The following is a 55,117-nucleotide window of genomic DNA, read 5'->3' on the forward strand; positions in this document are numbered from 1 at the left end:
GCAACGCTGCGATCCGCCGAGCGGCCTCGAGTCCGTCGACGCCGGGCATCTGCACGTCGAGGCAGACCACGTCGGGGCGCAGGGCCCGGACGGCCTCGACCGCACGGGCGCCGTCGGGGGCCTCGCCGATCACCCGGAACCCCGGCTCGGACTCCAGGATCACGCGGAACCCGGCCCGCACCAGCTCCTGATCGTCTGCGAGCACGATCGTCAGGTCGGTCGCGCCGTTCGGGTCGTTCGTCTCGTTCACGTCGTCGGCAGCCATGCCCGCACCAGGTAGCCTCCCCGGGCGCGTGGCCCGATCTCGATCCGTCCGTCCACGGCTGCGACCCGCTCCCGCATGCCGATGTGCCCGAGGCCGCTGCCCGACGGGTTCCGCGCAGCACGGTCACCGTGCCCGTCGTCGGTGACCTCGACCTCGAGCCCGTCGTCGAGGTACCTGAGCCGGACGTCGGCGCGGGCGGTGGGCCCAGCGTGCTTCAGGACGTTCGTCACGGCCTCCTGCACGATCCGGTACGCGACGGCGGCGACCGTCGGCGGCACGGGACGCTCGTTGCCCACGACCACGTACTCGGTCGGGTGACCGGCGACCCGAGCGGACTCGGCGAGCTCGACGATGCGTGCGATGCCCTCGGTGCTCGGAGCGTCCCCGACACCGCGGTCACCGGTGCCCGGTTCGTCCGCCGACCGCAGGGTGCCGAGCATCCGCCGGAGTTCCTCGACAGCCGTGCGCGCGCTCTCCTCCACCACGCCGAGCGATGCCGTCGCCTGCGCGGGATCACGGTCGATGACCCGTCGGGCAGCGCCGGCCTGCACGCCCATCAGGGACACGTGGTGCGCGACGACGTCGTGCAGTTCGCGGGCGATCCGGACCCGCTCGATCGTCACGGCCTGGGCAGCACTGCGCTCCCGTTCGGCTGCCAGCTCCGCGGTGCGCTCGTCGAGCTGGTGTCGGGCGACGGCCGAGGCCCAGGCCCGGTTGCCCGCGTACCAGGCGGCGCCGAAGTAGATGACGTTGATCACGATGTTCAGCAGCGAGTACGCGATGTACGGCGGGATGAGGGCGCCGTCGTCGTTGGGCAGTGCGTTCGGTACCGCCCAGCCGAACGAGATCGCGAGGAACAGCCACGCGAACATCCCGCCGATGACGACCCACCGGACCACCTCGGCCCGCACCCGGTCGGCGCACCATGCACCGACGGAGTACAGCGAGATGAACAGGGTGAAGTTGACCAGGAACACCTCGGGCACGTGCAGGAGCTGCGTGGCCGCGAACGCCAGCGCGGACAACACTGCAGCGGACATCGGGAACCGGCGACGGAACGCGATCGGGACCGCGTTCGCGACGATCATCAGGGCCGAGACCCACCAGGCCGCCTGGTCGTCGCCGTAGATGCCGGACGCCCCGTACAGGACGGTGGTGATCGTCAGGCCGGCGGCGAGCACCAGGGCGAGCACGGCGTCCTGGCGGTGCTCGCGGCGCCCCACGGGCAGCCGTGACCACTCCGCTGTCGTCCCCATGCAGCAAACGCTAGCGGGTGCCGCCCCCGTCCAGGCCGTCGAGGGCCGCGAGGACCGTCGTGACCTCGGTGCGCGTCGTGTAGTCGACGTGCACGTCCACGAACCGGACGACACCGTGCTCGTCGATGACGAAGACCGACGGGAACGGGATCGCGGCGGTTCCGTCGGCGTTGCTGTCGGCGACGTCGAACCCGAGCTCCGTGTGGGCTGCTCGTGCCTCAGTGCTCGGCGCCGTGACGACGCCGAACCGACCGGCGAGCACGTTCTCCGGGTCGGACAGGACCGGGAATGCCAGCTCGCCGTTCGCGATCGACTGCTCGGTGCCCTCGGGGGTCTGCGGCGAGACGGCGACGAGTCGTGCCCCGCGTCCCTGCAGCGCGGGGAGCAACTCCTGCTGGTAGGTGCGGAGCGTGAGGTTGCAGTACGGGCACCAGGCGCCGCGGTAGAACACGATCACGGTCGGCGTGTCACCACGCGCGGCGCCCAGTGACGTGGCGGCGCCCGTCGCGTCCAGCAGTGGAGCGTCCGGGGCGTCGTCCCCGACGGCGAGGACACCGTCGGGGACGCCGTCGGCACGCAGGTCGGCCTGTTCCCGATCGAACACGGCGCTGAGCTCGGGGCCGATCTGCGCGGTGAAGCCGTCGTTGAACTCGTCGACTCGACGAGCGATGGTGTCGTGGGGCATCGGGTACTCCGTGGTCGTGGGCGGCCGGGTCGCCGTCGGAGGGAGCGTAGGCACGTCCCGGGGCTCGCGGTCCCGTCGCTCGTCACGGAGCGTCACGGAACCGGGTGGTCGGGGAGTATCCTCCCGCCAACGAGCAGGGGAGTCACCATGCAGTTCCTCGTCAACGTCATCGACGACGGGCAGGCCGACGCCGCCGGTCGCACGGAGTCCGCCACCCAGGCCGAGGCCACTGCGGTCGATGCCCTGAACGAACGCCTGGGCACCGCCGTCGTGTTCGCCGCCGGGGTGTCCGCCCCCGGCGACGGCACCGTCGTCGACGCCCGTGGCGGCGGTTCGGACACCACGCCCGGACAGGTGGCCGACAGCGCCGAGTTCGTCGCGGGCTTCTGGGTCATGGAGCTGCCGGACGCCGAGACGGCGCTCCGTGTGGCGCACGAGGCGTCGCAGGCGTGCAACCGGAAGATCGAGCTGCGTCCGCTGCTGTGACGCGGGCACCGCTCCCCGGCCCGCTCCGCTTCCCGACCACGGCGAGCACGGCGCTCGCCGCCGTGACGAGCGCCCCGACCACGAACGTCGCCGCGTAGCCCGCCGTGCCGACGAGTGCGCCCGACGCCGCCGCTCCCACGGCCTGACCGAGCACGAGCGCGACGAAGAGCGCCGACGTCCCGGCCGACGACCGCGCAGCGTCGAGTTCGGTCGTCCAGGCGATCAACGCGCCGGTCGCCGCCGTGTAGCCCCAGCCGAACACCGCACACGCCAGCATCGCCACCGCCGTGGACTGCGGCGCGAGCCCGAGTGCGACGACGGCCACCGCCACGGCGCCCGCGGTCACCGCCCAGAGCGTCCGCGCGCGGAGTCCGCTCGTCCACCGAGCCGTCACGGCGACCGCAGCACCGCCGACCCCGAGCGCGATCCACGCCGACACCGACACCACGACGGGCGCGCCCGCGTCGACCAGCGCGGAGCGGCCGTAGGTCCACACGACCGCCGATCCGGCACCGAAGAGCAGCGCGAGCGCGATGACCCGTCGGTGCGCCGCGAACCACGCCGTCCCGGGTGCGGCTGGCCGGTCACCGCCGGACCCGCTCCCACGGGACACCACCAGCAGCACGACGCCGACGACGAGTGCGAAGACCCCGGACCACGCCCAGGCCGTCCGCCAGTCGGGCAGGAGCACGAGTGCGAGCGCCCCCGCGGCGACCAGCCCCGGACCGGTCCCCGAGTTGACGACCGCCTGCGCCGTCCCCTGCACGGACCCCGGCACCGTGCGCGACACGAGCTGCACGAGGGCCGGCGACGCCAGCCCCGCCCCGGTCGACGCGACCACGGCGGCGATCCCGAAGGACCACGGCCCCGGCGCCGCCGCCATCGCGAGCGCACCGACCCCGGCGACTCCGGCGGCTGCGGCGACGAGCACCCGGGGGACGCGTGCGGCGACCAGGAACCCGACCACCGCGCCGACGCAGTACATCGCCGAGGCCCCCGAGGAGACCCACCCGGCGGCGTCCGGGCGCAGGCCGAGGTCGCGTTGGACGTCGGGCAGGAAGAGCCCGAACGCCAGGCGGACCAGCCCGTACGTCGCGGCGATCAGGGCCAGCCCGCTGCCGAGGAACACCCACTGTCGTAACGAAAACGATCGTTTCACTTTTGAGAGCCTAGGGTGCTTGCATGGCGATGCGTCCAGGAACCGAGCAGCGGCTGCTCGACGCGGCCGAGGAGCTCTTCTTCACGCGGGGCATCGCCGCCACCCCGATCGACGCCGTGCTCGACCGTGCCGGGATCTCGAGCGCCACGCTCTACCGCGGGTACGCGAGCAAGGAAGCCCTGGTCGCCGCGGCCCTCGATCGGCGGCACGATGACTGGCTCGCCACGTGGGACCGCGCTGTCGACGCGGCTCCGGACGACCGTGGTCGTCTGCTCGCGGTGTTCGACGCGCTGGACGACTACCGGTCGACCACCGCCGGCTCGCGCTGGTGCGCGTTCCTCGGGACCGCTGCTGAGTACGCGGACGCCCCAGCCGAGGTGCACGACGTGCTCGACCGCGAGACCGGTGCGCTCCGGAGCCGGCTGACCGAACGTGCCGCGCCCGTCGTCGGCGAGCGCGCCGGGGCCCTGGCTGACCAGCTGCTGCTCGTCGTCTCCGGGTACCTCGCGATGCGCCTGCGCGATCCGTCGGTCGGCACGGCGACGGCGCGTGCGGTCGCTGCGGCGCTCGTCGCAGCAGCCTGACCGCTCGTCAGCGCCCCGGGGTTCTCCGACGCTGCGCTGGGTACCTTGCCCGGTGTGCAGCGACTCTCCCCGATCCTCGTGATGCAGCGCGTGACCTCTGACGGAACGGTGCCCCTCGGATGACCCGTCCGCGTGCGTCGACGATCACCCGTCGGTCGCTGCTGATCGGGGGAGTCGGCATCGTCGCCGCGGGTGCAGCCGCCGAGGCGGTGAACCTCGACCTGCTGCCGGGTCGGTCGACGATGTACCGCGTGCTCGGGCTCAACGGTGCCGACGGCACGATCCCCGACGTCGACCCGGTCCCCTCGGTCTCCGGCACCTTCGTGTCGACCGCGCGGAAGGGACGGACCGTCGGGTGGACCATCGCCGCTCCGGAGTCGGACACCCCGCTGCCGGTGGCCGTCGCGTTGCACGGCTACGGCGACGACCACTCGGCGTTCTTCGGGCGGGCGCTCGGCTGGGACCGGTTCCTCGCGGCGCACATCACGGGTGGCGGCGCTCCGTTCGCGATCGCCTCGATCGACGGCGGCAACCGCTACTGGCACCACCGTTCCGACGGGGATGACCCCGCGGCGATGGTCGTCGACGAGTTCCTGCCCCGGATCGCGCGGCGCGGATTCGACACCGACCGGCTCGCGCTGACCGGGTACTCGATGGGCGGGTTCGGCGCCCTCCGGCTCGGCGGGGTGCTCGGTGCGTCCCGCGTCCGCGCCGTGTCGGCGATCAGTCCGGCGCTCTGGACGTCAGCAGCGGACACCGCCCGCGGAGCCTTCGACGACGCGGCCGACTTCCGTGCGAACACGGTCCTCGGTCGGCAGCGCGCGCTCGACGGGGTCGCCGTCCGTGTCGACTGCGGCAACGGTGACGGGTTCGCTCCGGCGGCGCACGCCTACGTCGACGGTTTCGCGACGCCGCCCGCCGGGGGCTTCGAGCCCGGCGCCCACACGCACGGCTACTGGCGCCGCCTGGCACCGCAGCAACTCGCCTTCCTCGGCCGTCACCTCGGTCGCTGACCCAGCCCGCGCCCTGGGCGGTCGCCGAGGCGGACGGGAGGCCCGTGGCGGCCCCGCACCGCGCCTCCAGGCCGCCGACCGGTCGCGCCCACGGCCCGTGCCGCCTGGCGAGCAGCGCTCAGGCTCGCCCGCGGTTGCGGCGCCGGATCTCCCTCGGCGCCCGACCGGCCATGAAGGACCTCGCAGGATCGACGAGGAAGCCCTGCCGCAGGGCCTCGCGCCCGACGAGCATCCGGAACCCCATCTGGTCGCGGTTGCTCAGGGTGACCTCGGACACGACGGCGCGCCCGGCCAGGGTGATCGTGGTGAGCACGACGATGCGCTCCTGGGTGTGCCCGGTCGAGCTGCGGATGATGCGCCGGTCGTGCACGTCGCACTCGATCGTGACGGCGTCGGCATCGGTGTCCTGCCATGGGTGCACCGAGAACCGGACCCGGTCGCCCGGGAGTTCTTCGAGGTCGAACGCGTGCAGTGCCGAGCTGCGTGCACCGGTGTCGAGCTTGACCTTGATCCACGGCAGCCCGAGGTCCGGCAGGCCGGCCCACTCGCGCCAGCCGGCGACGACGAGCCCGCCGTCGGGGGACTTCGGAGCACGGGCCATGTGCCCATCCTGTCCCATGCGCGACTGTGCCGGTCAGGCGGGCGGGTTCGGCACCATCCGGACGGCGCTCTTCCGCGGCGGCCCGGGCAGCACCGAGACGCCGGCTGCCTCGGCCCCACGTGCTCCGTCGATGACCGCGGTCGCGCCGCCGAGCGACGGTGCCGGCCCCGCGGTTCCGAACAGTGCCCACGCCTCGCCCCCCGGGTCGAACCGCGAGTCGTAGCGGAGCGCATCGACCCGGTCCTTGAACAGCTCGGCCCATGCCTGCGTCACGGCGTAGTCGCCCATGGTCGTGAGTTCGCTCGTGACCCCGAAGCGTGCAGCGCCCGCGCCGCTGACGTGGGCGGAGCTCGCATCGGACGGCGGGGGGATCGTCGAGACGCGGAGGGCGGCAGCGTCGGCAGCGCTCACTTCGTTGCGGCGGACCTTCGGGCCGAAGAACTCTCGGACAGCGGTCGAGGCCGCGGCTGCGAAGCAGCACGTGCCGTTCGGTTCCCGGAGGTTGAAGCGGCCGTGGGGGTGGCTGGCGAAGTACCAGGGCGCGAACTCGGCGAGGTGCGCGCGGAACACCTCGGCGGGGAGTCTGCCCCCGTCGGGGAAGCCGGTCAGGTCGAGACCGGCTTGTGGTGCGGTCTGGACGACGTCGGTGCGTGCGACCGTGGTCATCCGAGTCGGAACGATCCGGCGAGTGCGGCGAGACGGACCGCTTCGTCCGCACGGTCCGTCCGGAGCGCCTGGGCCGGCGTGAGTCCGTCGAGTTCGTCCGCCGGCGCGTTCAGCCACACGGCATCGCCCCAGGGGTCGACCCGGTCGGGGTCCAGGCCGGCCAGGACGTCGCGCAACCGTGGCAGCAGGATGCCCCGTGCATCGAACTGGAACGACGGGTAGAGCCGGAAGCCGTCGGCCGACAGCACGCAGAGCACGTCGCCGACCTTGGCCTGCGCATCGAGGGTCTGCCGGCTCATCTGGAACCACTTCCGCAGGCCGGCAGTGTCGTAGAACGGTCCGACGCGGTCGTCGAGCACATCGGCGCCGGGGATGCTGGCGAGCATCCGCTCCGCGACGGCGTCCATCGATCCGTTCACCCGCTCGACCTCGGCGAGGTCGATCAGGTCGACGTGCCGCAGGAGTGCGGCCACGAGGCGATCCCTGAGGTCGTCGGCCGGACCGGTGGAGGTCGTGGTCGGTGGCGCGACCGCCTCGGTCGAGGACGGTCTGCGCGATCGGACACGCCACTCGGACGACGCGGGTCGCCGCGACGTCGACCGTCCGGACCCTGCGAGTCGAGGGGTCCGGTTGCTCCGGGTCGCCCGGAGACCGTGCTGGTTCTTCGTCATTGCGCACCGTCCGATCAGTCAATCCAGCGTACCGCACACGCGTCAAAAGAGTACAACGCGCTCGCTCTGCAAGGCGGTCGGCGGCATCACGGCGCGGGCGTGCTTGGATGGACCGTCGCCGTCGATCCCACCCCGCGGAGAACCCCTCGATGAAACTCGCCATCCTGTCCCGCGCCCCGCAGGCGTACTCGACCCAGCGCCTCCGTGCTGCGGCGCTCGACCGCGGCCACGACGTCAAGGTGCTGAACACGCTGCGCTTCGCGATCGACCTGTCCGGCGAGGACCCGGACCTGCTGTACCGCGGCAAGCTCCTGTCCGACTACGACGCGGTGCTGCCCCGGATCGGCAACTCGATCACCTACTACGGCACCGCGGTGGTGCGGCAGTTCGAACAGATGGACGTGTACACGCCGAACACCGCGACGGGCATCACGAACTCCCGCGACAAGCTCCGGGCGAACCAGATCCTGTCCCGCCACCACATCGGCATGCCCGCGACGACGTTCGTGAACAGCCGGGCCGACGTCCGCGGCGCGATCGAACGGGTCGGCGGGGCTCCGGTCGTGATCAAGCTGCTCGAGGGCACGCAGGGGATCGGCGTGATCCTGGCGCCGGAGGAGAAGGTCGCCGAGTCGATCGTCGAGACCCTGCACTCGACGAAGCAGAACGTCCTGATCCAGTCGTTCATCTCGGAGAGCCGCGGTCGTGACATCCGCGCCCTCGTCGTCGGCGACCGGGTGGTGGCCGCGATGCGCAGGACGGCGTCGGGGGACGAGTTCCGCTCCAACGTGCACCGTGGCGGCACCGTCGAGAAGGTCACGCTGTCGCCGGAGTACGAGGCGGTCGCGGTCCGGTCGGCGCAGATCATGGGGCTCAAGGTCGCCGGTGTCGACATGCTCGAGGGCAACGACGGTCCGCTCGTGATGGAGGTCAACTCGTCACCGGGGCTCGAGGGCATCGAGCGTGCGACGGGCTTGGACGTCGCCGGCGCGATCATCGACTTCATCGGCAACCAGGTGGCCTTCCCCGAGATCGACGTGCGCCAGCGGCTCAGTGTGTCGACGGGCTACGGCGTCGCCGAGCTGCTCGTGCACACCAACGCCGACCTGGTCGGGAAGACGATCAAGGAGTCGGGACTGTGGGACCGGGACATCACCGTGCTGACCCTGCACCGGGGCGCGACCGTCATCCCGAACCCGCGCAGTGGCGTCGAGCTGCAGGCCAGTGACCGGCTGCTCTGCTTCGGCAAGCTCGAGGAGATGCGCTCGATGGTGCCGGACCGTCGACGCCGTCGCAGCAAGATCCGGAAGCTCCCGAAGGACGCCTGACACCGCGCGTCCAGCCGAGCCGGACTGCACACACAGGTGAAATGAGGAAGTATGTGTCGGTGACGATCATGACGGAACGGCCGGTCGACCGGGCAGCGAGCAGTGACCGGGCGCCGAGCAGTGAACCCGAGCAGCCCGGCAACGCCACGGCGAAGCACCACAACGTCTCGCTGCTGTCCGTGGCGACGACGACCGCCGAACGCGTGACGACCTCTGCGGACATCGAAGCGCGGCTGCGCGGCGTGCTCCGCCGCCTCCGTCTGCCGATGGGACTGCTCGAGCGGGTCGCCGGTGTGATCGAGCGCCGCAATTGGGGCGAGGGCCAGACCTTCCAGGACGCCGCCATCGACGCCGGCCGTCGGGCCATGGCCGAGGCAGGGGTGCGTCCGGACGAGATCGGGCTGCTGATCAACACCTCGGTGACCCGTCCGCACCTCGAGCCGTCGGTCGCCGTGCGCCTGCACCACGGGCTCGGTCTGCCGTCGTCCGCGATCAACTTCGACATCGCGAACGCCTGCCTGGGGTTCGTCAACGCCATGAGCGTCGCCGCGGGCATGATCGACTCCGGCCAGATCAAGTACGCGCTCGTCGTCGACGGCGAGGACGCCGACCAGGTGCAGCTCAACACCATCGACCGCCTGAACCAGGGTGGTCGGAACCGCAAGGACTTCATGAGCGAGTTCGCGAGCCTGACCCTCGGGTCCGGTGCCGCGGCCGCCGTGCTCGGCCCGGCGGACCTGCACCCCGAGGGGCACCGGATCGTCGGCGGCGTCACCCGCGCGGCGACCCAGTGGTACGACCTGTGCGTCGGCAGCGTGGACGGCATGTTCACGGACGCCAAGATGCTGCTCAAGGGCGGCATGGAGCTCGTCGTCGCGGCCTGGACCGAGGCCCGTGCCCACTTCGACTGGGCCGACATGGACCGCTACGTCCTGCACCAGGTCTCCGACGTGCACACCAACGCGTTCGTCGAGGCAATCGGCATCCCGCGCGACAAGGTCCCCACCACCTACCAGCGCTTCGGCAACGTCGGCCCGGCGTCGATCCCGATCACCCTGGCCGACGAGGTCGAGTCCGGCGGCATCCGCCGCGGTGACCGCGTGTTCCTGGGTGGCGTCGGTTCCGGCATCAACACGGCGATGATGGAACTCCACTGGTGAGGTCCCGGCTGCCCCGCGTCGCCGCGAGCATGGCTCCGGCGACGCAGCCGCCCTTCCTGCCCGGACTCGACCCGGCCTGGTCACGCCTGGTCACGGTGCCGGAATGGTCCGAGAACCGTTCGGGAGGCACGGATCGCGCCGCGCGCACCTGGCACCTCCTCGACACAGCCGGGTCCCTGGCGGCGCTCGGCGTGGAACCGGTCGGCACCATCCTGTGCGTGCACGGCAACCCCACGTGGTCGTACCTGTGGCGGTCGGTGCTCCGCACCTCGCTCGAGGTCGCCCAGGCCGGTGGCCCGGCCTGGCGCGTGGTCGCCGTCGACCAGCTCGACATGGGCTTCTCGGAGCGCACCGGGGTGGAACGGGGGCTGCCGCAGCGCGTCGCGGACCTCGGTGCCCTGACCGACGAACTCGGGCTGACCGGCCCGGTCGTCACCCTCGGCCACGACTGGGGCGGAGTCGTGTCGCTCGGATGGGCGGTCGACCACCCCGACGTCCTGGCTGCCGTGATGACGTGCAACACCGCCGTGCACCAGCCCGACGACGTCCCGATCCCGGCGCCGCTGCGGCTCGCCCTGGGGCCGGGGCTGCTCGGCCGTGCGACCGTCGTGACGCCTGCGTTCCTCGAGACGACGCTCGGCATCGCGCACCCGAAGCTCGACCGTGCCGTGGCCGACGGCTACCGTGCCCCCTACCGCGGTGCCGCGCGTCGTGGCGGGATCGGCGGCTTCGTGGCGGACATCCCCGTCGACGCCCGGCACCGGAGTGCACCCGAGCTCGACCGGATCGCTGCCGGGGTCGCTGCGCTCGAGGTCCCGGCGCTGCTGCTGTGGGGTCCGCGCGACCCGGTGTTCCTGGAGCGCTACCTCGACGACCTGTCCGAGCGGCTGCCACACGCCGACGTCCACCGCTTCGAGGGTGCTGGCCACCTGCTGCCCGACGACGCCGACGTGGCGGGCGCGGTGTTCGACTGGATCGGCGACCGTCTGCCGGGCGGACACGTGCCTGCTCCAGCCGAGAAGGGCCTCCCGGTCGACGTCGACCAGTCGACCGACGTGAGCCGCCCGCTCGGCGCCGCGCTCGAGGACCTGCGCGACAGCGACGAACCCGCCCTCGTCGAGATGGCCGCGGCCGGCGGTCCCCGCACGATCACGTGGCGCCTGCTCGCCCGTCGGGTGGACGAGATCGCCGCCGGGCTGGACGACCTCGGTGTCCGGAGCGGTGACCGTGTCTCGCTCCTCGTCACCCCGGGAGCCGACCTGACGGCCGTCCTGTACGCCTGCGTGCGGATCGGCGCGGTCGTCGTGGTGGCCGATGCCGGACTGGGGCTGCGCGGTCTGACCCGTGCGGTCCGCGGAGCCCGGCCCGACTGGATCATCGGCGCGCTGCCCGGACTCGGAGCCGCTCGTGCACTCGGCTGGCCGGGTCGGCGCATCGCGACCGTCCCGCTGCCCGCACCCGCACGGCGTGCGCTGCGCGTCGAGCACACGCTCGTCGACGTCGCCCGGCGGGGTGCCCGTCGGCTCGCGCACGGTTCCGTGCTGCCCACGGTGCCGGCGTCCGATGCTCCGGCCGCGATCCTGTTCACGTCCGGTTCGACCGGCCCGGCGAAGGGCGTCGTCTACACGCACGGACAGCTCGGTGCCGTCCGCGACGTCCTGGCGGCCCAGTACGACATCGGTGTCGGCACCGGCCTCGTCGCGGGCTTCGCACCCTTCGCGCTGCTCGGCCCGGCCCTCGGGGCCCGGTCGGTGGCGCCGGACATGGACGTCACCGCGCCCCGGACCCTGACGGCGCGCGCCGTCGCGGCCTCGGTGGCCGCTGCCGACGCGACCGTCGTGTTCCTGTCGCCGGCGGCGCTGGCGAACGTCGTGGCGACGGCATCGGTGCTGACCGACGCCGACCGTGCGGCACTCGCGCGCGTCCGGTTGTTCCTGTCGGCGGGCGCCCCGGTGTCGGCCGCGCTGCTGACCGCGGCGACCGAGCTGATGCCGAACGCGAGTGCGCACACCCCCTACGGCATGACCGAGGGGCTGCTCATGACCGACGTCGACCTGGACGGCGTCCGTTCGGCGGCGGCCTCGGACGACGAGGGCATCTGCGTCGGGCTCCCGGCGGCGAACGTGCGGGTGCGGATCGCGCCGCTCGACGCCGCGGGTGCAGCGACCGGTGGGCTGACCGACGCGGCGGGCGTCACCGGCGAGATCGTCGTCGTGGCACCACACGTGCGCGACCACTACGACCGGCTCTGGCGGACGAACCGCGTCGCGCGGCTCGGCGTCGAGGACCCGCGCGGACACCGCACCGGTGACGTCGGACACCTGGACGCGTCCGGGCGCCTCTGGGTCGAGGGGCGGATGCAGCACGTGCTCACCACCCCGGACGGTGTCGTCACCCCGGTCGGACCGGAGCAGCGCATCGAGGGCGTACCCGGAGTCGGCCGTGCCGGCGTCGCAGGGATCGGCCCGCGCGGGACGCAGCAGGTCGTGGCCGTCGTCGAGACCACCGGCGGGCGACGTGTCCGACGGCCTGCCCTGGCTCCGCCGGCGTTGGCAGCTTCGGTCCGTGCCGCGGCCGGGGTCCCGCTCGCAGCGGTGCTGACCGTGCCCGTGCTGCCGACCGACATCCGGCACAACTCGAAGGTCGACCGCGCCCGGCTGTCCCGCTGGGCGACCGCGGTGCTGTCGGGTGGACGGATGGCCCGCCCGTGACGGTCCTGGTCACCGGCGCCAGCGGGTTCCTCGGACAGGCGACCGCCGCAGCCGTGCGGGACGCCGGACACGAGGTCCGCACGTTCCAGCGACGGCCGTCCGGGGCCGCGGGCGTGCAGGACGTCGCCGGTTCGATGACCGATGCCGCCGCGGTGGCACGCGCGGTCGACGGGGTCGACGCCGTCGTGCACCTCGCCGCGAAGGTCTCCCTGGCGGGTGACCCGGCCGACTTCGTCCGTGTGAACGTCGACGGCACCCGAGCACTCGTCGACGCCGCACGCCGTGCCGGCGCCCGGCGGTTCGTGTTCGTCTCGTCGCCGTCGGTCGCGCACACCGGATCGTCGCTCGTCGGCGCCGGAGCCGGTGTCGCCGAACCCGATCGTGCTCGTGGCGACTACGCCCGCACGAAGGCCGCGGCCGAACTCCTCGCGCTCGACGCCGACGCTCCTGGGTTCGCCGTCGTCGCCGTCCGGCCGCACCTGGTGTGGGGGCCGGGGGACACGCAGCTGATCGGCCGGATCGTCGAGCGGGCACGGGCCGGGCGCCTGCCGCTGCTCGACTCCGGTGCCGCCCTGATCGACACCCTGTACGTCGACAACGCCGCGTCGGCCATGGTCGCGGCGCTCGAGCACGCGGCCGACGACGACGTGCACGGCAACGCCTACGTCGTCACGAACGGCGAACCCCGGCCCGTCGCGGACCTGCTCGCCGGGATCTGCGCGGCCTCGGGTGTGCCTGCACCGCGGTGGCACGTGCCGGCTGTCGTGGCCCGGGCCGCGGGGTCGCTCGTCGAGGCCGTGTGGCGGGTGCGTCCGGGGCAGGACGAGCCGCCGATGACGCGGTTCCTCGCAGAGCAGCTGTCGACGGCGCACTGGTTCGACCAACGCCGCACCCGAGCCGACCTGCAGTGGTCCCCGTCGGTGTCGATCGACGAGGGTCTCGCGCGCTTGGCGGCGGCTCAGGCCTCGTCGGCCGCCACGTAGACCCAGGCGGACAGACCCGAGGTGAGCTCGACCCGGATGCGCTGGTAGTCAGCGACCTCGTAGTCGTCGACCGCGCCGAGCTGCCACTCGTGGCCGAGGGTCAGGGCGACACCTTCGACGACGTCGTCCGGTGCACCCCGGCGGAGGATCGGGTGCAGGTCCGAGCCGCTCGTCCGGACCACCTCGGGGTCGGTGATCGCCACCCAGTCGAGCCGCCACCCGGGCAGCGTGTCCGGGGTGGTCGGGACGTGGCCGCCGAACAGCGACTCCTGCACGAGCGGCTGCCGCAGCGTGCCGTACGAGAACACCCGGTGAGTCGCACCGGCGCCCGGTGTGGGGCGCTCAGCGGGGCCAGGAGCGATGGCCGGGGTCGAGGTCCAGACGAGCGCACCGGCCAGGCCGGTCAAGCCGAGGTGCAGCAGGCCGATGATGCCGAGGGCGCTGCCCCAGAAAATGCCGGAATCGTCGCCGAGGCAGCGCTCCTGCGGCCAGACGTCTCCGTCCGAGAGGCACCCGTACCGGTTCGTGACGCCGACGACCAGACCGATGATGCCGACGACGAGACAGACGAGCGCGAACGCGCCGAGACCGATGACCCAGCGCTGGCCGGGGGAGAGACGCTTCACGTCGCGAGGGTAGCGGACGCGGGGCCCGGATCACGCGCGCCGATCGGCGCAGGTGATCCGGGCCTCCAGGTCGTCAGCTGTGCCGCTTGGCGGCCTTGGCGATCTTCTTGCCCAGCTTCTTGCGGGCCTTGCGGGCGTGCGGGTCGTTCCAGGCCCTGCGGACGGTCTCGCCCTTGGACGTCTTGATGACCGGGCGGTTCGCGCGGGAGCCGAACCAGAACCCGATCAGGACGATCAGGCCGATGACGATGATGCGGTTGCGCATGGTGGGACTCCTTGGTCGGTGGTGCAGGTGCCGGCGGATCAGCCGGTGAAGCGTTGCCAGAGCTCGGTGACGATCGGCCACACGTCGCCAGCACGGTCGGCGGACCCGACGGCCACCAGCACCACGGGGACGATCGTGACGGCGATGCTCACCAGGACGGCGAGCACGACCGAGATCGTCGCCGTCGTGGTGTGCCGACGAGTGAGGGCCATGGCGAGGAGCGCCAGCACGACGACCAGCCCGAGGACCGCGACGACCGTGACCCGCACGAACGGGAACGGCACGAGGCCGGCGGTGGTGGCGGTGACGCCGCCGAGGAACCCGACCAGGGGCAGGAACGCCCCGAGCAGGACCCCGGCGACCAGGACCACGCCGATGCCACCGGCGATCCACACACCGCGCGGCCGGGGCCGACGGGTGCGGGGCCGACGACCGCCGGACCAGGCGGTGGTCACGGTCGGTCCGCGGTCGGGGCGGCCGGCTGGTCGCCGTCGCGGGCGGCTGCCCGCGCTGCCTCGCTGGCGTCGGCTGCGGCGTCGGCGGCGTCCTGCGCGGCGTCCTCGGCGGAGTCGGCGGCACGCACCGCTGCGTCGGCAGCCGTCTCGGAGGCGACGACGGGGGTGGCAGCGTCCTCGTCGACGACGGCCGCACGTGCGCTGCTGGCCGCGTCGCGCGCGGTGTCAGCGGCGTCTCGGGCACCCTCGGATGCACGGTCGAGCGCGTCGGACGCGGCTTCGTGCACGCGGCCGGCGGTGGCGGTCGTCGCGTCCACGGCCTGTTCGGCGGCGTCCGCGGTGACGTCGGCCGCACGCTTCGTGGCATCCGCGGCCTGGTCAGCGGCCTGCTTGGTGACCTCAGCGGTGGCCGAGGCAGCACGCTTGGCGGTGTCGACCGTCGCGTCGGCGGCACGCTTGGTGGCGTCTGCGGTGACCTCGGCCGCCTGCTTCGTGACGTCGGCGGTGGCGTCGGCGGCACGCTTGGTCGCCTCGGCCGTCGCGTCGGCCGCCTGCTTCGTGGCGTCGACGGTCGCCGTCGCCACGCGCTTCGTGGTCTCGCTCGTCGCCTTGGCGGCATCCTGCACGGCATCGCCGACGGCGGTGGCCGCACGCTCGACGGGCGAGGGCTCGTCGTCGAACGGCCCGTGCACGTCGAGGACGCGGACGTCCACGGTCGTCGGCGCGGATGCGACCTGGCCGGCTGCTGCAGCGACCTGTCGTTTCACCTCGTCGGCGACCTCGCGGACGTTCTGCGGGTAGGTCACGATGACGGAGACCTGCACCGCGAAGGTGCCGTCCTCGTCGTCGACCTGCACACCGGCGGTCCCGGCGGAGCGGCCGAGCCGCTTCCGCACTTCGTCGGCGGCTCGGGACACGGTCCCGCCGAGGTGGTGCACGCCGGGCACGCCGAGCGCCGTCTCCGCCGCGGTTCGCGCGATGAGCATCGCGGGGGTCGCGTCGTCGGGCAGCGGCTCCGTCAGTTCTGCGGGCAGGGCCACCTCGGTGACCTGCGTGTGCGCATGGGGGTCGTGCTGCATGGTTCCTCCTCGTTCGGGTCCGCGGAACGCATCGGGGCACTCGACGTCGCGAGTGCCCCGACACGCATCGAGCGTCCTAGTTCTTGAAGACGTCCTTGACGTCCTCGCCGGTCTTCTTGACGCTCGCGGAGGCCTGGTCCTTCTGGCCCTCGGCGACCTTGGAGTCGTCGTTCTGGGCCTTGCCCACGGCTTCCTTCGCCTTGCCGGCGAGGTCCTGAGCAGCGTTCTTGATCTTGTCGTCGAGTCCCATGACGGGTCCTTTCATCGGTCGGGCGTTCGCCCGGTGGTGGGTGTTGCGTGGGTCTTCGGTGGGCCGGGAGGCCCGGGGTTGCGTCCGGCTGACGGGTGTCAGTGGACGCGGGTCGACTTCGCGAGCGCCGAACGGGTCCCACCGGTGAGGTGGACCAGGACGGGCACCTGGCGGCCGAGCGTGCGGTCGAGGACCGCGACGGCGCGGTCGACGGCGTCGAGCACCGAGACGGCGTCCCCGCCGCGGCGGACCGCGACGCGGATGCGAGCGGCACGCTGCTTGCGCACCAGGTAGGTGTCAACGCGGGAGCCGACGACGTCGCGGACCCCGGCGAGCTCGTGCTCGACGACGTCGCGGACGAGTGCGACGTTCACCGTGACGGCGTCCTCGCCCGAGCGCTCGCGGACGGCGACGGACGTACCGCCCCCGCCGCGGGTGAACACCCAGACCAGGGCGAGCACGATGACGACGGCGCAGGCGACGGCGACGATCCAGAGCGAGGACGCGGGGACGTCCAGGTTGCTCGGCAGATCGACGTACGGCTTGATCGCGTCCTGCACGGCGGGCAGCACACCCGCGCCGATCGTGAGACCGACGACGACGGCGACGAGGCCGAGGACGAAGAGGATGATCCGGTTCATGGTCCGGTTGCTCTTGGTCATGCGAGGGTCCCCTTCTCGTCGACGCGGACGCGGATGTTGTGGCCGAACCGCTCGTCGAGACCACTGAGGCGGTCGCGGACGGCTGCCTGCACGGCCTGCTCGTCCACCGGGATGCCGGTGACGGGCACGATCCGGACGTCGGTGCGGCGACCGCGGGCGGTGGCCGAGGCGTTGCCCTCTGGGACCCCCGCGGCCGTCCCGGCGGCGTTGGCCGCTGTCGAGGCGACGATGCGGGTGTCGATGACGACGGCGCCACGGTCGTGCTGGACGACGGAACGGTGCTGGCGACCCGGCTTCAGGGCCAGGACGATCAGCACGATGCCCAGGACCACGAGCACGACGGCGATGACCTCGGCGATCGTGACGAACGCGGCGTCGGGCTGCAGTGCGGCGTCGACGGCGGTCTGCGGGTCGGCGAGGAGCGGAGGCCGCCCGATCGCCCGCAGGACCGACTCCGTGCCGATCCACGCGGCGACCAGTGCGAGGACCACCAGCGCCACCGCCACTGCGGTCGAGCGGGAGCGGTGCACGCTCCGACGACGGATGCGTCGTTCGACGGAACCGTTGCTCATGATGGTCTCCTACCGGGTTCGGGACTCGCGCTCGCGCACGATCCCGGTGAGTTCGATGTGGGCACTGCCGACGCGGCGGCCGGTGAGTTCGCTCACGCGGCGCTTGACCTCGTCGGCGACCTGGGCCGAACGGGCGACGAGGTCGTCGCCCGCGGCGATCGGGCCGGTGACGTCGAGGGCCATTGCTCCGGCCGCGTCTCCGAGACCGACCCTGACCCGCTTGGCGGGGGCGCCGAGCCGTTCGGCTGCGACGGCCCGCGCCAGCGAGGTCAGTGCACGAGCGGTGATCTCGACGCGGCCCGGGACGACGTCCGGGCCGGCGTTCACCGGGAGCTCCGGCGCCCGGTGAGCACGTCGGTCAGGGCGCCACGGTCGATCTTGCCGGTGGCGAGGGCGGCCACGAGGGCCCCGATCGCACCGAAGACGATGACCAGGACGAAGCCCCAGAACCCGAACTGCAGTGCGACGACTGCGAGGACGGCGCCGATGAGGGCACCGATCAGTGTGTTGCTCATGCGACTCGCGCTTCCTTCTTCTCGTCGTTCTCGTTGTCGTCGTCGTCGCCCGGGATGAAGACGTCCTGGACGGTCACGTTGACCTCGGCGACCTCCATGCCGACGATCTGCTCGAGGGCACGAGCGACGCTGCTGCGGACGCCGTCGGCGACCTGCTGGAGCGACACCGGGTACTCGGCGACGATGACGATGTCCGCGGCGACCTGCTTCTCGCCGACCTCGACCTTGACGCCCTGACCGAAGTCGCGCTGGCCGATCGCGTCGCGGAGGGCGCCGATCGCACGGGCAGCGCCGCCGCCGAGCGAGTGCACGCCGTTGACCTCGCGCGCCGCGATGCCGGCGACCTTCGACACGACGGTGTCGTCGATGACGGTCTTGCCGGTGACGCCGCCGTTCGAGCCGGCGTGCGAGGTGGCACGGGCCGCAGCGGTGGTTGCCGGGGTGGTGGTGATGGAGTCAGCCATGGTTCGTTCCTTCCGAGTGACCCGCCGGGCGTTCCCAGCGGTTGCTGTTCACGGATGAGACGGGCTGCACCAGAGATTCGTCACACATGACTTTCCGGATTCGGCAGAAATCCAGGAATCCGCGGAAACACGGGGATGTGGCTGTACCCCCTGGCCGTCCGCTCAGGCGGTTTCGCGTGTTCCGTCCGCCGCGTTGCGTTCTGCAGCGGTGCGGATCGCCCGGGCACACGCCATCGGGGACTCGCCGCGCTCGGCCCGGAAGAGCTGCTGCAGGCGTCGCGGCAGGACCCCGGCGGCGTCGGCGATGTCCTGCAGGGAGAGGCCCTCGTCGGCGTGCTGCTCGATGAACGCCACCGCGCGGCGGACGCGCCACGATGACCGACCGCTGTCGGGGCGTGCGGACAGCGACGTGCGGAGCGTGGCAGCGGGGTCCTCGCCGAACCGCTCGCGGTAGGCGGTGGCGAACCGGCCCGGGTTGGTGAAGCCCCACCGACGCGCGACCACGGCGACCCCGTCGGCACCGGGGGCCCGGTCGTCGCCCGCGCGCAGGAGTTCGCTCCGGGCACGGTCGAGCCGGTGCTCGCGCAGGAACCGGTGCGGCGTGGAGTCGAGGGTGCGGGCGAACACGTCCTGCAGTCCCCGCTGGCTGAGTCCGCACGCCGCGGCGATGTCCGACACCGCCGGACGTTCGGCCGCGTGCTGTTCGACGTAGCGGATCGCGTCGCGCAGGCGGTTCGCGACGGGGACGTCGTCGCCGCGGTTGCGGATCGGGAAGGTGTCGAGCACGACGATCGCCAGTCGACGGTTCAGCGCCGTCCGCATCGGACCGACCACGCGGTCGTCCACGAGTGCCGGGCCGAGCTCCCCGATCAGGTGGCGCAGCGGCTCGCGGCGGGCGATGACCTCGTCCTGCTGCTCGAACAGCAGCGGGCCGTCCGGCAGTCGGTAGCCGAGGTCGCGCCCGACGGTCCGCAGGAACGAGTCCGCGATGTGCACCCCGTTGTAGACGGTGCCGTCGGACTCGAAGCGGTACGCCTCGGACGCACTCGCGATGTACGGGCTGCCCGGCTCGACCACGCGCGTGCGGTCGGGGAAGTGCATCTCGAGCCGGCCCCTGGTGAGCCAGAAGACGACGTGGTCCTCCCGCGCCCCGATGACCCCGCCCCGTCGACCGCCCTCGGCGCGCATGGTCCGCAGCGTCAGGTCGTCGTCGCCCACCACGGTGTACTCGTAGCGGGCGTCGTCGGTCGCGTACGTCTCCGAGGCGAAGTCGGACCCGTGGTACTCCGCCTCGAAGATGTCCGAGTAGTCGGAGCCGTCGCCGTCGGCGAACCGCAGTCTGCGGAAGCCGTTCGTCGCCGGATCGGTCATGGTCGAAATCATGACATCGACGGCACGGCGAGGTGAATACCCTCGTTCGTGTCCGCGCGTCCATGGGAGGGAATACCCTAGGGGGGTACCGTATTGAGGACCGTGGAGGCCACCATGCACGAACACGTCGGGTACATCGGCGACAAGGACGACCTGCTCAAGCGGCTCCGTCGCGCCGAGGGCCAGGTACGCGGCATCGCCCGCATGGTCGAGGACGAGACGTACTGCATCGACGTCCTCACCCAGATCTCGGCGGCGAACCGGGCGCTCGAACGCGTGGCGCTGTCGCTGCTCGAGGACCACCTCAAGCACTGCGTCGCCGAGGCGGTCGCCGAGGGTGGCGACGCCGCGGACGAGAAGGTCCGCGAAGCCAGTCAGGCCATCGCCCGGCTCGTGCGCTCGTGACCGCCGCCCGCACCCGAACCACAGGAGGAGACACCGTGACCACCGAACTGCTGCTCGTCGAGGGCATGACCTGCGAGCACTGCGTGCTGAGCGTGACCGAGGAACTCACCGAACTCGAGGGGGTGTCCGACGTCGCCGTCGCGCTCGTCCCCGGCGGTGCCTCGTCGGTGACCGTCACCTCGGACGCACCCGTCGACGCCGATGCGCTCCGCGGCGCGGTCGCCGAGGCGGGGTACGAGGTCGTGCCGTCGTGACGGACGGCATCGTCGAGCTCGACATCACGGGCATGACCTGCGCCTCGTGCGCGAACCGCATCGAACGGAAGCTCGGCAAGCTCCCCGGGGTCTCCGCCACCGTCAACTACGCCACCGAGAAGGCACAGGTGCAGGTCGCCGCGGACGGCCCCGCCGACCCCGCTGCCCTCATCGCCGCTGTCGAGTCCGCGGGCTACGGTGCGACCGTCCCCGCGCCGCCGGCCGACACGACGGCGCCGGACGACGACGCCGACGACCCGGCCGGAGCGCTGCGCCGACGACTCGTCGTGTCGACGGTCCTGGCCGTGCCGGTCGTCCTGCTCTCGATGGTGCCGGTCCTGCAGTTCCCGAACTGGCAGTGGCTCGCCCTGACGCTCGCCGCGCCCGTCGCGGTGTGGGGCGCGCTCCCGTTCCACCGTGCCGCGTGGGTGAACGCCCGACACGGTGCCGCGACCATGGACACCCTGGTCAGCGTGGGTGTGCTGGCGGCCTTCGGCTGGTCCCTCTACGCGCTCTTCTTCGGCGACGCCGGCACCACCGGCATGCACATGACGTTCTCGTGGATCGCGACCGACCCCGAGGCGACCGACCTGTACCTCGAGGTCGCCGCGGCCGTCACGGTGTTCATCCTGGCCGGCCGGTACATGGAGGCCCGCGCCAAGAAGCAGTCCGGGGCGGCACTCCGCGCCCTGCTCGAACTCGGCGCGAAGGAGGCCACGGTGCTGCGCGACGGCGTCGAGCAGCGTGTGCCCGCGTCGGCGCTCGTCGTCGGGGACGTCGTCGTCGTGCGGCCGGGGGAGCGGATCCCCAGCGACGGCCTCGTGCAGGACGGGTCCTCGGCCGTCGACTGCAGCATGGTCACCGGTGAATCCGTCCCCGTCGAGGTCGGACCGGGCGATCGGGTGACCGGCGCGACGATCAACGTCGGCGGCCGGCTCGTGGTCGCCGTCACCCGCGTCGGCGCCGACACCGAGCTCGCCCGGATGGGACGGCTCGTCGAGGACGCGCAGACCGGCAAGGTCGACGTCCAACGCCTGGCCGACCGGGTCTCCGGCGTCTTCGTGCCGATCGTCATCGGGCTCGCCGTGCTGGCGTTCGTCGGCTGGCTCGTACTCGGCGGCTCGGTCACGGCGGCGTTCACCGCGGCCGTCGCCACGCTCATCATCGCCTGCCCGTGCGCCCTCGGACTCGCGACGCCGACCGCACTGCTCGTCGGCACCGGCCGCGGGTCCCAGCTCGGCATCCTGATCGGCGGCCCGCAGGTGCTCGAACGGACCCGTGGCGTCGACACCATCGTGCTCGACAAGACCGGCACCGTCACCACCGGCGAGATGACCCTTCGCGCCGTGACCTCGACGGACGCGACCCTCGACGCGGACGCCGTGCTCCGGCTCGCCGCCGCCGTCGAGCACGGATCGGAACACCCCGTGGCACGTGCGGTCGTACGGGCCGCGACGGCCCGCCAACTCGACGTCCCGACCGCAGAACAGTTCGACTCCACCCCCGGCGCTGGCGTGCAGGCCGTCGTGGACGGCGACGTCGTGCTCGTCGGCGGGACCCGCTGGCTCGCAGCGTCCTGGGCCGTCGTCGTGCCCGACGAGGCCTCGGCCGCGGTCACCGCCGCCGAGGCCGACGGGGGCACCGCGGTCGTCGTCGCGCGGAACGGCCGCGTGCTGGGCGTCGTGGTCGTCGGCGACACCGTGAAGCCCGAGGCAGCCGACGCGGTCGCGCGCTTCGTGGCGCTCGGCCTGCACCCCGTCCTGCTCACCGGCGACAACGACGGCGCCGCACGCGCCGTCGCCGCACAGGTCGGCATCGACGAAGTGCACGCCCGCGCGACCCCGGCCGGCAAGCTCGACGCCGTCCGGGCCATGCAGGCCCAGGGACGGAGCGTGGCCATGGTCGGTGACGGCGTCAACGACGCTGCCGCGCTCGCCGCGGCCGACCTCGGCATCGCGATGGGGGCCGGCACCGACGCCGCGATCGCGGCCAGTGACATCACGGTCGTGAGCGGTCGGCTCACCGTCGTCGCCGACGCCGTCCGGCTGTCGCGGGCCACGCTCGGCATCATCAAGGGCAACCTGTTCTGGGCGTTCGCGTACAACGTGGCGGCGATCCCGCTCGCGATGGCGGGGCTGCTGAACCCGGTGCTCGCCGGCGCCGCCATGGCGTTCTCGTCGGTGTTCGTCGTGACGAACAGCCTGCGCCTGCGGCGTTTCGCACCCCGGCCCTGAGGCCGGCCACCCGCCGGACGTGACGCGCGCAGCGAACGCACCCCGTGCCTCCCGTCCGGCGGTGCGCGCGACGGTGCCGACGGCACTACGCTCGAAGACGGTCCGCGACGCACTGGTGCGGTGACCTGCGGGCTGTACGTCTCGAACGTGATCCCAGGAGGACCGAAGTGACCGAATCCGCTCCCGTCGACCCCACATCGACCGAAGGCTGGAAGAAGCTCGACAGCATCGCTGCCGACTTCACCCCTGACCTGCGCGGGTGGTTCGACAGCGACCCCGGCCGTGCCGAGCAGTACACGTTCCAGGCAGCCGACCTGACCGTGGACCTGTCGAAGGGCCTCGTCACCGAGGACGTCCTCGCCGCCCTGCTGCAGGTCGCGAAGGACACCGGCGTCGCCGAGCGCTTCCAGGCGATGCTCGCCGGCGAGCACATCAACGTCACCGAGGACCGCGCCGTCCTGCACACCGCGCTCCGCCGTCCGAAGGCGACCGAGGGGCTCGTCCCGGCGGCGCCGCTGACCGTCGACGGCCAGGACGTCGACGCCGACGTGCACGCCACGCTCGACAAGGTCTACGCGTTCGCGTCGCAGGTGCGTGACGGCTCGTGGACCGGTGTCACCGGCAAGCGCATCGAGACCGTCGTCAACATCGGCATCGGCGGCTCGGACCTCGGCCCCGTCATGGTCTACGAAGCACTCAAGCCCTACGTCCAGCCCGGCCTCGAAGCCCGCTTCGTGTCGAACATCGACCCGGCGGACATCTACGAGAAGACCGTGGACCTCGACCCCGAGACCACGCTGTTCATCGTCGCGTCGAAGACCTTCGGCACCCTCGAGACGCTGACGAACGCGCGACTCGCACGCCAGTGGCTGTGGGAGCGGCTCGGCCTGACCGACGCCGCCGACGACGAGAAGAAGAACGCCGTCGCGAAGCACTTCGTCGCCGTGTCCACCGCGCTCGACAAGGTCGAGGCCTTCGGCATCGACCCCGAGAACGCCTTCGGGTTCTGGGACTGGGTGGGCGGCCGCTACTCCGTCGACTCCGCGATCGGCACGAGCGTCATCGTCGCGATCGGCCAGGAGAACTGGGAGCAGTTCCTCGCCGGCTTCCACGCGATCGACGAGCACGTCCGCACCACGCCGCTCGAGCAGAACGTCCCCGTCCTGATGGGCCTGCTCAACGTCTGGTACACGAACTTCCTCGGTGCGCAGAGCCACGCGGTCCTGCCGTACACGCAGTACCTGCACCGCTTCGCCGCGTACCTGCAGCAGCTCACCATGGAGTCGAACGGCAAGCGCGTCCGCTGGGACGGCTCGCCCGTCACCACCGAGACCGGCGAGGTCTTCTGGGGCGAGCCCGGCACGAACGGCCAGCACGCGTTCTACCAGCTCATCCACCAGGGCACCCGCCTGATCCCGGCCGACTTCATCACGGTCGCGAACCCGGCCCGTCCGCTCAAGGACGAGACCGGCGACGGCAAGGGCGTCGCTCCCGGCACCGACGTGCACACGCTGTTCCTGGCGAACTTCTTCGCGCAGACCAAGGCGCTGGCGTTCGGCAAGAGCGCCGACGAGGTCCGTGCCGAGGGCACCACGGACGAGGGCATCGTCGCGGCGCGCACCTTCCCGGGCAACAAGCCGACGACGTCGATCCTGGCGCCGGAGCTCACCCCGAGCGTGCTCGGCCAGCTCATCGCGCTCTACGAGCACATCGTGTTCACCGAGGGCACGATCTGGGGCATCGACTCGTTCGACCAGTGGGGCGTGGAGCTCGGCAAGCAGCTGGCGCTGCAGGTCACGCCCGCCGTCGAGGGCGACCAGGCCGCGCTCGACGCGCAGGACGCCTCGACCAAGGCGCTCATCGCGAAGTACCTGGAGCTGCGCAAGTAGCGACGCACCCACCTGACGGACGGGAGGCCCGTGGCGGATTCGCCACGGGCCTCCCGTCCGTCTGTCGGTCGCTGCCAAAGCGACAATTGCGCCCCACGGGGCGCCGTCAGGCCCGCGAAAGCGACAGATGTGCGCCGATGTTCCGCGGAAGAGTGTCGCTTTCGTGGAGGGGTCACCGCCGCGGTCAGCGGGCGAGCGGGTCGAGGTTGAGCGTCGTCCCCTCGTAGAGGTGCTGGTCCGTCCCGAACACCTGCACGCCCTCGTTGAGCCAGACGAGCGCCCGCACGCTGATGCCGAACCGCGCGGCGACGTCGCCGATGAGGTCGTCCGGCGCGACCGTGTACGACCGCGGTGCCCCGCCCGTCGTCGCGGTGACCGGACCGGTCGCGTTCGCCCGGGCACCGGCGTCCTCCGGGTGCACGTTCGTCTGCCGCGCCGGGACGGACCACCGCACGGTCGTCACCGAGAGCACCTTGCCGGCCCCGATCTCGACCGGGGCTTCCTGCCCCGGAGCCGCCGCGGAGTAGGTCACGAGCGTGGTGAGGTGCGACGGGTCGACGCCGGAGCCGCTCAGCGGGACGTCCACCGCGGTCGCCGTGCTGGTGGGCCCACCGAGCGTCCGGTCGCCGACGCCGGGGTAGGTCAGGCCGTCGCCGACCGCGCGCGGCAGGTCGAACAGGCCGACCCCGACCGGCACCGGCAGGGTCGAGGTGAAGCCGGAGTACTGCGCGGTGAACGTGTCGTCGCCGACCGCGACCACGCGGAACCGGAAGTGCACGCTGCCCTTCGGGGACGCGACGTCACCCTGGGCGAGGACGGTCCCGGCGGGGATCGGCGTCAGCGTCGGCGCCGGAGCCGCCGACTCGGTGGGTTCCGGGGTCGGCGTGCGGGGGTGCGCCGACGACTCGAGGAGGTCACCCTCCGGATCGGCGTCGGGCGTCGGTGTCGGCGTGGCGGACGAGGTCGGCGTCGTCGCCGGGGTGGACGGGGCGGGGAGGGCTCGGTCCGACCCGCGCAGCAGCGAGCACCCCGAGAGCGCCACGGTGGCCGCGACGACGACCCCGATCGCGAGCGTCCGGTTCATGATTCCCCCTCAGCTCGATGCTAACGGCGCGGTGTCCCCGGGGCGAACGCAGCGCCTCCGTCCTGTGTCTGCAGACGTACCGCGGATCCTCCGTCGTCCACGACGAGTGATACCGTCGGTATCAACGAGAGCAGGTGGTCATGGGCGTCAGGGTGGTCCCCGGGCAGCGCGGTGGGTCGGACCCGCGTCGACCCGACACGGAAGCCGTCGTGCGCGCGTTGGCCGGTCGGACCGACAGTGCGCCCGCGACCGTCCGTGCGGCGGTCGAGCACGTCCTGCACAGTCGTGAGCAGCAACACCACGCCGAGATGGAACTGCGGCGCGGGATCTTCAAGCTCGCCGACCTCGGCGTCCCGCAGCGCGAGATCGCGAAGCTCGCCGGGATCTCCCAGCCCGAGGTCTCGCGGCGGCTCTCCCGCCGGACCCTGACCACGAAGCGGCCGTCTCCGCGTGAGGTCATCTCCCGGCGCGAAGGCGGCCAGATCGACTCGGAGACGATGCTGCGCGAGCTGTCCTCGATGGCGTTGACGCACCGCACCCCGAAGCGTGGTGCGGCGTTCGACGGTGCCGCCTCGGCCACCGGCACCACGAAGGAACTCGCGGCGGCGTTCCAGGACGGCCTCCTGTCCGAGGTCGAGTACGAGACCGTCCGCCGGGCGATCGCCGAACGGCAGACCCGCAAGCGCACCCGGTGACGGAGCTCCGCGACCGGGTGGCCGTCGAGCTGGGACGTGCGCTCCGGGCCGACTCGCTCGACAACCCCTGGTCGGACACGGCAGGCGCGAGCACCAGGACGATCTACGCACCGGACGGCTTCCTGTACCAGGCGAGCCGCCTGCGGTTCCACGAGTCCGTGCTCGAGGAGCACCGCGCGCTGACCCCGTCGCCGGTCACCGACGGCTCGCTCGCGGTGGTCGTGACGGCCGGACCGCCGGGGTCGGGGAAGTCGACCGCCCTGGAGCGGATGCCGGAGCTGTGCGGCTACCGGTCGATCGACGCCGACGACTTCAAGGACCCGCTGCTCCTGCGCGCACAGGCGGACGGTCTCGTGGACCGGTGGACGGCTCGTCGCCTGGCCGACGACCGGCCGGTGCAGCTGCGTGAGATCGCCGGGTTCGTGCACGCCGAGTCGACCACCGTTGCCGACACGTTGCGCCGCCGCGCCCTCCGCAACGGCGAGAACGTCGTCGTGCACGGCACCCTGTCGAGCGTGGACTACCTCGACGACCTCCTCGCCGAGCTCGACGACGCCGGGTACGAGAAGCTGCGCATCGTCACCGTGGAGGTCCCGCTCGAGACGGCGATCGCGCAGGCGACCGATCGGTGGTGGAGCGTGCGTGATGCCGCCACGGATCCGCTCGGTGGTCGGTTCGTTCCCGAAGCAGCCATCCGTCGCTACTACCCGACCGGGTCGACCGAGTCGGTGTGCGGCGCGAACGCCCGGGTCCTCGGTGACCGGGCCGCCGACCTCGGCTGGGACGTGTCGATCGTCTGAGCGGTCGCCGGTGTCGGTCGGAACGGCTACCGTCGAGGCCATGGAGCGTTCGGAGATCCTCGCCGCGGCTGCCGCCGCGCACGCCGCCCGCATCGCAGAAGAAGGCGGTGACGACGGTGCTGCTCGTGAACGGGCGGAGAGTGTCCGGCGCCGGGCCGACGGCCTCACCGACCGGTACGACACGGTCGAGGGCGCGAGCGAGTCCGCTGCACGCGACGCCGCGCGCCGTCGAGCGGGCGAGGCCGACCGCGCGGCGTCCCGGACCGAGGGCGTGCTGTCCGACTGGCACCGCATGGGCACCCGACGCGGTGTGACGCCGGACGCCCAGGTGCGCACAGCGTGGACGGTCACCGGGGTGCCCGAGCGCGGCGACGCCCGGGCGCTGGCGAACGTCCTGCTCTCGACGGCGGGGCACGCGGGCCGGGTGGCCGATGCCGCGCGACGCAACCCGGCGCTGTCCGGTGCCGCGAGCGCAGCTGCCCGACGGACCGTCCGGCGCTACACCGACCACGGCGCGGACATCGCGTCGCTCGGTGACGTGCTGGGGGACAGCCCGACGCCCGACGAGTCCTGACGGTCGAACGGGGGCCGTTGGACCGCTCCCGTCCTGATCAGGCGTTATGTGGACCGATCCAATCGTCCTGACGACAGAATGTCCAATTGACAGGACATGGAATCGGGTTACCATCGGTGCACGCACTGAAGCGCGATCACCGACGAAGGAGTCACCGAATGGTCGACATCAAGCCGACAGCCCCGACTGTCGCACTGCCCCCGATCGGGACCGGACCGCACCGCCGACGCCTCGGCGTCCTGGCCCTGGTCGCCACGTTCGGCGGGCTGCTCTTCGGGTACGACACCGGTGTCATCAACGGTGCCCTGAACCCGATGAAGGCCGAGCTCGGCCTCACGAACTTCACCGAGGGCGTCGTCACCAGCTCCCTGTTGTTCGGTGCCGCGATCGGTGCCATGCTCGGCGGCCGCATCGCCGACGGGTGGGGGCGGCGCAAGACGATCATCGCCCTCGCCGTGACGTTCTTCCTCGGCACGCTCATCTGCGTCTTCGCACCGACGTTCGGTGTCATCGTCGTCGGTCGTGTGCTCCTCGGCCTCGCAGTGGGTGGTGCATCGACGGTCGTCCCGGTGTTCCTCGCCGAACTCGCTCCGTACGAGATCCGGGGTTCGCTGTCCGGCCGCAACGAGCTCATGATCGTGATCGGGCAGCTCGCGGCGTTCGTGGTCAACGCCATCATCGGCAACCTGTGGGGTGAGGGCAACGGCGTCTGGCGCGTCATGCTGGCCGTCTGTGCACTCCCCGCGATCGCTCTTTTCGTCGGCATGCTCCGGGTGCCGGAGTCGCCGCGTTGGCTCGCGTCGAAGGGGCGCTACGACGAAGCGCTGTCCGTCCTGCAGCAGGTCCGCACCACGGAGCGTGCGACCGCCGAGCTCGACGACATCAAGCGGAGCAACGACCTCGAGGCGCAGGCCGATCGAGTCAGCGGGTGGCAGACGCTGCGCGGCAACAAGTGGCTCATCCGCATCGTGCTCATCGGTGCCGGGCTCGGCGTGGCCCAGCAGCTCACCGGCATCAACTCGATCATGTACTACGGCCAGACCGTGCTCATCGAGTCCGGGTTCCAGGCGTCGGCGGCCCTCATCGCCAACATCGCCCCCGGCGTGATCGCCGTGGTCGGTGGCGTCATCGCGCTGTACAACATGGAGAAGATCAACCGCCGGACGACCCTGATCATCGGGTTCTCGCTGACGACGGTCTGCCACTTCCTGATCGGCATCGCCTCGGTCGCGCTGCCCGAGGGCAACCCGGCCCGCCCGTGGGTGATCCTGTTCCTCGTCGTCGCGTTCGTCGGCTCGATGCAGACCTTCCTCAACATCGCCGTGTGGGTGGTGCTGTCGGAGATCTTCCCGACCCAGATCCGCGCGCTCGGCATGGGCATCTCGGTGTTCTGCCTCTGGATCGCCAACGCGTTCCTCGGGCTCTACTTCCCGACGATCGTCGCCGCGACCGGCATCACCGGGACGTTCTTCGGCTTCGGCATCGTCGGTCTGCTCGCGCTGCTCTTCATCTGGAAGTTCGTGCCGGAGAGCCGCGGTCGCACCCTCGAAGAGGTGGAAGAGGGCGTCACCACCGGCAACATCTTCACGGTCCCGCAGAAGGCGTCGCGCGGCTAGGTCGCGCGCGTGGCGCGGTGATCGCGCGCACGGACGGCGAGGGAGGACGGTGCCAACTGGCACCGTCCTCCCTCGCAGGCTCGGTCGGCGCGCCCCGCGCAACGCTTCGCGTTGCCGTTGAGCGGGGCGCGCCCGTCCGTCGTTCTGTCGCGCTACGGGCGCAGGAGCACCTTGCCGACGCGGCCGGCGGTGTCCGAGGCACGGACGGCGTCGCGGACGTCCTCGAACGCGAAGGTCTCGGCGACGGGGAGCGTCAGCGAGCCGTCGAGCACGCGGGTGATGAGCTCGCCGAAGAGCTGGCCCTTCGTCTCGGCGGGCATCGTCTTGCTGACGACGCTGCCCCAGAAGCCCTTCACGGTGAGCTGGCCGAAGATGACCTTGCCGGACGGGATCTCGAGCGTGGGCGAGGCCATCGCGCCGAAGACGACGAGGGTCGCGTTCTCGCCGAGCACGCTGGCGATGTCACCGGCGGCCTTGCCGCCCACGGACTCGACACCGGCGACGATCGGGGCGCCTCCGGTGATCGCGGCGACCTGGTCCTTCCAGTCGTCCGCGTCGGTGGCGACGATGCGCTCGATGCCCTGCTCGCGCAGCTCCTCGACGCCGGCGGCGCGACGCACCAGGCCGATGACGTTGATGCCGCGGGCCGCGCCGAGCTGGGCGACCATGCGCCCGACGGCACCGTTCGCGGCGTTCTGGATGAGCCAGTCGCCCTCGTGCAGGTCGAGTGAGTGCAGCAGGCTGATGGCGCTGAACGGCATCGAGACGAGCTGTGCTGCGGCCTCGTCGGTCATGGCGTCCGGCACCGGGACGAGCCCGGCGGCGTTCGCGGTGTAGTACTCGGCCCAGACGCCGAAGGCACCGCCGGCGACGCGCTGGCCGACCGTCAGGTTCGTGACGCCCTCGCCCAGGGCCTCGACGACGCCGAGCGCCTCGGTGCCGGAGGGGGCGGGCAGCTCGGGCTTGAAGCCGTAGGTGCCGCGGACGGTCCACAGGTCGTGGTTGTGGATGGGGGAGAGGACCGTGCGGACGAGGACCTCGCCGGCGCCGGGCGTGGGGACCGGGCGCTCCTGGACGCCGAGGACCTCGGCGGGCTCGGCGAAGGTCTCGTGGACGACGGCGCGCATGGTGGTGGGGGTGGTGGTGCTCATGGGTCAGTCCTCCGAGACGACGATGGTGACGTCGATGTTGCCGCGGGTCGCGTTCGAGTACGGGCAGACCTGGTGGGCTGCGTCGGCGAGTGCCTGGGCCTGGTCGTGCTCCAGGCCGGGGATGACGACCTCGAGCATGACGGCGAGCTGGTAGCCGCCGTCGCCGTTCGGGCCGATCTGCACGCGGCCGCCGACGGACGAGTCGGTGATCTTCACCTTCTGGCTGCGGGCGACGCCCTGCAGTGCGGAGTGGAAGCAGGCGGCGTACCCGGCGGCGAAGAGCTGCTCGGGGTTGGCGCCGTTGCCGGAGCCACCCATCTCCTTCGGGATGGCGAGGTCGAACTCGACCGTGCCGTCGCTCGTGGCAACGTGGCCGTTGCGGCCTTCGCCGGTGGCCAGGGCCTCGGCGGTGTAGAGGGCTTCCATGGTGTTCCTTCCTTCGTGGGGTCAGTGGTCCGCGGCGGCGCGGTCGGGCGTCGCGGCGGTGTCGTTCGTGGCCGCGGCGTGCATCGTCTCGGTCAGCCGGTGCAGGGTCGCGATGAGCTCCGTGGCGGCCTGCTCGTCGGGGAGCCCCATGCCGGCGGCGATCGTCGCCGGGATGTGCGCGAGGTCGGCACGGATGGTGCGGCCGCGGTCGCCGAGCGTGATCGTCACGACGCGCTCGTCGGCGCTGCGGCGCTCGCGGCGGACGAGCTCGGACTGCTCCATGCGGCGGAGCAGGGGCGACAGGGTGCCGGAGTCGAGCTGCAGGTGGTCGCCGAGGCTCGAGACGGTCTGGTCACCCTCGATCCACAGGGTCACGAGCACCAGGTACTGCGGGTAGGTCAGTCCCCAGGGTTCGAGCAGCGAGCGGTACGCCTGCGTGGTCGCGCGGCTCGCTGCGTAGAGGGAGAAGCACACCATCTCGTCGGTCACGGGCATGCCACCAGGATCGCACGCAACTCGGTTGTGCACAACCCAACACGTGCTCCGGCCCGGACGGTTAGGCTGACGTGACCCACGATGACCAGCAGCGACCTCGACTCCACCACGACCCCCGGCTCCGGGACCGCGTCGTCCCACGGCAAGACGATCCTGATCGGTGAGCACGCCGTGGTCTACGGCGCACCCGCACTCGTCCTGCCGGTGCTCGACGCCCGGGTCGTCGCGACCGTGAGCCCCGTCACCGCCGGCGTCGACGAGGCCACCGGCACGGTCGTGGGGCACACCCTCGAGTCCACGGTGCACACCGGCCCCCTCGACCTCGCACCTGCTGCCGTGATGCCGACCGTCACCGCCGTCACCGCGACCCTGCGGCACTTCGGGGTGACCGACCGGCACTTCCACGTCCGGGTCGACAGCGAGGTCCCGACCGCCCGGGGCATGGGGTCGAGCGCAGCGGTCGCCGCCGCCGTGACGGCAGCCGTCGCGGACGCCCTCGGCGAGACCCTCGACGCCGAGACCCACCACGACCTCATCCAGGAGTGCGAGCGGGTCGCCCACGGCCGTCCGTCGGGACTCGACGCCCGCGGTGTCGTCGCCGCGGTGCCGGTCTGGTTCGAGGGTGGCCGCATCGAGCCCGTCGCCCTCGGGGCCCGCTTCACCTTCGTCGTCGCCGACACCGGTGTCCCCGGCCACACCCGGCAGGCGGTCGCGGCCGTGCGGGAACGGCACGACCAGGACCCGGTCGCCGTCGACGCGGTCATCGACCGGATCGGCACGCTCGCACGGCGGGCACGGGGGACACTCGAGGCTGGCGACGCACAGGGGCTCGGTGCCACGATGGACGCCGCGCACGACCTGCTCAGCGCACTCGACGTGTCGAGTGCCGACCTGGACCGGCTCGTCGACGCCGCACGAGCTGCGGACGCCCTCGGCGCGAAGCTGACCGGCGGCGGGCGGGGCGGGTGCGTGCTCGCACTCGCCGCGGACGACGACCACGCGGACCGCATCGCGGCCGCACTCCGCGGCGCAGGGGCCGCAGCCACCTGGACCACCACGATCGGAGCCCGCGCTTGATGACCGCCACCGCCGTCGCGCACCCCAACATCGCCCTCGTCAAGTACTGGGGCAAGGCGGACGCGCAGCTCGCGCTGCCCGCCACGGGCAGCGTCTCCATGGGCCTCGACGTGTTCCCCACGACGACCACCGTCACGGTGGACGGCGGCTCCGGTGACGGCCAGGAGGCGCGTGACCGGTTCACGCTGAACGGTCACGTCGTCGACGACGGCGCCCTGGTGCGCGTGCAGCAGTTCCTCGACCTGGTGCGGGAGCTCGCCGGCAGCGACGCCCGCGCGTCCGTCGTGTCCGAGAACACCGTCCCGACCGGTGCCGGACTGGCCTCGAGCGCCTCGGGGTTCGCGGCGCTCGCCACCGCGGCCTCGGCGGCGTACGGCCTCGACCTGTCCCCGCGCGACCTGTCCCGCCTGGCCCGACGCGGCTCGGGGTCGGCCACGCGGTCGATCCCCGGCGGCGTCGCCGTGTGGCACGCCGGCGACGACCAGGGGTCCTTCGCCGAGCCGATCCCGGCACCGCCGATGGCCATGGTGGTCGTGACGATCGACGCCGGACCGAAGCCCATCGGTTCGCGCGAGGCGATGCGCCGCACCATCGCCACGTCGCCGTTCTACCCGGCGTGGGTCACGTCGACCACCGAGACCGTCGGCGACATGCTCGGCGCCTGCGCAGCCGGCGACTTCACGCGCATCGGCGAGATCACCGAGAGCAACGCGCTGCGCATGCACGCCACCATCGAGGGCGCCTTCCCGCCCATCCGCTACCTCAACGCGCGCAGCGTCGCCGTGTTCGACGCCGTGGGCGAACTCCGCGCCGCCGGGCTCGAGGCCTACGCCACCGCCGACGCCGGCCCGAACGTGGTCGTGCTCTGCCGGCCCGAGGACCGCTCCGCCGTGGCCACCGCGCTGGCGTCCTTCGGCGACGTCATCGAGTCCGGCACCGGACCTGCCGCTCGGGTGCTCCGCTCCGAAGAGATCGGGGTCGCCGCAGCGAGCGACAGCCCCGACCAGAAGGAGTCCGTGCAGTGATCGAGTTCCGCGCCCACGGCAAGCTGTTCGTCGCCGGCGAGTACGCCGTCGTCGAGCCCGGCCAGCCGTCCGTCCTCATCGCCCTCGACCGTGCCATCACGGCACGCGTGTCCGAGGCGCACGGTGCGGGCAGCGTGCACTCGGAGGAGTACGGCCACCTGCCGCTGACCTGGACGCGCGACGAGGACGGTCTCGCCCTGGACCGCGAGCACCACCCCTACGACTACGTGATGGCGACGATCGACCTCGTCGAGAAGCTCCGCGCCGAGCGGGGGATCGCCCCGCGCTTCCACGACCTGCGGATCGAGAGCCAGCTCGACGACGCCAGCGGCCGGAAGTTCGGGCTCGGGTCCTCGGCGGCGGTCACCGTCGCGACCGTCGGTGCCCTCGACCGCTTCTACGGCATCGGCCTGACGCAGCGGCAGCGCTTCCAGGTCGCCCTGCTCGCCACCATCCGGGTGAACCCGCGGGCATCCGGCGGGGACCTCGCCGCGAGCACCTTCGGTGGGTGGCTGCGCTACAGCGCCCCGGACCGCGACCACCTCGCCTCGTTCGTCGACGAGCGCCGCGTGTCCGACATCCTCACCGACGCCGCCGCGTGGGCGGGCTTCGACGTCCAGCGGCTGCCGGCCCCCGAGAACCTGCAGCTCCTGGTCGGCTGGACCGGCTCGCCGGCCTCGACCACGAAGCTCGTCGGTGTGGTGCGTCGGCACCGCAACGGCGGGTACAAGGCGTTCCTCGACGAGAGCCGCAGCTGTGTCGACGACCTGACCACGGGCCTCCAGACCGGCGACGCAGAGCAGACGCTCGACGCGCTCCGACGTGCCCGGGTGCTGATGCAGCGCCTCGGCGACTCGGTCGGGTCGAAGATCGAGACCGAACGCCTCGCGACCCTGTGCGACGTCGTCGAGGCGGCCGGCGGAGCGGCGAAGCCGTCCGGCGCCGGCGGCGGCGACTGCGGCATCGCACTCGTCCCCGCGGACATCGACCCCGCCGGCATCCACCGCGCCTGGGAGGCGCACGACATCAGACACCTCAGCGTCGCGGTGCGAGCACCAGAAGGAGCCCTCGATGAGTGACCTGCTCACGCCGATCCCGACCAAGTGGGTCGGACCGATCCGCATCAGCGGCAACGCGGTCCAGGGCGAGCACGAGGTCCCGCTCGCCACGTACGAGTCGCCGCTCTGGCCGTCCGTCGGCCGCGGCGCCCGCATCTCGCGCATGGTCGACGACGGCATCGTCGCGACCGTCGTCGACGAGCGGATGACCCGCTCGGTCGTCGTCCGCGCGGCCAGTGCCGCCGCGGCGCACGTCGCTGCGGGGCAGATCCTCGCGCGACAGGACGAGCTCGAGGCGCTGGTCGCCGGGCAGAGCCGGTTCGCGAAGCTCATCGAGGTGCACCCCGAGATCGTCGGTGACCTGCTGTTCCTGCGGTTCGCGTTCACGACCGGTGACGCCTCCGGCCACAACATGGTCACGCAGGCGGCGGACAAGCTCCTGCCCGCGATCCTGGCGTGGCAGCCGGGCCTGCGCTACGTGTCCGTGTCGGGCAACTTCTGCACCGACAAGAAGGCCAGCGCGGTGAACGGCATCCGTGGTCGTGGCCGCAACACCATCGCCGAGATCGTGATCCCCGGCGAGATCGTCGAGAAGCGCCTGCGGTCGAGCACCGAACGCATCGTCGAACTGAACATCGCGAAGAACCTCATCGGCTCGACCATCGCCGGGGCGCTCCGCTCCGCGAACGCGCACTACGCGAACATGCTGCTCGGTTTCTACCTGGCCACCGGGCAGGACGCCGCGAACATCGTCGAGGGCTCGCAGGGCATCACGAGTGCCGAGAACCGCGACGGCGACCTGTACTTCGCCACCTCGCTGCCGCACCTGATCGTCGGCACGGTCGGCAACGGAAAGGGCGGGGACCTGCCCGTCGTCGAGGACGCCCTGGTGCGCCTGGGCTGCCGCGAGGACCGCGAGCCCGGTGCGAACGCCCGTCGTCTCGCCGCCCTGTGCGCCGCCACGGTGCTGTGCGGGGAGCTCTCGCTCCTCGCCGCCCAGACGAACCCGGGTGAGCTGATGGCCGCCCACGTCGCCATGGAGCGACGGGGCACGAAGCCGGCCGGGGGCGCAGCATGACGCGCATCGGCATCCACGACATCGCCATCGCGACCGGGCACCACGTGCTCGAGCTCGACGACCTGGCCGAGCGCCTCGGCGTCGACCCGGCGAAGTACCACGTCGGCATCGGCCAGGACGCCTTCAGCGTGCCCGCCCCGGACGAGGACATCGTCACGATGGGGGCCGCCGCGGCCAAGGAGGTCATCGACCGCCACGGTGTCGAGGGCATCCGCACCGTGCTGTTCGCCACCGAGTCCGGCGTCGACCAGTCCAAGGCCGCCGGGGTGTTCGTGCACGGGCTGCTCGGCCTGCCGAAGAACGTCCGCGTCGTCGAGCTGAAGCAGGCCTGCTACGGCGGGATGGCCGCCGTGCAGCTCGCCCTCGGCATCATCGCCCGGGCACCGCACGAGCGTGTGCTCGTGATCGCCGCCGACGTCGCCCGCTACGACGTCGACACCGCCGCCGAGCCCACCCAGGGTGCCGGTGCGGCCGCGATCCTGGTGTCCGCCGACCCCGACCTCATCGAGATCGAGCCGGCCGCCGGCGTCTTCACCGCGGACGTCGACGACTTCTGGCGCCCGAACGACCGCTCCACCGCACTGGTCGACGGCCGCCTGTCCGTCAGCGCCTACGTCGACGCGTTCGTCGGCGCTTGGGACGACCTGGCGGACCAGGGCGGCCCGGCGTACGAGGACATCGTGCGCTTCGTCCACCACCAGCCGTTCACGAAGATGGCGCTCAAGGCCCACCGGAAGCTGACGCAGCACGTGGGTGTGCCGTTCGACGAGTCGGAGCTGTTCGTCGGCTTCACGTACAACAAGCAGACCGGCAACACCTACACGGCGTCGCTCTGGATCGGGCTCGCCGCGCTCCTCGACCTCGACGAGGACCTGGCGGGTGAGCGCATCGCCCTGTTCAGCTACGGCTCGGGCAGCGTCGGCGAGCTCCTCACCGGCATCGTGCAGCCGTCCTACCGTGAGCACCGTCGCGTCGGCCGGGTCCGGCAGCTCCTGTCCGCCCGCGTCCCCCTGACCGTGGACGCGTACCGGGAGCTGCACGCGACCGGCGCCGCGACGAGCGACGACGTCGAGCGTCCGCGCGTCACGGCTGGGCCGTACCGGTTCGCCGGGGTGCGCGGCGGCGCGCGCCACTACGAGGCGACCGCGCAGGCCTGACCCCTCCGCGCAGGCCTGACCCCTCCGCGAAAGCGACAGATCTGTGCGGAACGTTCGCAGGGATCTGTCGCTTCCGCGTGACGGACGGGAGGCCCGTGGCGGGTCCGCCACGGGCCTCCCGTCCGTCCGCTGGTCACGTGGCGGACAGGACCTCGCGTTCCAGACGCTGGTAGCTGGTCTCCATGCCGTCGGTCATGCCGGTCGCCAGGATCACGTCGCGCTGCGTCTTGTCGGGGTAGGTGATGCGCAGCGTCAGCAGGGTGACGCCGTCGGCCTCGTCGAACTGCAGGTCGTTCGTGTTCGGCGGGAACGGCGCACCGGTCATCCGCTCGGTCGACACCATCCGCCGCTCCGGCTCCACGACGAGGTTCTCGCCCTCGAAGCCGAACGGCTCGCCCACGGTGTCTCCCGTCGGCGCCCACGCCTGCCGGAACGTGCCACCCGGCGTCAGGTCGTTCTCGTACACCGTCATCTCCCACCCGTCCGGTCCGAGCAACCACTGCCGGACGAGTTCGGGCTCGGTGTGCGCCCGCCACAGCAGGTGGCGTGGCGCTGCGAAGGCCCGCGTGATGCGGACGTGGGTGTCGTCGACGAGCTCGGTGACGGTGCCGTTGCCCAGGGCGTACTCGCGCAGGTCGGCGAGGACGGCGTCGAGCTGTCCGAAGGCCTGCTCGTAGCCCTCGACCATGCCCATGTCCACCATGGTCTCGAGGTCGGCGGTGGACCCGAACGACGACCGGACGGTCACCCGCGACCCGGTTCCGACGGTCTCGAACGACAGGACGGTCTCGCTGGCCGGCAACGCGTCGTCGACCTCGCCGTCGGCGTCGGTGAAGAGGTCGCGGAAGACGATGCGGTGTGGCTCGTCGACCTCGGTGACCTGCCAGACCGCGTGGAACCGCTCGCCCTGTGGTGAGGTCATCCGGTAGTCGGCGCGGCCGCCGGGCCGCAGGTCGAACGAGGTGAAGGTGGCGGGGAAGCCGGGTGGGCCCCAGAAGCGTTCCAGCTGACGGGGATCGGCGAAGGCGCCCCAGAGGCGCTCGACCGGGACGGGGAACTCGGCGACGAGCGTCAGCGCGAGGGCCTCGGGATCGGTGTGGACGGACGTGGTGGACATCATTGCTCCTTGTCGGTGTCGAGCAGGGTGTCGAGGCGGTCGAGTCGGCCCCGCCAGAGGTCGCCGTAGGCGTCGAGCAGGTCGCGGACCCGGGCGAGCTGACCCGGTTCGGCGCGCACGATGCGGGTTCGGCCGCGTGCTTCCTTGCTCACGAGTCCGGCTCCTTCGAGGACGGCGACGTGCTTCTGGACGGCGGCGAACGACATCGAGTACGCGTCCGCCAGGTCACTGACGGACGAGGACCCGACGAGCGTGCGTCGGACGATGTCACGACGGGTCGCGTCGGCCAGTGCGTGGAACACCCGGTCGACCTCGGCGTCGGACAGTGCAATTCGTACAACCATTTGGTTGTACGTTACGACTGTCCACTCTCGTGCGCAAGGGGGACGTGCAGGTAGTCTGTCCGCGGAGATCGAAAGGGGCGATGCCAGTGGGCTCGAGCGCGTCGGACACCGTCAGTGCCCTCGTCGCGACCCTTCCTCCGTCGCCGAGGCTCCCGGACGTGGTCGCCGGGGTCGGGCGGTTCGTCGGCAAGCCGACCCGCGTGGTCGACGTCGACGGTCCGAGCTGGGGACCGCTCACCGCGTTGGTGTCGCAGTTCGAGCACGAGAACCTCGTCCTGGTGCCGGCCGGCGCCCCCGAGCTGTACCGGATGCACTGCGTCCTGCACGAGCTCGGACACCTCGTGCACGGTGACGCCGGAGCCCCGACCACCACCTCGATCGCCGAGTTCGCCTCGGGTGGGCACGTGTGCCGCCGCGCCCTCGACGGCGACACCGGACTGGTGAGCATCTCGGACGACGACGAGCACTTCGCCGAGCGGTTCGCGTACGAGCTGGCGACCGTGCTGCTCGCCGGCAGCGCGAGCGCGGACGAGCGGGCCTACGGCTGATGGCCGTCCTGCACGCCGCCGCCTTCTGGTGCGCGGCGCTGATCTTCCTCGCCCGCACGCCCTACATGTTGCGGAACCCACGTGGCCGCGCTGCCTGGGGCGCGACCGGCGTCGGTGCGCTCGGGCTGCTGACACTCGGCAGCGTCGTACCGCAGACCGTGCTCGACGGTGCCCTCGGGGGCACGAACCTCATCAACCTGGTGCAGAACGTGTGTGCCACGGCGGCCTTCTGGCTGATGCTCCGGGCGAGCACGTCCGACCTGCCGAAACGGCCGGGGTTGGCGAGCCCGCTCGCGCTCCTCGTGGTGGTCGTGGCCTTCGTCGTCCCGTTCTTCGCCGTGCGCGACCGGGGCGGCACCGACTTCCACTTCATCGTGCGGGAGATCCACCAGCCGGCGATGTGGCTCTACGGGTCGGTCTACATGGTCGGTGTCGGCGTGATCGCCGCCGCGACGCTCCGGTACGGCGTGCTGCGCAACCCGGTCGCGCTCGTGGTCTTCCGGGTGGGCCTGTCGCTCGTGGTCATCGCGAGCATCGACGAGCTCCTCTCCCTCACCGCCGACCACTTCGGGTGGTTCCCCGCTCCGCTGCGCGACGGACTCCGTCTGGGCTTCGACCCACCGTTCTACCTGGGCATCGTCCTCATCGTCGTCGCGATGGCGTCCCTGACGTTCCGCCGGTGGTGGCGGGACGTGACGTGTCGTCGGCACCACCGACGGCTCCGTCGCATCGCCCGGCGCCACGAACTGCGCGCCGTCGAACGGGACGGCGACGTGCAGGCACGGACCTACGACCTCGTCATCGCGATCCGCGACGCCGAGGTGCAGGGCCGTACCCTCGACGACGCCGAACTCGCCCAGGTGCGCTCGGCGGAACTGACCCTGACCCGCAGTCTCGGAGGCTGATGCGATGACGATCGTATGGTGGGTGCTCGGCGTGCTCGTCGTGCTGGCGGCGGCGTTCCTGCTCGTGGTGCGGAAGGTCGTCGGCAAGATCGTGCTGCCCGGCGGCGACCGCTGGACCCCGGTGCTCGAGACGACCGACGACTCGATCCGGCTCCCGATCACCGACGACACCGTGCGCCCGGGGGAGTACGGCCTGTGGCACGACGGTACCGGGCACACCACGGTCGGACCGGTGCTCGACGTCGACGAGGCCGCCGGCACCGTGCGGCGTGCGGTGGTCCGGACGACGGGCGACGTGTCGACACGGGTGCGGTGGAGCGGGCACGTGCACCCGGACCCCGCCGCGATGGACGTCGACTGGGCGGAGGTCGACCTGGCGACGCCCGTGGGACCCGCGCCGGCCTGGGTCATCCGGCCCGGCGGCCCCGAGGCCGCGCCCGCCGCCACCTGGGCCGTCCACGTGCACGGCATCCGCACCACCCGCGTGACGGCGCTCCGGACCGTGCCGGCGGCACTCGAGGCCGGCTGGACCTCGATCGTCCCGTCGTTCCGCGGCGACGGCGAAGCGCCCTGGCAGGGCCGCGCCTCGCACCTCGGTGCCCGCGAGTGGCCCGACGTCGAGGCCGCACTCGACCACGCCGTCGCGAACGGGGCCGAACGGCTCGTCATCGTGGGGTGGTCGATGGGCGCGACGATCACCCACGAACTGCTGGCACGGTCGGCGCACCGCGACCGGTTCGTCGGACTGGTCCTCGTGTCACCGGCGCTCGACTGGGCGACCACGGTGCGCTCCCAAGCCGGTCGTGCCGGGCTCCCCGGGTTCGTCGTCGGTGCCGCGCTCCGGGCGATGGCACTGCCGCTCGTGTGCCGACTCGTCGGTCTCCGTTCACCCGTGGACGTCCGCGCGCTCTCCTGGTTGCACGCGCCGCGGAGCCTGCCGCCGACCCTGCTCATCCACTCGTCGGGGGACACCACCGTGCCCTTCGCCGTCAGTCGGGAGTTCGCCGACGCGCACCCCGACACCGTGACGTTGGCGGTGAGTGAGCCCGCCGAGCACGCCTGGGAGCGGAACGTCGACGCCGTCTGGTTCGACACCACGATCACGAACTGGGCGAGATCGCTGGCCCACACCGGCACCATGGAGTAGAAGGGGCCATGGGTCAGCTCATCTACGACGGCCAACCACTCGACCTCCGCATCGACGACCGGGCCCTCACACACCTGCAGATCGTGATCGTGAACATGCTCCGGCGCGAGCACCGGTTCGCGTTCTCGTGGAAGGACGACGTCATCCACGGCAACGGCCGCAGCACGATCTGGCTGAACCCGAACGTCAGCCTGCACTTCAAGTTCTCCGGCAGTCGGGTGCCGTCGATCAACCGCAGCTGGCTCGAGGACCTCTACGCCTCGGCCACGTCGGGTTCGGGACTCGTCCTGACGCCGGAGCCGACGGACACGAGCACGGCGGCCGACTCGGCGTGGTCGCGAGCGGTCGCTCCGGGGGACGCCGACGACGCCTCTGGGACGCCGAGCGGTACCACAGCTGAGTGATTCCCGTCAACGGGTTCCGAAGATCCCGTGATCGTCGTACGGTTTCTGTACCGCGGATCAGAGTCGTCCCTTCGGGCCGGCATCCAGGGAGCCGGTGACGGCAACGAACCGCGGCAGGAGGGGGACCCGAATGACCGTGACGCAGTGCGCGCCCGGCGCCGACCAACCATCGGCGATCGAGTGGCGAGCACGACGGGAGTCCCGGATCAGGAGACTCGTCGTCCAGGAAGCCGGGTCATCGCACCCGGGTCCTTGCGTCACGCCACTGGGCTCGTCGGTCAGGCCTCACTGACCGGCACCCTTCCACAGGACGCCCCGGCAGTCGGATTCGGGTTCCGCTACCGGGGCGTTCTGCTGCCCTGGCGTTCTGCTGCTCGCATCGGGCGTGGGCTGCTGGCTCAGTAGACGTCGCGGACGTACCGCTTCGTGCGGCGCAGGTCGGCCAGGTACGACAGCGCGTCGTCCTCGTCGCGGCCGCGGCCGGTGCGGATGACGTCGAGCAGCGCGGCCTCGACGTCCTTCGCCATGCGCGAGGCGTCGCCGCACACGTACACGTGGCCGCCGTCCTCGAGCCAGGCGAACAGCTCGGCGGACTGCTCGCGCATCCGGGTCTGCACGTAGACCTTCTCGGCCTGGTCGCGTGAGAACGCCAGGTCGAGGCGGTTCAGCACGCCCTGCTCCTGCAGCTCGGTGAGCTCGTCCTGGTAGACGAAGTCGGTGTCGCGGTGCTGGTCGCCGAAGAACAGCCAGTTGCGCCCCGTCGCACCGGCCGCGGCCCGCTCGTGCAGGAACCCGCGGAACGGGGCGATGCCGGTGCCCGGACCGATCATGATCATCGGTGCGGACGCGTCGGCCGGCACGCCGAACGACGCGTTCGGCTGCAGGTAGACGTCGACCGTACCGTCGGGGTCGACCCGGTCCGCCAGGAACGTCGACGCGACACCGGCGTACATCCGGTGCGGGTCGCCGTACCGGACGGACGCGATGGTCAGGTGGATGCGGTCCGGGTGCGCCAGTGGGCTCGACGAGATCGAGTACTGGCGTGCCTGCAACGGGCGCAGGTTCGGCAGCAGCTCGTCGAGTCCGGGAGCGGCCGGTCCGGCGTCGCGCAGCAGGTCGAGGACGTCACGGCCCCACAGCCAGCGGTCCAGTTCGTGCTTGTCGCCGTGCGAGACGACCGCGGCGAGTTCGCTCGCCGGGGCGCGCTGCACGAGGTCCGCGATGAGGTCCTTCGACGGCGTGCGGACCTCGCGGTCGCTCCGCAGGACCTCGGTGATCGGTCGGCCGTCGAACGACTCGCCGCCGTTCGCGCCGACCTGCTCGAGCAGCTCCGCGACGAAGACCTCGTCGTTGACCGGCACGACCGCCAGGGCGTCGCCGGCGGCGTACTCGATGCCGGAGTCGCCGAGGTCGAACTCGTAGTGCCGGATCTCCTTCGCGCTGCGCGGCGAGGAGAGCAGCCGGTTCTCGGCCAGCCGCGACGGGTAGGGGTTGCGCTTGTTCCACTGCGACCCCGGCCGGGAGGCACGACCCGCGCCCGCCCCGCCGGTCGCGGTGGCACCGCCGTCGGCACCACTGCCCGTGGTCGCGCCGGGTGCGCCCGTCGCGCCGGCCTCGGCAGCGAGCCGGTCGAGCACGGCGGCGCTCCAGAGTGCGGCGGCGTCCTCGAAGTCGACGTCGCAGTCCACGCGGTCGTGCACCCGGGTCGCGCCGAGCTGCTCGAAGCGGGTGTCGAGGAGCTTGCCGGCCTGGCAGAACTCGTCGTAGCTGGTGTCCCCGAGGCCGAGGACGGCGTACTGCAGCCCCTCGAGCCGCGGCACGGTGGACGCCTGGACCGCCTCCCAGAACAGACCGGCGTTGTCGGGCATCTCGCCCTCGCCGTACGTCGAGGTGACGACGAGCACGTGGGTCATCCCGGCGAGCTGCTCCGGGGTGACGGCGTCGAGTGCAGCGGCACGGCCACCGAGCCCGCGGGCCTTCGCCCCGGCGACGAGCTCGTCGGCCAGGAACTCCGCGTTGCCGGTCTGCGTGCCGAACAGCACGTCGATCGTCGTCGTGGGGGCGGCGCCGGACGCCTTCTTGCCGGCGGCGGCGATGCCCGCGATGAACCCGGCCAGCCAGGACTCCTGGGCAGCCGAGAACGGTGCGTCGACGGGGATCAGCGATCCGGTCGGGGGGAGCAGGCTCACGCGGACACCGCCTCGGTCGGCGCCTGGGGTGCACGGCGGGCGATGTCCTCGAGCGCCGCGGTGGCGAGCAGCTCGTCGAAGCGGGCCTCGCGGACGCGGCCGTCGTTCTTGGCGTTCTGGTGCATGATCCACCCCGTGGTGCCCGGTGCGTCCATGCTGCGGTTGTTCCGCTGCGTGAGCGCACGCTTGTAGTCGTCGAGCCGCTTGATCGCGATGAGCGTCGCGAGCTGGTCGTCCGCGAACCGGTCGAGCGTGCCGCGCAGGTACTTCACGACGCGCTGCTTCACCGAGAAGTCCTCGGTCAGGACGAGGTTCTTCACCGCTTCGGTGACGCGGGGGTCGTTCGGACCCGCACCGGGGACGCGCTCGAGGGCGACGTCCTGGGCGACACCGAGCACCGTGTACGACGACAGCAGCGAGAACATGTCGTCGCCCTGGTCGCCGAGGGCCGGGGCCCGGCCGTCGAGGACGGTGCGCTGGTCGCGGTAGTCGACCTTGAACGCACGGAGCTTGTCCGTGGCGATCGAGGACGCGAGCTCGTCGAGCAGCTCGGAGCGGGTGGCCGCCGCGAGGATCTCGCCGGCGTCCTGCGAGAGCAGCAGGGCGCGCGGCATGCCGACGAAGACGTGCTGCCGGGTGGTCTCCCAGTCGGCGAGCAGCCGCTCGGCCAGCGCCGACCCGGTCGCCTCGAGATGCCACTCGAGCAGCAGGCGCGCGCCGGCCTCGTGGAACGCGCCGCGCTCGGTGTCGGTGACGGGGAACACGAGGAGCGAGTCGGTGCTGGCGCGCTGGGCGACCTGACCGGACGGGTCGTACTGGTACAGGAACCCGCCGGACATGCCGTTGCCGAGCCCCTTGCCGAACGCGCCGAGGTTGAACACGGCGCCGCCCGTCATGTACTCGCACCCGAAGTCGCCGACGCCCTCGACCACGGCCGTGGCGCCGGAGTTGCGCACGGCGAAGCGGTCTCCGGCCTCGCCCTCGACGAACGTGCGGCCGCCGGTGGCCCCGAAGAGCGCGAAGTTGCCGATCAGGACGTTCCCGCCCTGGTCGGCACTGCCGCCGCCCGGTGCGCGGACGATGATCCGACCGCCGCTCTGGCTCTTGCCGACGCCGTCGTTCGCGGTGCCGGTGTGCTCGAGCACGATGCCGTCGTTGTTGAACACGCCGTACGACTGACCGGCCGAGCCCTGGGTACGGATCGTGACCGCACCGTCGACCAGCCGGCGGCGCCCGCGGTCGTCGGTCGCCACGGCGGGCAGCCCCTGGACGTCCTCGGCGCGGAGCTCGTGGTTGAGCAGGCGCTCGACGTCGATGCCGAGCTGGCCGCCGACGGACTTGTCGCTGTTGCCGAGCAGGACCCCGTGCACGAGCACGTGCTCCTGGGCGTGGTCGACCAGCGCCGTGCGGATGCGCTCGAGCAGCGCGTCGTCGGTGTGGAAGTCCTTCTCGAGGTACTCCGGGTCCGTCACGACCTTCTCCGGCACCTGCGCGAGCAGGGCGCGGGCGTCCAGACGCCCGACGCTCGCCGGGTGGTCGAGGAGCTGCAGCAGGTCGGTGCGACCCCGTGCCTCGCGCAGCGAGCGCAGGCCGAGGCGGGCGAGGATCTGCCGCACGTCGTGGGCGATGTTGAGCAGGTACTGCGCGAGGGCACGCGGGTCGCCCTCGAACGCCTCGGCGTTCGTGGTGAGGCCGGCCGGGCACTTCACGTTGCAGTTCTTCGCCATGACGCAGCCGAGCATCATGAGCGCGGTCGTGCCGAACTCGAAGCTGTCGCCGCCGAGCAGGGCGCTCGTCACGACGTCGGACCCGGTCTGGTGCGCGCCCGAGCACCGGAGCGTGACCTTGGAGCGCAGGCCGTTCGCGACGAGGGCCTGGTGGACCTCGGCGACGCCGATCTCCGCCGAGCGGCCCGCGTACTTCAGGCTCGTGACGGCCGCGGCACCGGTGCCACCGGTGTTGCCCGCGACGTTGATGACGTCCGCACCGGCCTTGGCGACGCCGACCGCGATGGTGCCGATGCCCTCGGAGGACACGAGCTTCACGATCACCCGGACACGGGCGGCCTTGCAGTCGTGGATGAGCTGCGCCAGGTCCTCGATCGAGTACGTGTCGTGGTGCGGCGGCGGCGAGATGAGCTCGACGCCGGGGGTGCCACCACGGGCCGCGGCGATGTCCACCGTGACCTTCGGCGCGGGCAGCTGACCGCCCTCGCCGGGCTTCGCGCCCTGACCGATCTTGATCTCGAGTTCCTCGAGCATGGGGTCGGCGAGGTAGCCCGCCCAGATGCCGAAGCGACCCGAGGCGAACTGCTTGATCCGCGAGCCGCGGATGGTGCCGTAGCGGGAGTGGTGCTCGCCGCCCTCACCGCTGTTCGACATGCCGCCGACCATGTTCGTGCCGTGCGCCACCGCCTCGTGCGCGGTGGCGACGAGGGCGCCGTGGCTCATCGCGCCGGACGCCAGGGTCCGGGTGATCTCGTGCGCCGGCTGGACCTCGTCGAGCTCGACGCTGTCGGGCGCGCTCTCGAGCAGGGCGAGCAGCCCGACGGCCGCGCCGGTGGCGCGGAGCGTCACCTGGGTGGCGTCGACGGCGTCGACGTCGACCTGGCCCGGGTAGAGCAGCGCGAGGCCGTCTACCAGGGCCGCGTGGCGCAGTGCACCCGTCGTGCCCGTCGACGCGAGCTGCAGGCGGAACTGCTCCGTGCCTCCCGGAAGCTCGTCGGAGAACGCCGGACGCGAGCCGGACAGCCCGCGCACGGTGACGCTGGCGTTGCCGGTCGTCGAGAACCGGCCCAGCTCGCGGGCGAAGTCCTCGGCCGTGTCGATGCCGGTGACGTCCGCGGGCAGCGCGAGCACGTCGCGGAGCGCAGCGGGACGGCGCGACCGCTCGTCGTGCGTGGTCTGCAGGAACGTGACGTAGCCCGGCGTGATCCGGTGCTGGTCGATCTCGGTGTCACTGAGGCGGTCGTAGCCGGTGTTGCGGTACGCCGCGTCGGTGATGCCGAAGGAGTCGTCGAGCTGGCCGAGCGTCAGCAGGCGCAGTGCGTCCGAGTCGCCGGAGCGCTCGAAGGCCGGACGCTCCTCGGTCATGCCGCCGAACCCGCGGACGCTCGCGACGCCGAACGAGTGGCCGGCACCGTCCGAGCGCTCCTTGAAGAGGCCGAGCAGGGGGACCTGGCCCTCGGCCGCGACCGAGCGGGCACGCTCGTGCCAGTCCGTCGCCGCCTGGGCGATGCGGGCGAAGCCGACGCCGCCCACGGGAGCCTGCATGTGCGGGAACACCCGCGCCAGGACGTCGTCGCCGGTGTCCAGGTAGTTCGGCTCGAAGAACGCGCCACCGATGTAGCTCTCGGCGGTGCACAGACCGACGCGGCCCATGGTCTTCGCCAGCGCCTTCTCGGCGGCCTTGCGGAACTGCTTCAGCGCGAGGTCCGTCGCGGTGAGCTCACCGGCGGGGGCCGGCGCGGCGGGGTACTTCTCCTCGGCACGCAGGCGCGCGCTCAAGCTGTACACAGCCGAGGCGCCGAAGCCCAGGGCCGTCGCCACGTGGTGTGACGACGGCAGCTGACCGCTCTCGGCGACGACGGACACCCGCAGGCGCAGCCCGGTCTCGATGAGCCGCTGGTTCACGGCGGCCACGGCCAGGATCACGGGCAGGGGCGCACGGGCCGACGAGACCTCGCGGTCGGTCAGCACGGCGATGCCGCCGGACGTCCCCGCGAACTGCTCCACGGCGTCGCACAGGGCGTCCACGGCGTCGCGCACGGCGTCCGCGTTCGCCTGCTCGTCGCCGAGCACCGGCACGTAGAGCATGTCGAAGCGCTCGAGCGGCACGATGTCCTGGTCGCGCAGGCGCACCATGTCCAGGTGGCCGAGGATCGGCGACTGCACGACGAGCTGTCGGCTCGTCGAACCCGTGCCGTCCGGCTTCGCGCCGAGCGCCACGCGCATGCTCATGCCGTCGGCTTCACGGATCGAGTCGAGCGGCGGGTTCGTCACCTGGGCGAAGCGCTGCGAGAAGTACTTCGCCATGCCGCCCTCGGTGTCGCTCAGGGCGTTGATGGCGTTGCCGTAGCCCATCGCCGAGATCCGCTCCGAGCCGTTCTGCAGCATCGGGTCGAGCATGAACCGGAAGCTCTCCTGGTTCAGCGAGTACGCCACGTACCGGCCGGCGAGCGACAGGTCGCCCTCGTAGCCCAGGGTGGTCGTCGTGCGCTCGTAGTCCGGAGCGGGCAGGTCGTCGAGGTTCACACGCGCGGCGTCGAGCAGCGTGCCGTAGTCGCGGCGGGCCGCGAGCATGCGCAGCACCTCGTCCGTGCGCATCCGGGTACCGGTGCGGTGGTCGACGACGAGCATGCCGCCGGCCTCGATGCGGCCGCGGTGCACGACCTCGTCGGCGTCGAACGTGACCTGACCGGCCTCGGACGACACCATCAGGTACTCGGTGGTCTCGACGGTGCGCAGCGGACGCAGCCCCAGGCGGTCCAGGCGCGCGCCGACCACGTCGCCGTCGCTGAAGATCACGGCGGCGGGGCCGTCGTTCTTCTCCTCGTACAGCGAGAAGTACTCGAGCATGTCCCGCACGTCGGCGGTCAGCGTGCGGTCGTTCTCCCACGCCGGCGGCATGAGCGAGACCACGGCCTCGACGATCTCGAGTCCGTCGTCGAACACGCGGCTCTGCAGCGTCTGGTCGAGGCGGCTCGAGTCCGACTGCCCGGGCGGGCGGACGATGCTGCGGGTGCGGGCTCGCGCCAGCGCCTCGTCCGACAGGCGGTTCTTCCGGTCGGTGTTCAGCTCGCCGTTGTGCGCCATCAGCCGGAACGGCTGCGCCATCGTCGGGTGCGGCTCGGTGTTCGTCGAGAACCGGGTGTGGAAGTACAGCGTCCGCACCGAGTGACGCGGGTCACGCAGGTCCGTGAAGTACCCGATGACCTCGCCCGAGTTCAGGCGGCCCTTCAGGATCTGGGTCCGGGCGCTGAGCGACAGCGGGTACAGGGCCGCGTGCTCGGCGCGCTGCTCGGCGGCCTCGCCGTAGGACACCGACTCGATCGTGAGCAGGGCACGGTTCGCCGCCGCGTCGACCTCGGTGCGGTCCCACTGCTCGGGCGCGCGGAAGACCCACTGCACGATCGGCAGCTGGTACTGCTCGGCCTCGGGCCGGGCGACGGAGTGGTCCACCGGGACGTCGCGGACGACGAGCAGCTCGAAGCCCTGCTGCTCGATGGCGTCCGTGACGGTCTGCCGCGCACGGGCGCGCTCGGCGTCCGCCGCCGCACCTGCGCCGCTCGGCACGAAGCAGTTCGCGACACCGAAGTGACCGGCGCGGAGCTCCTGGCCGGTGATGGCGCTGAAGAACTCCACCGACAGGTCGATGCTCACACCGGCGCCGTCACCGACACCCTCGGCGGACTTGCCGCCGCGGTGGGGGATGGCGCAGAGCGCTTCGTCACCCTTGCGGATGACGTCGTGGTGGGGCGTGCCGTCGAGTCGGGTGATGAAACCGACGCCGCAGTCGCTCGATTCGCGGGCAGGGTCGTAGAGACCGAAAGATGTGGGGTTCACGTGTGCGGGTCCAGTGGGGCGTTGCCGGCAGCGGACGGCCAGGCTGCATCGATGGAGCGCTCGCCGCGGGCAGACCGGTGTTGGCAGTCGGGCCCTGTGGGATTGTGGTGCGGTACGGCGATGCTACGGCGCGGTATACCGCCCACGCAACACCGCGGGTCCGGGCGTGTGATGGTGTCGCACCGTGCGGGTCTGTTCGGCTGGTGCGAGGTTGCCCGCTCGGTGCGCTGTTGTTGCGCTGCACGGAGCGTGCAACCTCGCACGGGATGGGCCACACCGCACGGTGCGACGGGCCGCGTGGGCCGAACGACCCCGCACCGAGTGGCCAGCCCCGCACGGTGTCAGGCCGCGCGCTCGCCGGTCCGTTCGTCGACGGCGATCGGCTCCGTCACCGCCGTACTGGCGTCGGCGGCGGGGGTCGTGCCGGGGCGGATGAGCTCCGGGCGACGGCGGCCGCTGCGGAACACCCACGCCTTGAACAGCACGAACCGAACGCAGGTCGCGACCAGGTTGGCGGCCGTCAGCACCAGGATCTCGGCACCGTGCGACGCTCCCGGCGTCGTGCTGTGCAGCACCACGAGCGACCCCGACGTGATCGCCCAGGCGACTCCGAAGACCACCAGCCCCTGCACGTGGTGTCGCCCGGCTCCGGCACGCCCCCGCACACCGAACGTGAACCGCCGGTTCAGTGCGGTGTTGCCGATCGCCGTCAGCAACAGGGCCAGGAAATCCGCCGTCTGCGCCCCGATCGCCGGACGGAACAGTGCGTACAGCACCGCGAACGCGACGGTCGACAGGACCCCGATGGCGCCGAAGCGCAGCACCTGCCCGAGGAACCCGACGTGCGGCGGCGTGAACGGACGGCGGCCGATGGTCTCGTACACGGCACCCACCGGCACCCGCCCACTGGCGATGCCGCGCGAGACGCGCCACATGCCCTTCAGGTCCTCGGTGGCGGTCGAGGCGATCTGCACCGACGAGTTCACGTCGTCGACCCAGTCCACCGGGACCTCGTGGATGCGCAGCCCCGCGTGCTCGGCCAGGACGAGCATCTCGGTGTCGAAGAACCACGCGTCGTCCTCGCACAGCGGCAGCAACTGGTCGGCCGCCCGTTTCGTGACGGCCTTGAACCCGCACTGCGCGTCCGAGAACGACACCCCCATCGTCGTGCGGAGCAGCAGGTTGTACGAGCGGGAGATGAACTCGCGCTTGCTACCCCGAACCACCCGCGACGAGTCCGCCAACCGCGTGCCGATCGCCAGGTCGGAGTGCCCGGAGAGCAGCGGCGCCACGAGCGGCTCGAGTGCCGCGAGGTCCGTCGACAGGTCCTCGTCGACGTACACGAGCACGGTCGCCGGAGATGCACCCCACACGGCCTTGAGCGCCCGCCCACGACCCTTCTCGGGCAGGTGGACCGCGTGCACGCCGGGCAGCATGGCGGCCAGGTCGTCGGCGATCCGCGCGGTGTCGTCGGTCGAGGCGTTGTCGGCGATCGTGATCCGCCAAGAGTGGTGCAACGACGTCCGGCAGAACGTGTGCAGGCGTCGCACGTGGGCCGCGAGCGTGTCCTGCTCGTTGTAGCAGGGGACGACGATGTCGATGTCGAGGGTCTGGTTCGTCTCCGTCATGCCGCTCATGCTCGGCAGCGGGCACATGCGGACCGAGGCAGTGCGCTGTGCTCCCGGTAAGAACGGCGTTCGGCGACCGTTCACGTCACGGTCGAACACGACAGGTGTCGCGCGGATACGGTCGACGGACGATGACGACCGAGCGCGACGACGCACACCGATCGGCGGTGCTGCTCCCGGGGGAGCGGCTCGGCCTGGCGCTCGACGAGCGGTGTCCGGAGTTCGAGGAGCTCCTGCTCACGCCTCCGCTGCACGGCATCCGACCGGACGGCCACGACTGGCTGCGACGCCGGTACGCCGAGATCGTCCCGCTCGTGCTCCCCGCCGCGCTGCGTGCCGTCGAGCGCGGTGAACCCGTCGACCGCGAGTGCCTCGCCCAGCTGCGCGCGGTGGCGGCCGCGAGCGCCGAGGACCCCCGCGTCGACGTGTCGGTCGTGCTCCGCGGGGCCCTGCCGGCGATCCGGGTCTTCGCCCTCGTCATGCACACGGCCACCCGCGACCACGCCGTCACGCTCGACCACGCCGGCCGGACGATGCTCGCGATGAGCCGCGCCTCGCTCGTCGCCCACGAACTCGGCTCGTGCTGGGCCGAGGCCTGGGCCGAGCAGCGCCGGCGATCGGCGGGCGAGTCCGCGGCGGCGGTCACCACCGGGGAGATCGACCTCGTCGCCCGTGCGCCCGGCCTCGACGAGACCGAGGAACAGATGCTCGCGCTCGCCGCGCAGGGGCTCTCCAACGACGAGATCGCGAAGGAGACGGCCTACAGTCGCCAGGCCGTCGCGTGGCACCTCGGACGGCTGATGAAGTCGTGGAAGGCGCCGAACCGGACGGCGCTGGTGTCGGTCGCCTTCGTGAAGGGGTGGATCCGTGCACGGCGCGAGGTCCGCGGTGCAGCACGGACCTGGCCCCCGGCGATCGAGCCCGCCGCCGAGCGTCCCGCCGCGCACGACGACGCCCCCTGAGACCGTGGTCCCCGGGGGCGTCGGTGCAGCGCCGACGGACGGATCAGCGCTGGCGGATCAGCCGCCGTTCACGTGGATGACGTTGTCGATGCGTTCGATGTTGCCGAACGCACCCCAGTTCAGCCAGCCACCGTCACCGTTGTTCGTGATCGAGCCGGGGCCCTTGAACCAGTAGATGACGTAGTTGCCGCCCTTGATGTCGATCGACTGCGCGTCCGCGACGTCGCCGGACACCGTGATGTCCTGGTTCTTGTTGACCACCGCGACGGTGAGGCGGTCGGGGTTGCCCGCGTTCCAGTAGCCGACGTCGAGCGCGGCCTGCACGGCGCCGCCGCGGTCGCTCTGGTCGTTCACGGCGTCCTTGATCGCGTTGACGATCGCGACCGGGTCGAGGTTGACGTTGACGTTGCCGCCGACCGAGGCCGAGGTGCTCGGTGCGGGCTCGGCGGCCTGTGCGGGTGCCGCGACGAACGCCCCGGCGATGACGGCGCCACCGAGTGCGGTGCCGGCGAGGAGCTTGACGGACTTGCGCTTGAACGAGTTCATGATCGTGTTCCCATCTCTGCGGTGGTGACCCGTGTGGGTCGTCCAGCTCGGACAGGACCCAGCCTGCGTCGCCGGGTGCCGGGTTGCACGCGTTCGGCCCGGACGTTGGACGATCGTCTGATGATGCGGACGGTTGCGCCGGGCGCGTGCCATCCTCTGGCGCGGGCCCCATCCGGACGGTTGGGCGCTCGGGTCTTGCGCTTTCCCGGCGAGTTCTGCGGATCAGACGTCGACGTCCGTGACGACTGACCCGCAACGAGCACGCGGGTACCGTCAGGGTTGCAGCAGTATCTGCACGATCGCGATGACCGCGAGGACCGCGATCGGCACTCCCGCGATCCACATCCCTGCACGGACCTGGGTCCGGCGGATCGTCGGCGGCGCGTGGGAACTCCGGGCGAACTCGGTCGCTGCGACGAGCTCCGGTGCGGCCGCCGGCGGTGCAGGTTCGGGCTGCGGACGGTCGTCTTCGAACGCGGGCACTTCGACCACCAGTTCCGACGGGTCCGGGCGACCCGGCAGCTCGCCGTACTCCTTCGTCATGCGACCAGTATGCGTCGCCGTCGGGATCGGCGTCTTTCGTGAGCAGCAATGGTCGAGTCGCGCCAGAGGACTCGACCATTTCTGCTCACGAAGCGGGCGAGGCGGGCGTCACGAAGCGGGCGGCCCCGGCAGGTCCACCGTGAACGCCGTCCGACCGGGGCCGGAGGCCACCCGCACGCTCCCGCCGTGCGCCGACACCACGGCCTGCACGATCGCCAGCCCGAGGCCGCTCGTCCCCTGTCCCTGCGCACGGGTCCGCGAGGCCTCACCCCGGGTGAACCGGTCGAACAGGGTCGGCAGGGCGTCGGCCGGGATCGGCGGCCCGTCGTTGGCCACGACGAGGCGAGCGGCCGCACCAGCACCGGACGGTCCCACCCGCTGCAGCGACACCACCACCGCGGTCCCGGTCGGGGTGTGCGTCCGGGCGTTCGCGAGCAGGTTCGTCACGACGCGGCGCAGCTGCTCCGCGTCACCCGTCACGGTCAGCGGGTGGTCGTCGACGATCTGCAGGGTCCACCGGTGCCCGGGAGCGGTGGCGCGGGCGTCCATCGTCGCCTCGACCACGATCGAGGTCAGGTCGACGGGTTCGCGCACGATCGGGGACACCGGAGCCCCGGACGCCAGGGCCGTCGCGTCGAGCCGCGCGAGCAGCAGGAGCTCCTCGACGAGGTCGCCCATCCGCACGGCCTCCCGGCCGATCCGGTCGACGTTCCGGTGGATCGCGTCGAGGTCCGACGAGCGCGCGGTCAGCTCGGCGTAGGCCCGGACGGTCGCGATCGGCGTCCGCAGCTCGTGCGAGGCGTCGGCGACGAATGTCCGCATGCCGGCCTCGGCGTCGCGGCGCACCGTGAGCGCCCGGGCGACGTGCCCGAGCAGCCGGTTCAGTGCGGTGCCGACCTGCCCGACCTCGCGGTTCGCGGTGAGGTCGGCGTCGGCGACCCGCACCGGGATGTCGGTGTCGCCGCGTTCGAGGTCGAGGTCGGTCACCCCGGAGGCGACCGCGGCGACGCGTTCGAGCGGTCGGAGGGACCGCCGCACGAGCAGTGCGAGGGCCCACGCTGCGACGACGAGGCCCAGCACCGTGACGATCCCGATGACGAGCAACAGGCGGGCGATGGCGGCGTTCAGGTCGCCGAGGGGGAGTGCGGTGACGAACACGTCGCCGTCGTCCCCGACCGCCTGCACCCGGTAGGTGCCGAGCGAGCCGAGGTCGATCGTCGCGGGGGCGGCGCCGCTGTCGACCGCGGTGAGCGTCCGCCGTTGTGCCGACGAGAGCCCGTGCTGGTCGCCGTCGCTGTCGGTGTACCCGCCGAGCACCACGGTGCCGTCGCGGACGATCGCGACGACGGTGCCGGCGGACTGCCCCGGCGCCCCGATGAAGGCGTTGTCCGGATCCGGACGGTCCGACGACGATCCCGACGACGATCCCGACGACGATCCCGACGACGACCCGGGCGGCGGGCCGGTGGGTGCGTCCGCGCCGTCCCGGCCGCCGACGGTCCGGTTCGCCGCTGTCGACAGCTCCGCGTCGAGGCGGTCGACCAGGTACCCCCGGAACGCGACGACGGTCACCGCTCCGACGACGACGTTCGTCGCGACGAGCAGGAGCGCGACGGCAGCCACGACCCGCCACCGCAACGACGGCACCCGTCCGGCGCGGGTCGGACGGGCCCGGATCGCCTTCGTCGATCGGCTCACGTCGTCGGCCGCAAGACGTACCCTGCCCCGCGCACGGTCTGCAGCATCGGCTCGCGTCCGGCGTCGAGCTTCTTCCGCAGGTACGACACGTACATGTCGACCAGGTTCGACGACGACCCGAAGTCCATGCCCCAGACGCCCGCGAGCAGCTGTTCCCGCGAGAGCACCCGGTTGGCGTTCCGCGCCAGGTGCCGCAGCAGCTCGTACTCGGTCGGTGTGAGCTCGATCGGTTCGCCGGCACGGCTGACGGCGCGGGCGTCCTCGTCGAGGCGGAGGTCACCGACCACCACCTCGGCGCTCCCGCCCACCGCTGCGACCCGAGCGGAGGTCCGTGCGAGGATCCGCGCCCGGACGAGCAGCTCGTCGATGCCGAAGGGCTTCGTCAGGTAGTCGTCCCCGCCGCCGGTGAGTCCGGCGAGCCGGTCCTCGGGGGCGTCGCGCGCGGTGAGGAAGAGCACACGGACGGCGTCGCGGGAGTCGCGGAGCCGCTCGAGCACCTCGAACCCGTCGATGTCCGGCAGCATCACGTCGAGGACGATGACGTCGGGTTGGAACTCCCGCGCGGCGAACAGGACGTCGCGTCCTCGGTGCACCGCCCGCACGGCCCAGCCGTCCCCCTCGAACGCGAGGGCGACGGCGTCGGCCAGGGCGTGCTCGTCGTCGACGACGAGGGCGCG

Annotated in this window: 56 protein-coding genes (2 of these 56 running past the window's edge); 25 read left to right on the plus strand and 31 right to left on the minus strand. The window is 72.0% G+C overall.

Annotation, left to right across the window (positions count from 1 at the left end):
• The 3 genes in view from EDF33_RS08620 to EDF33_RS08630 are tightly spaced (at most 10 nt apart) and all read right to left on the minus strand, a layout consistent with a single transcriptional unit that may run on beyond the window.
• Window positions 1-265, minus strand: partial view of a response regulator transcription factor gene (locus EDF33_RS08620; protein ID WP_131921422.1) — the 5' portion only. The gene continues 440 nt to the left of window position 1, outside the view; only the first 265 of its 705 coding nucleotides appear in the window; the start codon lies at window positions 263-265; the stop codon falls past the left edge of the window.
• Window positions 247-1,521 (minus strand): sensor histidine kinase, encoded by a 1,275-nt coding sequence (locus tag EDF33_RS08625; RefSeq protein WP_228505808.1) that lies wholly within the window; start codon window positions 1,519-1,521, stop codon window positions 247-249. The genes EDF33_RS08620 and EDF33_RS08625 overlap by 19 nt, the downstream gene beginning before the upstream one ends.
• Before the next feature lie 10 nt (window positions 1,522-1,531).
• The gene (locus EDF33_RS08630; protein WP_123939331.1) at window positions 1,532-2,206 is read right to left on the minus strand and encodes a peroxiredoxin-like family protein; all 675 of its coding nucleotides are present in this window, start codon (window positions 2,204-2,206) and stop codon (window positions 1,532-1,534) included.
• A gap of 147 nt (window positions 2,207-2,353) precedes the next feature.
• On the opposite strand from EDF33_RS08630, the gene EDF33_RS08635 reads away from it, so the two are divergent.
• Window positions 2,354-2,692, plus strand: coding sequence for a YciI family protein (locus EDF33_RS08635; protein WP_123939330.1), 339 nt, complete (start codon window positions 2,354-2,356; stop codon window positions 2,690-2,692).
• On the opposite strand, the gene EDF33_RS08640 is transcribed toward EDF33_RS08635, so the two are convergent.
• Window positions 2,598-3,851 carry an MFS transporter gene (locus EDF33_RS08640; RefSeq protein ID WP_165918762.1) on the minus strand — a complete coding sequence of 418 codons (1,254 nt, stop codon included), beginning with the start codon at window positions 3,849-3,851 and terminating at the stop codon, window positions 2,598-2,600. The genes EDF33_RS08635 and EDF33_RS08640 overlap by 95 nt on opposite strands.
• Window positions 3,852-3,874: 23 nt before the next feature.
• Between EDF33_RS08640 and EDF33_RS08645 the strand changes: the two genes are divergently transcribed.
• Window positions 3,875-4,435 (plus strand): TetR/AcrR family transcriptional regulator, encoded by a 561-nt coding sequence (locus tag EDF33_RS08645; protein WP_131921424.1) that lies wholly within the window; start codon window positions 3,875-3,877, stop codon window positions 4,433-4,435.
• Window positions 4,436-4,554: 119 nt separating this feature from the next.
• The gene (locus tag EDF33_RS08650) at window positions 4,555-5,448 is read left to right on the plus strand and encodes a hypothetical protein (RefSeq protein WP_207895464.1); all 894 of its coding nucleotides are present in this window, start codon (window positions 4,555-4,557) and stop codon (window positions 5,446-5,448) included.
• Between the two features lie 118 nt (window positions 5,449-5,566).
• Here EDF33_RS08650 and EDF33_RS08655 read toward each other — a convergent pair whose 3' ends face one another.
• Genes EDF33_RS08655 through EDF33_RS08665 form a run of 3 tightly spaced genes read right to left on the minus strand, consistent with a single transcriptional unit; the run spans window position 5,567 to window position 7,188 of the window.
• Window positions 5,567-6,049 (minus strand): RimK/LysX family protein, encoded by a 483-nt coding sequence (locus EDF33_RS08655; RefSeq protein WP_131921425.1) that lies wholly within the window; start codon window positions 6,047-6,049, stop codon window positions 5,567-5,569.
• Window positions 6,050-6,082: 33 nt separating this feature from the next.
• Window positions 6,083-6,715, minus strand: a complete 633-nt coding sequence (locus EDF33_RS08660; RefSeq protein WP_132099824.1) for an RES family NAD+ phosphorylase — start codon at window positions 6,713-6,715, stop codon at window positions 6,083-6,085.
• Window positions 6,712-7,188 carry a hypothetical protein gene (locus tag EDF33_RS08665; protein ID WP_131921427.1) on the minus strand — a complete coding sequence of 159 codons (477 nt, stop codon included), beginning with the start codon at window positions 7,186-7,188 and terminating at the stop codon, window positions 6,712-6,714. The genes EDF33_RS08660 and EDF33_RS08665 overlap by 4 nt, the downstream gene beginning before the upstream one ends.
• A gap of 347 nt (window positions 7,189-7,535) precedes the next feature.
• Between EDF33_RS08665 and rimK the strand changes: the two genes are divergently transcribed.
• Genes rimK through EDF33_RS08685 form a run of 4 tightly spaced genes read left to right on the plus strand, consistent with a single transcriptional unit; the run spans window position 7,536 to window position 13,568 of the window.
• The gene (gene rimK, locus EDF33_RS08670) at window positions 7,536-8,714 is read left to right on the plus strand and encodes a 30S ribosomal protein S6--L-glutamate ligase (protein WP_123291758.1); all 1,179 of its coding nucleotides are present in this window, start codon (window positions 7,536-7,538) and stop codon (window positions 8,712-8,714) included.
• A gap of 53 nt (window positions 8,715-8,767) precedes the next feature.
• Window positions 8,768-9,874: a 3-oxoacyl-ACP synthase III gene (locus EDF33_RS08675; protein WP_111084764.1), complete on the plus strand. Its 1,107-nt coding sequence runs from the start codon at window positions 8,768-8,770 to the stop codon at window positions 9,872-9,874.
• 29 nt (window positions 9,875-9,903) lie between these two features.
• Window positions 9,904-12,585, plus strand: coding sequence for an alpha/beta fold hydrolase (locus EDF33_RS08680; protein ID WP_165918804.1), 2,682 nt, complete (start codon window positions 9,904-9,906; stop codon window positions 12,583-12,585).
• Entirely contained in the window at window positions 12,582-13,568 is a 987-nt protein-coding gene (locus tag EDF33_RS08685; protein ID WP_132099825.1) for an NAD-dependent epimerase/dehydratase family protein, read from the plus strand. The genes EDF33_RS08680 and EDF33_RS08685 overlap by 4 nt, the downstream gene beginning before the upstream one ends.
• Here EDF33_RS08685 and EDF33_RS20510 read toward each other — a convergent pair.
• From EDF33_RS20510 to EDF33_RS08740, 11 genes are all read right to left on the minus strand, one after another.
• Window positions 13,544-14,194 carry a gamma-glutamylcyclotransferase family protein gene (locus tag EDF33_RS20510; protein ID WP_243692412.1) on the minus strand — a complete coding sequence of 217 codons (651 nt, stop codon included), beginning with the start codon at window positions 14,192-14,194 and terminating at the stop codon, window positions 13,544-13,546. The genes EDF33_RS08685 and EDF33_RS20510 overlap by 25 nt on opposite strands.
• Window positions 14,195-14,267: 73 nt before the next feature.
• Complete coding sequence (locus EDF33_RS08695) at window positions 14,268-14,459, minus strand: hypothetical protein (RefSeq protein WP_123939323.1); 192 nt, start codon at window positions 14,457-14,459, stop codon at window positions 14,268-14,270.
• Window positions 14,460-14,497: 38 nt separating this feature from the next.
• Window positions 14,498-14,914, minus strand: coding sequence for an MFS transporter permease (locus tag EDF33_RS08700; RefSeq protein WP_131921429.1), 417 nt, complete (start codon window positions 14,912-14,914; stop codon window positions 14,498-14,500).
• A complete protein-coding gene (locus EDF33_RS20685) occupies window positions 14,911-15,993 on the minus strand; it encodes an Asp23/Gls24 family envelope stress response protein (RefSeq protein WP_132099826.1) in 1,083 nt (360 codons plus the stop codon). Before EDF33_RS20685 ends, EDF33_RS08700 begins: the two co-directional genes overlap by 4 nt.
• 76 nt (window positions 15,994-16,069) lie before the next feature.
• The gene (locus tag EDF33_RS08710; protein ID WP_123291762.1) at window positions 16,070-16,243 is read right to left on the minus strand and encodes a CsbD family protein; all 174 of its coding nucleotides are present in this window, start codon (window positions 16,241-16,243) and stop codon (window positions 16,070-16,072) included.
• Window positions 16,244-16,341: 98 nt separating this feature from the next.
• Complete coding sequence (locus EDF33_RS08715) at window positions 16,342-16,905, minus strand: hypothetical protein (protein WP_111084758.1); 564 nt, start codon at window positions 16,903-16,905, stop codon at window positions 16,342-16,344.
• On the minus strand, window positions 16,902-17,477 hold the full coding sequence (locus tag EDF33_RS08720; RefSeq protein WP_132099827.1) for a DUF6286 domain-containing protein: 576 nt from the start codon (window positions 17,475-17,477) through the stop codon (window positions 16,902-16,904). Before EDF33_RS08720 ends, EDF33_RS08715 begins: the two co-directional genes overlap by 4 nt.
• Window positions 17,478-17,486: 9 nt before the next feature.
• Window positions 17,487-17,804, minus strand: coding sequence for a hypothetical protein (locus tag EDF33_RS08725; RefSeq protein ID WP_123291765.1), 318 nt, complete (start codon window positions 17,802-17,804; stop codon window positions 17,487-17,489).
• On the minus strand, window positions 17,801-17,992 hold the full coding sequence (locus EDF33_RS08730; protein WP_123291766.1) for a DUF2273 domain-containing protein: 192 nt from the start codon (window positions 17,990-17,992) through the stop codon (window positions 17,801-17,803). The genes EDF33_RS08725 and EDF33_RS08730 overlap by 4 nt, the downstream gene beginning before the upstream one ends.
• Window positions 17,989-18,456, minus strand: a complete 468-nt coding sequence (locus EDF33_RS08735) for an Asp23/Gls24 family envelope stress response protein (protein WP_123291767.1) — start codon at window positions 18,454-18,456, stop codon at window positions 17,989-17,991. The genes EDF33_RS08730 and EDF33_RS08735 overlap by 4 nt, the downstream gene beginning before the upstream one ends.
• A gap of 162 nt (window positions 18,457-18,618) precedes the next feature.
• A complete protein-coding gene (locus EDF33_RS08740; protein WP_165918763.1) occupies window positions 18,619-19,827 on the minus strand; it encodes a helix-turn-helix domain-containing protein in 1,209 nt (402 codons plus the stop codon).
• Window positions 19,828-19,941: 114 nt separating this feature from the next.
• Here EDF33_RS08740 and EDF33_RS08745 point away from each other — a divergent pair, with 114 nt between their 5' ends.
• The 4 genes from EDF33_RS08745 to pgi all read left to right on the plus strand — a co-directional run bounded on the left by EDF33_RS08745 (window position 19,942) and on the right by pgi (window position 24,609).
• Window positions 19,942-20,232, plus strand: a complete 291-nt coding sequence (locus EDF33_RS08745) for a metal-sensitive transcriptional regulator (protein ID WP_111084793.1) — start codon at window positions 19,942-19,944, stop codon at window positions 20,230-20,232.
• Between the two features lie 65 nt (window positions 20,233-20,297).
• Window positions 20,298-20,486, plus strand: coding sequence for a heavy metal-associated domain-containing protein (locus EDF33_RS08750; protein ID WP_123292282.1), 189 nt, complete (start codon window positions 20,298-20,300; stop codon window positions 20,484-20,486).
• Window positions 20,483-22,720 (plus strand): heavy metal translocating P-type ATPase, encoded by a 2,238-nt coding sequence (locus tag EDF33_RS08755; protein ID WP_132099828.1) that lies wholly within the window; start codon window positions 20,483-20,485, stop codon window positions 22,718-22,720. Before EDF33_RS08750 ends, EDF33_RS08755 begins: the two co-directional genes overlap by 4 nt.
• A gap of 167 nt (window positions 22,721-22,887) precedes the next feature.
• Window positions 22,888-24,609 carry a glucose-6-phosphate isomerase gene (gene pgi / locus EDF33_RS08760; protein WP_132099829.1) on the plus strand — a complete coding sequence of 574 codons (1,722 nt, stop codon included), beginning with the start codon at window positions 22,888-22,890 and terminating at the stop codon, window positions 24,607-24,609.
• A gap of 184 nt (window positions 24,610-24,793) precedes the next feature.
• On the opposite strand, the gene EDF33_RS08765 is transcribed toward pgi, so the two are convergent.
• The gene (locus EDF33_RS08765) at window positions 24,794-25,693 is read right to left on the minus strand and encodes a LysM domain-containing protein (RefSeq protein WP_132099830.1); all 900 of its coding nucleotides are present in this window, start codon (window positions 25,691-25,693) and stop codon (window positions 24,794-24,796) included.
• Between the two features lie 140 nt (window positions 25,694-25,833).
• Here EDF33_RS08765 and EDF33_RS08770 point away from each other — a divergent pair, with 140 nt between their 5' ends.
• From EDF33_RS08770 to EDF33_RS08785, 4 genes are all read left to right on the plus strand, one after another.
• Window positions 25,834-26,388 (plus strand): hypothetical protein, encoded by a 555-nt coding sequence (locus EDF33_RS08770; protein ID WP_132099831.1) that lies wholly within the window; start codon window positions 25,834-25,836, stop codon window positions 26,386-26,388.
• On the plus strand, window positions 26,385-27,188 hold the full coding sequence (locus tag EDF33_RS08775) for a zeta toxin family protein (protein WP_132099832.1): 804 nt from the start codon (window positions 26,385-26,387) through the stop codon (window positions 27,186-27,188). The genes EDF33_RS08770 and EDF33_RS08775 overlap by 4 nt, the downstream gene beginning before the upstream one ends.
• A 40-nt stretch (window positions 27,189-27,228) precedes the next feature.
• Entirely contained in the window at window positions 27,229-27,762 is a 534-nt protein-coding gene (locus EDF33_RS08780) for a hypothetical protein (RefSeq protein ID WP_123938435.1), read from the plus strand.
• A 158-nt stretch (window positions 27,763-27,920) separates the two neighbouring features.
• Window positions 27,921-29,378: a sugar porter family MFS transporter gene (locus tag EDF33_RS08785; RefSeq protein WP_132099833.1), complete on the plus strand. Its 1,458-nt coding sequence runs from the start codon at window positions 27,921-27,923 to the stop codon at window positions 29,376-29,378.
• Between the two features lie 152 nt (window positions 29,379-29,530).
• Here EDF33_RS08785 and EDF33_RS08790 read toward each other — a convergent pair whose 3' ends face one another.
• The 3 genes from EDF33_RS08790 to EDF33_RS08800 are packed head-to-tail and all read right to left on the minus strand — an operon-like array spanning window position 29,531 to window position 31,450.
• The gene (locus EDF33_RS08790) at window positions 29,531-30,505 is read right to left on the minus strand and encodes a zinc-binding dehydrogenase (protein WP_123292283.1); all 975 of its coding nucleotides are present in this window, start codon (window positions 30,503-30,505) and stop codon (window positions 29,531-29,533) included.
• A gap of 27 nt (window positions 30,506-30,532) precedes the next feature.
• Window positions 30,533-30,955: an organic hydroperoxide resistance protein gene (locus EDF33_RS08795; protein WP_123291776.1), complete on the minus strand. Its 423-nt coding sequence runs from the start codon at window positions 30,953-30,955 to the stop codon at window positions 30,533-30,535.
• A gap of 21 nt (window positions 30,956-30,976) precedes the next feature.
• Window positions 30,977-31,450 (minus strand): MarR family transcriptional regulator, encoded by a 474-nt coding sequence (locus EDF33_RS08800; protein WP_185020884.1) that lies wholly within the window; start codon window positions 31,448-31,450, stop codon window positions 30,977-30,979.
• 81 nt (window positions 31,451-31,531) lie between these two features.
• Here EDF33_RS08800 and mvk point away from each other — a divergent pair, with 81 nt between their 5' ends.
• The 5 genes from mvk to EDF33_RS08825 are packed head-to-tail and all read left to right on the plus strand — an operon-like array spanning window position 31,532 to window position 36,845.
• Complete coding sequence (gene mvk / locus EDF33_RS08805; RefSeq protein ID WP_131880393.1) at window positions 31,532-32,527, plus strand: mevalonate kinase; 996 nt, start codon at window positions 31,532-31,534, stop codon at window positions 32,525-32,527.
• The gene (mvaD, locus tag EDF33_RS08810) at window positions 32,527-33,552 is read left to right on the plus strand and encodes a diphosphomevalonate decarboxylase (protein ID WP_132099834.1); all 1,026 of its coding nucleotides are present in this window, start codon (window positions 32,527-32,529) and stop codon (window positions 33,550-33,552) included. Before mvk ends, mvaD begins: the two co-directional genes overlap by 1 nt.
• The gene (locus tag EDF33_RS08815) at window positions 33,549-34,631 is read left to right on the plus strand and encodes a phosphomevalonate kinase (RefSeq protein ID WP_132099835.1); all 1,083 of its coding nucleotides are present in this window, start codon (window positions 33,549-33,551) and stop codon (window positions 34,629-34,631) included. Before mvaD ends, EDF33_RS08815 begins: the two co-directional genes overlap by 4 nt.
• Complete coding sequence (locus EDF33_RS08820; protein WP_123291780.1) at window positions 34,624-35,688, plus strand: hydroxymethylglutaryl-CoA reductase; 1,065 nt, start codon at window positions 34,624-34,626, stop codon at window positions 35,686-35,688. The genes EDF33_RS08815 and EDF33_RS08820 overlap by 8 nt, the downstream gene beginning before the upstream one ends.
• Window positions 35,685-36,845: a hydroxymethylglutaryl-CoA synthase gene (locus EDF33_RS08825; RefSeq protein WP_132099836.1), complete on the plus strand. Its 1,161-nt coding sequence runs from the start codon at window positions 35,685-35,687 to the stop codon at window positions 36,843-36,845. Before EDF33_RS08820 ends, EDF33_RS08825 begins: the two co-directional genes overlap by 4 nt.
• 133 nt (window positions 36,846-36,978) lie before the next feature.
• Here the strand turns inward: EDF33_RS08825 and EDF33_RS08830 are convergent, their stop codons facing one another.
• Window positions 36,979-37,962 carry an SRPBCC family protein gene (locus tag EDF33_RS08830; RefSeq protein ID WP_132099837.1) on the minus strand — a complete coding sequence of 328 codons (984 nt, stop codon included), beginning with the start codon at window positions 37,960-37,962 and terminating at the stop codon, window positions 36,979-36,981.
• Window positions 37,962-38,306 (minus strand): metalloregulator ArsR/SmtB family transcription factor, encoded by a 345-nt coding sequence (locus tag EDF33_RS08835; protein ID WP_123291783.1) that lies wholly within the window; start codon window positions 38,304-38,306, stop codon window positions 37,962-37,964. Before EDF33_RS08835 ends, EDF33_RS08830 begins: the two co-directional genes overlap by 1 nt.
• 158 nt (window positions 38,307-38,464) lie before the next feature.
• On the opposite strand from EDF33_RS08835, the gene EDF33_RS08840 reads away from it, so the two are divergent.
• From EDF33_RS08840 to EDF33_RS08855, 4 genes are read left to right on the plus strand one after another with little or no spacing between them, the layout of a single operon-like run.
• The gene (locus EDF33_RS08840) at window positions 38,465-38,854 is read left to right on the plus strand and encodes a hypothetical protein (RefSeq protein WP_123938427.1); all 390 of its coding nucleotides are present in this window, start codon (window positions 38,465-38,467) and stop codon (window positions 38,852-38,854) included.
• On the plus strand, window positions 38,854-39,759 hold the full coding sequence (locus EDF33_RS08845; RefSeq protein WP_132099838.1) for a hypothetical protein: 906 nt from the start codon (window positions 38,854-38,856) through the stop codon (window positions 39,757-39,759). The genes EDF33_RS08840 and EDF33_RS08845 overlap by 1 nt, the downstream gene beginning before the upstream one ends.
• A gap of 4 nt (window positions 39,760-39,763) precedes the next feature.
• Window positions 39,764-40,906, plus strand: coding sequence for an alpha/beta fold hydrolase (locus EDF33_RS08850; RefSeq protein WP_132099839.1), 1,143 nt, complete (start codon window positions 39,764-39,766; stop codon window positions 40,904-40,906).
• An 8-nt stretch (window positions 40,907-40,914) separates the two neighbouring features.
• The gene (locus tag EDF33_RS08855) at window positions 40,915-41,310 is read left to right on the plus strand and encodes an ATP-dependent DNA ligase (protein ID WP_123938424.1); all 396 of its coding nucleotides are present in this window, start codon (window positions 40,915-40,917) and stop codon (window positions 41,308-41,310) included.
• 398 nt (window positions 41,311-41,708) lie between these two features.
• Here the strand turns inward: EDF33_RS08855 and EDF33_RS08860 are convergent, their stop codons facing one another.
• The 3 genes from EDF33_RS08860 to EDF33_RS08870 form a co-directional block, all read right to left on the minus strand.
• A complete protein-coding gene (locus tag EDF33_RS08860) occupies window positions 41,709-43,499 on the minus strand; it encodes a sulfite reductase subunit alpha (protein WP_123938423.1) in 1,791 nt (596 codons plus the stop codon).
• Window positions 43,496-49,063, minus strand: a complete 5,568-nt coding sequence (locus tag EDF33_RS08865; protein ID WP_132099840.1) for a glutamate synthase-related protein — start codon at window positions 49,061-49,063, stop codon at window positions 43,496-43,498. The genes EDF33_RS08860 and EDF33_RS08865 overlap by 4 nt, the downstream gene beginning before the upstream one ends.
• Before the next feature lie 341 nt (window positions 49,064-49,404).
• Window positions 49,405-50,691 carry a bifunctional glycosyltransferase family 2/GtrA family protein gene (locus tag EDF33_RS08870; protein WP_243692413.1) on the minus strand — a complete coding sequence of 429 codons (1,287 nt, stop codon included), beginning with the start codon at window positions 50,689-50,691 and terminating at the stop codon, window positions 49,405-49,407.
• Window positions 50,692-50,822: 131 nt separating this feature from the next.
• Here EDF33_RS08870 and EDF33_RS20390 point away from each other — a divergent pair, with 131 nt between their 5' ends.
• Window positions 50,823-51,653: a helix-turn-helix transcriptional regulator gene (locus EDF33_RS20390; protein WP_131880411.1), complete on the plus strand. Its 831-nt coding sequence runs from the start codon at window positions 50,823-50,825 to the stop codon at window positions 51,651-51,653.
• A 57-nt stretch (window positions 51,654-51,710) separates the two neighbouring features.
• Here EDF33_RS20390 and EDF33_RS08880 read toward each other — a convergent pair whose 3' ends face one another.
• From EDF33_RS08880 to EDF33_RS08895, 4 genes are all read right to left on the minus strand, one after another.
• Window positions 51,711-52,199, minus strand: coding sequence for a hypothetical protein (locus EDF33_RS08880; protein ID WP_111084734.1), 489 nt, complete (start codon window positions 52,197-52,199; stop codon window positions 51,711-51,713).
• 273 nt (window positions 52,200-52,472) lie between these two features.
• A complete protein-coding gene (locus tag EDF33_RS08885) occupies window positions 52,473-52,742 on the minus strand; it encodes a hypothetical protein (protein ID WP_123291791.1) in 270 nt (89 codons plus the stop codon).
• 108 nt (window positions 52,743-52,850) lie between these two features.
• The gene (locus EDF33_RS08890) at window positions 52,851-54,440 is read right to left on the minus strand and encodes a HAMP domain-containing sensor histidine kinase (RefSeq protein WP_207906663.1); all 1,590 of its coding nucleotides are present in this window, start codon (window positions 54,438-54,440) and stop codon (window positions 52,851-52,853) included.
• Window positions 54,437-55,117: the 3' portion of a response regulator transcription factor gene (locus tag EDF33_RS08895; protein ID WP_131880413.1), read on the minus strand. The gene runs 42 nt beyond the window's last position; 681 of the gene's 723 nt are visible here — the last part of the coding sequence; its start codon lies beyond the right edge, outside the window — the gene reads right to left on this strand; it ends in the stop codon at window positions 54,437-54,439. Before EDF33_RS08895 ends, EDF33_RS08890 begins: the two co-directional genes overlap by 4 nt.

It is taken from the genome of Curtobacterium sp. PhB146 (genome assembly GCF_004342995.1).
Taxonomy (GTDB): domain Bacteria; phylum Actinomycetota; class Actinomycetes; order Actinomycetales; family Microbacteriaceae; genus Curtobacterium.

What these genes read in the sequence shown, in the direction of transcription:
- EDF33_RS08625 (WP_228505808.1), bottom strand. Translation starts at nt 1,521, where the DNA reads ATGGGGACGACAGCGGAGTGGTCACGGCTGCCCGTGGGGCGCCGCGAG.
- EDF33_RS08630 (WP_123939331.1), bottom strand. Translation starts at nt 2,206, where the DNA reads ATGCCCCACGACACCATCGCTCGTCGAGTCGACGAGTTCAACGACGGC.
- EDF33_RS08635 (WP_123939330.1), top strand. Translation starts at nt 2,354, where the DNA reads ATGCAGTTCCTCGTCAACGTCATCGACGACGGGCAGGCCGACGCCGCC.
- EDF33_RS08645 (WP_131921424.1), top strand. Translation starts at nt 3,875, where the DNA reads ATGGCGATGCGTCCAGGAACCGAGCAGCGGCTGCTCGACGCGGCCGAG.
- EDF33_RS08650 (WP_207895464.1), top strand. Translation starts at nt 4,555, where the DNA reads ATGACCCGTCCGCGTGCGTCGACGATCACCCGTCGGTCGCTGCTGATC.
- EDF33_RS08655 (WP_131921425.1), bottom strand. Translation starts at nt 6,049, where the DNA reads ATGGCCCGTGCTCCGAAGTCCCCCGACGGCGGGCTCGTCGTCGCCGGC.
- EDF33_RS08660 (WP_132099824.1), bottom strand. Translation starts at nt 6,715, where the DNA reads ATGACCACGGTCGCACGCACCGACGTCGTCCAGACCGCACCACAAGCC.
- rimK (WP_123291758.1), top strand. Translation starts at nt 7,536, where the DNA reads ATGAAACTCGCCATCCTGTCCCGCGCCCCGCAGGCGTACTCGACCCAG.
- EDF33_RS08680 (WP_165918804.1), top strand. Translation starts at nt 9,904, where the DNA reads ATGGCTCCGGCGACGCAGCCGCCCTTCCTGCCCGGACTCGACCCGGCC.
- EDF33_RS08695 (WP_123939323.1), bottom strand. Translation starts at nt 14,459, where the DNA reads ATGCGCAACCGCATCATCGTCATCGGCCTGATCGTCCTGATCGGGTTC.
- EDF33_RS20685 (WP_132099826.1), bottom strand. Translation starts at nt 15,993, where the DNA reads ATGCAGCACGACCCCCATGCGCACACGCAGGTCACCGAGGTGGCCCTG.
- EDF33_RS08710 (WP_123291762.1), bottom strand. Translation starts at nt 16,243, where the DNA reads ATGGGACTCGACGACAAGATCAAGAACGCTGCTCAGGACCTCGCCGGC.
- EDF33_RS08715 (WP_111084758.1), bottom strand. Translation starts at nt 16,905, where the DNA reads ATGACCAAGAGCAACCGGACCATGAACCGGATCATCCTCTTCGTCCTC.
- EDF33_RS08720 (WP_132099827.1), bottom strand. Translation starts at nt 17,477, where the DNA reads ATGAGCAACGGTTCCGTCGAACGACGCATCCGTCGTCGGAGCGTGCAC.
- EDF33_RS08730 (WP_123291766.1), bottom strand. Translation starts at nt 17,992, where the DNA reads ATGAGCAACACACTGATCGGTGCCCTCATCGGCGCCGTCCTCGCAGTC.
- EDF33_RS08735 (WP_123291767.1), bottom strand. Translation starts at nt 18,456, where the DNA reads ATGGCTGACTCCATCACCACCACCCCGGCAACCACCGCTGCGGCCCGT.
- EDF33_RS08740 (WP_165918763.1), bottom strand. Translation starts at nt 19,827, where the DNA reads ATGACCGATCCGGCGACGAACGGCTTCCGCAGACTGCGGTTCGCCGAC.
- EDF33_RS08745 (WP_111084793.1), top strand. Translation starts at nt 19,942, where the DNA reads ATGCACGAACACGTCGGGTACATCGGCGACAAGGACGACCTGCTCAAG.
- EDF33_RS08750 (WP_123292282.1), top strand. Translation starts at nt 20,298, where the DNA reads ATGACCTGCGAGCACTGCGTGCTGAGCGTGACCGAGGAACTCACCGAA.
- EDF33_RS08765 (WP_132099830.1), bottom strand. Translation starts at nt 25,693, where the DNA reads ATGAACCGGACGCTCGCGATCGGGGTCGTCGTCGCGGCCACCGTGGCG.
- EDF33_RS08770 (WP_132099831.1), top strand. Translation starts at nt 25,834, where the DNA reads ATGGGCGTCAGGGTGGTCCCCGGGCAGCGCGGTGGGTCGGACCCGCGT.
- EDF33_RS08780 (WP_123938435.1), top strand. Translation starts at nt 27,229, where the DNA reads ATGGAGCGTTCGGAGATCCTCGCCGCGGCTGCCGCCGCGCACGCCGCC.
- EDF33_RS08785 (WP_132099833.1), top strand. Translation starts at nt 27,921, where the DNA reads ATGGTCGACATCAAGCCGACAGCCCCGACTGTCGCACTGCCCCCGATC.
- EDF33_RS08790 (WP_123292283.1), bottom strand. Translation starts at nt 30,505, where the DNA reads ATGCGCGCCGTCGTCCACGAGACCTTCGCCGAGCCCGCCGAGGTCCTC.
- EDF33_RS08795 (WP_123291776.1), bottom strand. Translation starts at nt 30,955, where the DNA reads ATGGAAGCCCTCTACACCGCCGAGGCCCTGGCCACCGGCGAAGGCCGC.
- EDF33_RS08800 (WP_185020884.1), bottom strand. Translation starts at nt 31,450, where the DNA reads ATGCCCGTGACCGACGAGATGGTGTGCTTCTCCCTCTACGCAGCGAGC.
- mvk (WP_131880393.1), top strand. Translation starts at nt 31,532, where the DNA reads ATGACCAGCAGCGACCTCGACTCCACCACGACCCCCGGCTCCGGGACC.
- mvaD (WP_132099834.1), top strand. Translation starts at nt 32,527, where the DNA reads ATGACCGCCACCGCCGTCGCGCACCCCAACATCGCCCTCGTCAAGTAC.
- EDF33_RS08820 (WP_123291780.1), top strand. Translation starts at nt 34,624, where the DNA reads ATGAGTGACCTGCTCACGCCGATCCCGACCAAGTGGGTCGGACCGATC.
- EDF33_RS08825 (WP_132099836.1), top strand. Translation starts at nt 35,685, where the DNA reads ATGACGCGCATCGGCATCCACGACATCGCCATCGCGACCGGGCACCAC.
- EDF33_RS08830 (WP_132099837.1), bottom strand. Translation starts at nt 37,962, where the DNA reads ATGTCCACCACGTCCGTCCACACCGATCCCGAGGCCCTCGCGCTGACG.
- EDF33_RS08835 (WP_123291783.1), bottom strand. Translation starts at nt 38,306, where the DNA reads ATGGTTGTACGAATTGCACTGTCCGACGCCGAGGTCGACCGGGTGTTC.
- EDF33_RS08845 (WP_132099838.1), top strand. Translation starts at nt 38,854, where the DNA reads ATGGCCGTCCTGCACGCCGCCGCCTTCTGGTGCGCGGCGCTGATCTTC.
- EDF33_RS08850 (WP_132099839.1), top strand. Translation starts at nt 39,764, where the DNA reads ATGACGATCGTATGGTGGGTGCTCGGCGTGCTCGTCGTGCTGGCGGCG.
- EDF33_RS08855 (WP_123938424.1), top strand. Translation starts at nt 40,915, where the DNA reads ATGGGTCAGCTCATCTACGACGGCCAACCACTCGACCTCCGCATCGAC.
- EDF33_RS08870 (WP_243692413.1), bottom strand. Translation starts at nt 50,691, where the DNA reads ATGACGGAGACGAACCAGACCCTCGACATCGACATCGTCGTCCCCTGC.
- EDF33_RS20390 (WP_131880411.1), top strand. Translation starts at nt 50,823, where the DNA reads ATGACGACCGAGCGCGACGACGCACACCGATCGGCGGTGCTGCTCCCG.
- EDF33_RS08880 (WP_111084734.1), bottom strand. Translation starts at nt 52,199, where the DNA reads ATGAACTCGTTCAAGCGCAAGTCCGTCAAGCTCCTCGCCGGCACCGCA.
- EDF33_RS08885 (WP_123291791.1), bottom strand. Translation starts at nt 52,742, where the DNA reads ATGACGAAGGAGTACGGCGAGCTGCCGGGTCGCCCGGACCCGTCGGAA.